This window comes from Alicyclobacillus sp. SO9, from assembly GCF_016406125.1.
Classification (GTDB): Bacteria; Bacillota; Bacilli; order Alicyclobacillales; family Alicyclobacillaceae; genus SO9.
The window spans coordinates 2998912-3056582 of the sequence record NZ_CP066339.1; the positions used below are offsets into that span (position 1 = coordinate 2998912).

At 49.3% G+C, this 57671-nt stretch carries 55 protein-coding genes and 1 tRNA gene (2 of these 56 only partly in view); 19 read left to right on the forward strand and 37 right to left on the reverse strand.

Going from position 1 to position 57671, the window contains the following annotated elements:
- Both GI364_RS14065 and GI364_RS14070 read right to left on the reverse strand, forming a co-directional pair.
- A protein-coding gene (locus GI364_RS14065; protein WP_198849900.1) for a helix-turn-helix domain-containing protein crosses the window boundary here: on the reverse strand, positions 1 to 1139 show its 5' portion. It extends 235 nt beyond the left edge of the window; the window shows 1139 of its 1374 coding nt (coding positions 1-1139); the start codon lies at positions 1137 to 1139; the stop codon falls past the left edge of the window.
- A gap of 2 nt (positions 1140 to 1141) precedes the next feature.
- Entirely contained in the window at positions 1142 to 2407 is a 1266-nt protein-coding gene (locus tag GI364_RS14070) for an amidohydrolase (RefSeq protein WP_233095799.1), read from the reverse strand.
- 174 nt (positions 2408 to 2581) lie between these two features.
- Between GI364_RS14070 and GI364_RS14075 the strand changes: the two genes are divergently transcribed.
- A complete protein-coding gene (locus GI364_RS14075) occupies positions 2582 to 3106 on the forward strand; it encodes an RNA polymerase sigma factor (protein ID WP_198849901.1) in 525 nt (174 codons plus the stop codon).
- Positions 3087 to 4409, forward strand: a complete 1323-nt coding sequence (locus tag GI364_RS14080; protein WP_198849902.1) for a hypothetical protein — start codon at positions 3087 to 3089, stop codon at positions 4407 to 4409. The genes GI364_RS14075 and GI364_RS14080 overlap by 20 nt, the downstream gene beginning before the upstream one ends.
- A 415-nt stretch (positions 4410 to 4824) precedes the next feature.
- Here the strand turns inward: GI364_RS14080 and GI364_RS14085 are convergent, their stop codons facing one another.
- The 4 genes from GI364_RS14085 to GI364_RS14100 form a co-directional block, all read right to left on the reverse strand.
- Positions 4825 to 8076, reverse strand: a complete 3252-nt coding sequence (locus GI364_RS14085; RefSeq protein WP_198849903.1) for an adenosylcobalamin-dependent ribonucleoside-diphosphate reductase — start codon at positions 8074 to 8076, stop codon at positions 4825 to 4827.
- Between the two features lie 178 nt (positions 8077 to 8254).
- On the reverse strand, positions 8255 to 8734 hold the full coding sequence (nrdR, locus tag GI364_RS14090) for a transcriptional regulator NrdR (protein ID WP_198849904.1): 480 nt from the start codon (positions 8732 to 8734) through the stop codon (positions 8255 to 8257).
- Between the two features lie 271 nt (positions 8735 to 9005).
- On the reverse strand, positions 9006 to 9893 hold the full coding sequence (locus tag GI364_RS14095; protein WP_198849905.1) for an HAD-IIA family hydrolase: 888 nt from the start codon (positions 9891 to 9893) through the stop codon (positions 9006 to 9008).
- Entirely contained in the window at positions 9886 to 10476 is a 591-nt protein-coding gene (locus GI364_RS14100) for a cob(I)yrinic acid a,c-diamide adenosyltransferase (protein WP_198849906.1), read from the reverse strand. Before GI364_RS14100 ends, GI364_RS14095 begins: the two co-directional genes overlap by 8 nt.
- Positions 10477 to 10665: 189 nt before the next feature.
- On the opposite strand from GI364_RS14100, the gene GI364_RS14105 reads away from it, so the two are divergent.
- Complete coding sequence (locus tag GI364_RS14105) at positions 10666 to 11529, forward strand: MBL fold metallo-hydrolase (RefSeq protein WP_198849907.1); 864 nt, start codon at positions 10666 to 10668, stop codon at positions 11527 to 11529.
- Positions 11530 to 11633: 104 nt separating this feature from the next.
- Here the strand turns inward: GI364_RS14105 and GI364_RS14110 are convergent, their stop codons facing one another.
- Positions 11634 to 12374 (reverse strand): NUDIX hydrolase, encoded by a 741-nt coding sequence (locus GI364_RS14110; RefSeq protein ID WP_198849908.1) that lies wholly within the window; start codon positions 12372 to 12374, stop codon positions 11634 to 11636.
- A gap of 123 nt (positions 12375 to 12497) precedes the next feature.
- On the opposite strand from GI364_RS14110, the gene GI364_RS14115 reads away from it, so the two are divergent.
- Positions 12498 to 13163 carry a hypothetical protein gene (locus GI364_RS14115; RefSeq protein ID WP_198849909.1) on the forward strand — a complete coding sequence of 222 codons (666 nt, stop codon included), beginning with the start codon at positions 12498 to 12500 and terminating at the stop codon, positions 13161 to 13163.
- Between the two features lie 25 nt (positions 13164 to 13188).
- Here GI364_RS14115 and dapF read toward each other — a convergent pair whose 3' ends face one another.
- From dapF to GI364_RS14140, 5 genes are all read right to left on the reverse strand, one after another.
- Positions 13189 to 14043: a diaminopimelate epimerase gene (dapF, locus tag GI364_RS14120; protein ID WP_233096172.1), complete on the reverse strand. Its 855-nt coding sequence runs from the start codon at positions 14041 to 14043 to the stop codon at positions 13189 to 13191.
- A 27-nt stretch (positions 14044 to 14070) separates the two neighbouring features.
- Positions 14071 to 15705, reverse strand: a complete 1635-nt coding sequence (locus GI364_RS14125) for a M20/M25/M40 family metallo-hydrolase (protein ID WP_198849910.1) — start codon at positions 15703 to 15705, stop codon at positions 14071 to 14073.
- A gap of 94 nt (positions 15706 to 15799) precedes the next feature.
- On the reverse strand, positions 15800 to 16630 hold the full coding sequence (locus GI364_RS14130) for a DODA-type extradiol aromatic ring-opening family dioxygenase (RefSeq protein ID WP_198849911.1): 831 nt from the start codon (positions 16628 to 16630) through the stop codon (positions 15800 to 15802).
- Between the two features lie 562 nt (positions 16631 to 17192).
- Positions 17193 to 17996, reverse strand: a complete 804-nt coding sequence (locus tag GI364_RS14135; RefSeq protein ID WP_198849912.1) for a cytochrome c oxidase assembly protein — start codon at positions 17994 to 17996, stop codon at positions 17193 to 17195.
- A gap of 454 nt (positions 17997 to 18450) precedes the next feature.
- Positions 18451 to 18972: a small multi-drug export protein gene (locus GI364_RS14140; RefSeq protein WP_233095800.1), complete on the reverse strand. Its 522-nt coding sequence runs from the start codon at positions 18970 to 18972 to the stop codon at positions 18451 to 18453.
- Between the two features lie 389 nt (positions 18973 to 19361).
- On the opposite strand from GI364_RS14140, the gene GI364_RS14145 reads away from it, so the two are divergent.
- Positions 19362 to 19499, forward strand: a complete 138-nt coding sequence (locus GI364_RS14145) for a hypothetical protein (RefSeq protein WP_198849913.1) — start codon at positions 19362 to 19364, stop codon at positions 19497 to 19499.
- A 164-nt stretch (positions 19500 to 19663) separates the two neighbouring features.
- Positions 19664 to 20167, forward strand: coding sequence for a cell wall hydrolase (locus tag GI364_RS14150; protein ID WP_198849914.1), 504 nt, complete (start codon positions 19664 to 19666; stop codon positions 20165 to 20167).
- Here GI364_RS14150 and GI364_RS14155 read toward each other — a convergent pair.
- From GI364_RS14155 to GI364_RS14165, 3 genes are all read right to left on the reverse strand, one after another.
- On the reverse strand, positions 20161 to 21588 hold the full coding sequence (locus GI364_RS14155) for a tetratricopeptide repeat-containing glycosyltransferase family 2 protein (protein ID WP_198849915.1): 1428 nt from the start codon (positions 21586 to 21588) through the stop codon (positions 20161 to 20163). The two genes, GI364_RS14150 and GI364_RS14155, sit on opposite strands and share 7 nt — an antisense overlap.
- A gap of 72 nt (positions 21589 to 21660) precedes the next feature.
- Complete coding sequence (locus tag GI364_RS14160; protein ID WP_198849916.1) at positions 21661 to 22299, reverse strand: DUF1349 domain-containing protein; 639 nt, start codon at positions 22297 to 22299, stop codon at positions 21661 to 21663.
- A 226-nt stretch (positions 22300 to 22525) separates the two neighbouring features.
- Positions 22526 to 22612, reverse strand: a tRNA-Leu gene (locus GI364_RS14165).
- 300 nt (positions 22613 to 22912) lie between these two features.
- Between GI364_RS14165 and GI364_RS14170 the strand changes: the two genes are divergently transcribed.
- The 7 genes from GI364_RS14170 to GI364_RS14200 all read left to right on the forward strand — a co-directional run bounded on the left by GI364_RS14170 (position 22913) and on the right by GI364_RS14200 (position 28906).
- Complete coding sequence (locus tag GI364_RS14170) at positions 22913 to 23560, forward strand: HlyD family secretion protein (RefSeq protein ID WP_198849917.1); 648 nt, start codon at positions 22913 to 22915, stop codon at positions 23558 to 23560.
- Between the two features lie 63 nt (positions 23561 to 23623).
- A complete protein-coding gene (locus tag GI364_RS14175; protein WP_198849918.1) occupies positions 23624 to 25288 on the forward strand; it encodes a DHA2 family efflux MFS transporter permease subunit in 1665 nt (554 codons plus the stop codon).
- Positions 25289 to 25462: 174 nt separating this feature from the next.
- The gene (metA, locus tag GI364_RS14180; RefSeq protein WP_198849919.1) at positions 25463 to 26395 is read left to right on the forward strand and encodes a homoserine O-acetyltransferase MetA; all 933 of its coding nucleotides are present in this window, start codon (positions 25463 to 25465) and stop codon (positions 26393 to 26395) included.
- Between the two features lie 235 nt (positions 26396 to 26630).
- Positions 26631 to 26795, forward strand: a complete 165-nt coding sequence (locus GI364_RS14185; RefSeq protein ID WP_198849920.1) for a hypothetical protein — start codon at positions 26631 to 26633, stop codon at positions 26793 to 26795.
- 156 nt (positions 26796 to 26951) lie between these two features.
- On the forward strand, positions 26952 to 27443 hold the full coding sequence (purE, locus tag GI364_RS14190; RefSeq protein WP_198849921.1) for a 5-(carboxyamino)imidazole ribonucleotide mutase: 492 nt from the start codon (positions 26952 to 26954) through the stop codon (positions 27441 to 27443).
- On the forward strand, positions 27427 to 28650 hold the full coding sequence (purK, locus tag GI364_RS14195) for a 5-(carboxyamino)imidazole ribonucleotide synthase (protein WP_198854030.1): 1224 nt from the start codon (positions 27427 to 27429) through the stop codon (positions 28648 to 28650). Before purE ends, purK begins: the two co-directional genes overlap by 17 nt.
- 115 nt (positions 28651 to 28765) lie before the next feature.
- On the forward strand, positions 28766 to 28906 hold the full coding sequence (locus tag GI364_RS14200) for a hypothetical protein (RefSeq protein WP_198849922.1): 141 nt from the start codon (positions 28766 to 28768) through the stop codon (positions 28904 to 28906).
- A gap of 63 nt (positions 28907 to 28969) precedes the next feature.
- On the opposite strand, the gene GI364_RS14205 is transcribed toward GI364_RS14200, so the two are convergent.
- On the reverse strand, positions 28970 to 29857 hold the full coding sequence (locus GI364_RS14205) for a C40 family peptidase (protein ID WP_198849923.1): 888 nt from the start codon (positions 29855 to 29857) through the stop codon (positions 28970 to 28972).
- Positions 29858 to 30145: 288 nt separating this feature from the next.
- On the opposite strand from GI364_RS14205, the gene GI364_RS14210 reads away from it, so the two are divergent.
- The 3 genes from GI364_RS14210 to GI364_RS14220 all read left to right on the forward strand — a co-directional run bounded on the left by GI364_RS14210 (position 30146) and on the right by GI364_RS14220 (position 32178).
- A complete protein-coding gene (locus tag GI364_RS14210) occupies positions 30146 to 30844 on the forward strand; it encodes a CoA transferase subunit A (protein WP_198849924.1) in 699 nt (232 codons plus the stop codon).
- A gap of 55 nt (positions 30845 to 30899) precedes the next feature.
- Positions 30900 to 31565 carry a CoA transferase subunit B gene (locus GI364_RS14215; RefSeq protein WP_198849925.1) on the forward strand — a complete coding sequence of 222 codons (666 nt, stop codon included), beginning with the start codon at positions 30900 to 30902 and terminating at the stop codon, positions 31563 to 31565.
- A 127-nt stretch (positions 31566 to 31692) separates the two neighbouring features.
- Entirely contained in the window at positions 31693 to 32178 is a 486-nt protein-coding gene (locus GI364_RS14220; RefSeq protein ID WP_198849926.1) for a flavin reductase family protein, read from the forward strand.
- 169 nt (positions 32179 to 32347) lie between these two features.
- Here the strand turns inward: GI364_RS14220 and GI364_RS14225 are convergent, their stop codons facing one another.
- The 9 genes from GI364_RS14225 to GI364_RS14265 form a co-directional block, all read right to left on the reverse strand.
- Positions 32348 to 33445: an MGDG synthase family glycosyltransferase gene (locus GI364_RS14225; RefSeq protein WP_198849927.1), complete on the reverse strand. Its 1098-nt coding sequence runs from the start codon at positions 33443 to 33445 to the stop codon at positions 32348 to 32350.
- Positions 33446 to 33485: 40 nt separating this feature from the next.
- Positions 33486 to 34043, reverse strand: a complete 558-nt coding sequence (locus GI364_RS14230) for a YkoP family protein (protein ID WP_198849928.1) — start codon at positions 34041 to 34043, stop codon at positions 33486 to 33488.
- Positions 34044 to 34071: 28 nt separating this feature from the next.
- Entirely contained in the window at positions 34072 to 34776 is a 705-nt protein-coding gene (locus GI364_RS14235; RefSeq protein ID WP_233095801.1) for a polysaccharide deacetylase family protein, read from the reverse strand.
- 103 nt (positions 34777 to 34879) lie between these two features.
- Entirely contained in the window at positions 34880 to 36031 is a 1152-nt protein-coding gene (locus GI364_RS14240; protein ID WP_198849929.1) for an MGDG synthase family glycosyltransferase, read from the reverse strand.
- Positions 36032 to 36128: 97 nt separating this feature from the next.
- On the reverse strand, positions 36129 to 37304 hold the full coding sequence (locus GI364_RS14245; protein WP_198849930.1) for an MFS transporter: 1176 nt from the start codon (positions 37302 to 37304) through the stop codon (positions 36129 to 36131).
- Between the two features lie 116 nt (positions 37305 to 37420).
- The gene (locus tag GI364_RS14250) at positions 37421 to 38617 is read right to left on the reverse strand and encodes a hypothetical protein (protein ID WP_198849931.1); all 1197 of its coding nucleotides are present in this window, start codon (positions 38615 to 38617) and stop codon (positions 37421 to 37423) included.
- A gap of 40 nt (positions 38618 to 38657) precedes the next feature.
- Positions 38658 to 39758: a DUF58 domain-containing protein gene (locus tag GI364_RS14255; RefSeq protein ID WP_198849932.1), complete on the reverse strand. Its 1101-nt coding sequence runs from the start codon at positions 39756 to 39758 to the stop codon at positions 38658 to 38660.
- Positions 39758 to 40720 carry an AAA family ATPase gene (locus tag GI364_RS14260; RefSeq protein WP_198849933.1) on the reverse strand — a complete coding sequence of 321 codons (963 nt, stop codon included), beginning with the start codon at positions 40718 to 40720 and terminating at the stop codon, positions 39758 to 39760. Before GI364_RS14260 ends, GI364_RS14255 begins: the two co-directional genes overlap by 1 nt.
- Before the next feature lie 69 nt (positions 40721 to 40789).
- Complete coding sequence (locus GI364_RS14265; protein WP_198854032.1) at positions 40790 to 42025, reverse strand: cation:proton antiporter; 1236 nt, start codon at positions 42023 to 42025, stop codon at positions 40790 to 40792.
- 94 nt (positions 42026 to 42119) lie between these two features.
- Between GI364_RS14265 and GI364_RS14270 the strand changes: the two genes are divergently transcribed.
- Positions 42120 to 42857: a M48 family metallopeptidase gene (locus GI364_RS14270; protein ID WP_198849934.1), complete on the forward strand. Its 738-nt coding sequence runs from the start codon at positions 42120 to 42122 to the stop codon at positions 42855 to 42857.
- 138 nt (positions 42858 to 42995) lie between these two features.
- The gene (locus GI364_RS14275; RefSeq protein WP_198849935.1) at positions 42996 to 43508 is read left to right on the forward strand and encodes a c-type cytochrome; all 513 of its coding nucleotides are present in this window, start codon (positions 42996 to 42998) and stop codon (positions 43506 to 43508) included.
- Between the two features lie 82 nt (positions 43509 to 43590).
- Here GI364_RS14275 and GI364_RS14280 read toward each other — a convergent pair whose 3' ends face one another.
- From GI364_RS14280 to menB, 6 genes are read right to left on the reverse strand one after another with little or no spacing between them, the layout of a single operon-like run.
- Entirely contained in the window at positions 43591 to 44250 is a 660-nt protein-coding gene (locus tag GI364_RS14280; RefSeq protein ID WP_198849936.1) for a TlpA disulfide reductase family protein, read from the reverse strand.
- Between the two features lie 45 nt (positions 44251 to 44295).
- Positions 44296 to 45117: a 2-succinyl-6-hydroxy-2,4-cyclohexadiene-1-carboxylate synthase gene (menH, locus tag GI364_RS14285; RefSeq protein WP_233095802.1), complete on the reverse strand. Its 822-nt coding sequence runs from the start codon at positions 45115 to 45117 to the stop codon at positions 44296 to 44298.
- Positions 45114 to 46874 (reverse strand): 2-succinyl-5-enolpyruvyl-6-hydroxy-3-cyclohexene-1-carboxylic-acid synthase, encoded by a 1761-nt coding sequence (gene menD / locus GI364_RS14290; protein WP_198849937.1) that lies wholly within the window; start codon positions 46872 to 46874, stop codon positions 45114 to 45116. The genes menH and menD overlap by 4 nt, the downstream gene beginning before the upstream one ends.
- Positions 46867 to 48342, reverse strand: a complete 1476-nt coding sequence (locus tag GI364_RS14295; protein WP_198849938.1) for an isochorismate synthase — start codon at positions 48340 to 48342, stop codon at positions 46867 to 46869. Before GI364_RS14295 ends, menD begins: the two co-directional genes overlap by 8 nt.
- Positions 48306 to 49829: an o-succinylbenzoate--CoA ligase gene (gene menE / locus GI364_RS14300; RefSeq protein ID WP_198849939.1), complete on the reverse strand. Its 1524-nt coding sequence runs from the start codon at positions 49827 to 49829 to the stop codon at positions 48306 to 48308. The genes GI364_RS14295 and menE overlap by 37 nt, the downstream gene beginning before the upstream one ends.
- Before the next feature lie 44 nt (positions 49830 to 49873).
- Entirely contained in the window at positions 49874 to 50692 is an 819-nt protein-coding gene (gene menB / locus GI364_RS14305; protein ID WP_198849940.1) for a 1,4-dihydroxy-2-naphthoyl-CoA synthase, read from the reverse strand.
- Between the two features lie 297 nt (positions 50693 to 50989).
- Between menB and GI364_RS14310 the strand changes: the two genes are divergently transcribed.
- Entirely contained in the window at positions 50990 to 51898 is a 909-nt protein-coding gene (locus tag GI364_RS14310) for a 1,4-dihydroxy-2-naphthoate polyprenyltransferase (protein ID WP_198849941.1), read from the forward strand.
- 27 nt (positions 51899 to 51925) lie between these two features.
- Here GI364_RS14310 and GI364_RS14315 read toward each other — a convergent pair whose 3' ends face one another.
- The 6 genes from GI364_RS14315 to GI364_RS14340 form a co-directional block, all read right to left on the reverse strand.
- Positions 51926 to 53212, reverse strand: a complete 1287-nt coding sequence (locus GI364_RS14315) for an APC family permease (RefSeq protein WP_198849942.1) — start codon at positions 53210 to 53212, stop codon at positions 51926 to 51928.
- 299 nt (positions 53213 to 53511) lie between these two features.
- The gene (locus GI364_RS14320; RefSeq protein WP_198849943.1) at positions 53512 to 54378 is read right to left on the reverse strand and encodes a PhzF family phenazine biosynthesis protein; all 867 of its coding nucleotides are present in this window, start codon (positions 54376 to 54378) and stop codon (positions 53512 to 53514) included.
- Positions 54379 to 54393: 15 nt separating this feature from the next.
- Positions 54394 to 54990, reverse strand: a complete 597-nt coding sequence (locus GI364_RS14325; protein WP_198854034.1) for a DedA family protein — start codon at positions 54988 to 54990, stop codon at positions 54394 to 54396.
- A 232-nt stretch (positions 54991 to 55222) separates the two neighbouring features.
- On the reverse strand, positions 55223 to 55522 hold the full coding sequence (locus GI364_RS14330) for a hypothetical protein (protein WP_198849944.1): 300 nt from the start codon (positions 55520 to 55522) through the stop codon (positions 55223 to 55225).
- 297 nt (positions 55523 to 55819) lie between these two features.
- On the reverse strand, positions 55820 to 57439 hold the full coding sequence (locus tag GI364_RS14335) for an APC family permease (RefSeq protein ID WP_198849945.1): 1620 nt from the start codon (positions 57437 to 57439) through the stop codon (positions 55820 to 55822).
- Between the two features lie 169 nt (positions 57440 to 57608).
- On the reverse strand, positions 57609 to 57671 hold the final stretch of the coding sequence (locus GI364_RS14340; RefSeq protein ID WP_198849946.1) for a hypothetical protein. The gene runs 114 nt beyond the window's last position; 63 of the gene's 177 nt are visible here — the last part of the coding sequence; its start codon lies beyond the right edge, outside the window — the gene reads right to left on this strand; its stop codon occupies positions 57609 to 57611.

Consider the following 57671-nt stretch of genomic DNA (forward strand, 5'->3'; position numbering starts at 1 on the left):
GCAATATCGGCCACGTTCTGCAATCCTTCATCTGCGTAGTCATAGGAGAGACTTTGTTGTTCTGTGCGGTCTTTGTCCGAAAACACCTTGATTTTTTTGTTGTCAAAAACAACGACCCAGTTCTCATTTCTGTACTTTCGCGCATGCCGCATGGCCATAGTCGCATTCTCCTGTGCTTCAAAGACCGTTCTGCCAATCCCAATACCACAACTCATAGATTCCAGTCCTGCCCGCGATTGAGTGGTGCCCTCAAGGTCACTGGCTTTCTTACGAAACCCCTCAGTCACGTCTGCCAATGCGCCTCTTGTTGTCAGAATCATCCCTTCAGTCTCACCCATCCAGCGTACCGATCCTTGCAGCTTTTTGGCGTAGCCCTCAATGGCTGCAGTTACCTGTCTTGTCCGAATGGACTCTGTCCTTCTGGACTGCCCTTCGATGGATTCCGGCTCGGTTGGCGTCCGGTTCGGCTCCGCTGGCGTCGCGCTTGTTGGCTGAACGGAGGTAAACTCGAATAGTTGTACTGCAATTTGACTATCGCGAAAGTGCAGCATCTCAAAGGTTTGGATGACGTCGGATAAAGCACGTTCAATGGCGAATCGAGTGGAAAGGACATGGTGTGCCGGGATGCCCTTGTCAGCTAATGCTAAATGCGCCGATCGGAGACACGTGACTACTGCCTTGACACGCCCCTGTCTGTACAACTCTTCATGGTGGCGAATCAGTGTCTCTCTAGTTCTTGCAGAACTGTAGAACTCACGGGGGAATTCGCTGACAATCCCGGTCTCGTGCAGCATTTTGCTGATTTCTTCGGCTGTGATGGTATCCAGACTGATTTCTCGAATTGAAATGTCGTGTTCATGAGCCAAATAGAGGAGTACAGGGTATAAGCTGAAACCCGTGTGCTCTAAATAGAACAGCGGTACGTGAAGCTGACCCCACGCCCTAGCAATTTCATAGGGAATTTTGCCGCTAAACAGCCACATATCTGATGTATGAGCGTGCTCTGACAAAAGCGGAATGACTTCATTCTCATCCCAGTAGATGTATGGATGAACTTCCAAAGACGGATAGCCTTGAGCAACCTCAAGTATTCTCTTCATTGAGTCATCCGCACCGATTACCCCTAAATGTATTTTCATCTCTATTTCCCTTTACTCGAAAGTAGTTTCAGCGCGATGCGTTCCAACACATTGACGGCTCTTTCAAGAGCGTCCTCCCGAATATCAAAGCGGGGATTATGATGTGGTGCCGGAATCGGCGTGCCCACTACCATATAGGTTGCCTTTCCGCCCCGATTTTGGACACGCTCCATGAAAAAGGTCGCGTCCTCGCTGGCACCGAGCGGATGAGACGGCTTCACGGACGTAAAGCCGTTTACTTGTTGCGCCTCTGCCATGGCAATCTGGACAAGTTCGTCGTCACATTTTGCCGCAATGGTTTTACCAGTGACCGTTATGGATAAGTCTAAACCATGCATCTTTGCACTGTACTCCAAAATAGATGTAACGCGGTGCTCTAAATCCGCGTGAATATCAGACGACTCTGCCCTGCACTCGAGTGTCATCGTTGCTTGCTCAGCAATAATATTGGCCGCTGTCCCCCCGTGCAGCATACCCACATTGACGCGAGTGGGACCACCGCTGAACCGTGGGACTGCATGTATGTTCATCAAGGCGCTGGCCGCTCCTAATAAGGCGTTTCTCCCTTGTTCCGGTGCCGCTGCTGCATGGGCCGCAATACCCTGAAAGTGTGCCTGCATTTTCGTCGAAGCCAAGAACTCATGTGTTCCTCCACTCACTGCACCATCCGGCAAATCAAGGCCTAAATGCAATCCGAAAAAGTAGTCCACATCGTCTGCCACACCAGCTTGAACCATGGCATAGGCACCGCGCCCCCCCTCTTCGGCAGGTTGAAAAATCAGCTTTAAGACGCCTTCAAAAGGAGTATTCACCATTTTCTCTGCAAAGGCTAATCCGATGGACGTATGACCGTCGTGTCCGCAGGCGTGCATTTGTCCAGGGTGCTGCGACTCGAATCCCAACTGAGCGGGCCGGTGATGTTCGCTAGTAGACTCCTGTACTGGCAACGCATCCATGTCAAAGCGAACTGCCATTACTTCACCTTTGCTCCCTTTCGCTAAAGTTGCAACAATGCCCGTAAGACCGCCCTGCATTTTCTTGAGAACAGCAGGATTGGCGTCTTCTGACAGAGCTCTCTCATAGGCGGCCTGAAGTTCGGAGTCTGATGGAACCCCCATGCGCTCCTGCGCTACCATCACTTCAGGCCCATAGTGCACCTCATACCCCAATGACTCCAGCCTGCGAACAACTATGCTTGCAGTGCGAAACTCCGTAAATCCGACTTCCGGATGCCTGTGCAAGTCACGCCGCATTGCAATGATATCCACTGTGCTGCTCCCCCTTTGTAATATCTAGATTGTATTGAATGACCCAAAGTTCGGCAATAGACTGGCAACGAAGAACATACAGCTTGTGCATCGCAATGCGAAGATTAAATATTGTAGTCTCTGTAACAACTGCCAATGCGGTTCGTCAAATTGACAGCAAGCGAGGTGATGCACGTGAGTGAAGACAGATACGAGGAGATTCACTCGTTGTTTCAACTAGAAGCAACTAATTTGTATAACTATGTTTCGCACATGTGTCCTCCTTGGATGGACGCCCAAGATGTGGTACAGGATGTGTTCATAAAGGCTTTTCGGTATTGGCACAAATTTAACCACAAATCCAGTGCACGAACGTGGCTCTTCAAAATTGCCCGAAATCACATTAAGGATATGTATCGCAAGGAGAAAAGAGAGTCTGAATCACTGTACCGTCTACAATCTAGTTCTCGCCAGTCCACAAGCCTATCTTCATCCCTTGAACTACAAGAAATCATTGAGTTATTGCCACTTATGCAACGTGAAACTATTTTTCTGCGAATCATCCAGGGATTTTCAACGAAGGAAACTGCTGAGATTCTTAAGGTATCACCCATGAACGTGCGAGTTTCACTCTATCGCGCGCGTAAACTGATTGTGAAGCTATGGTTCTCGGATAGTGCAGATGAAGGGGGTAAATTACATGGAGAAAACCTACATTGATGAAGTGATTCGGAATAGTATTGATAAAGTAGAACTCTCCGATAAGAAGCTGCATCACATTTGGAATAATATCTTGACAGCTGTAGCCAGTGAGTCAGTTGAGAAATACACTCACGCTCGACGGAAAAATGTGCTGATTAGGCGTTCTGCTGTAACTGCCGGTACCCTTGTTGCGGTTACCATAGGAGGCACATTGCTATATAAGGTACACATGTTGCACTCCACATCCTTCAAACCAAGTAACACAGATGTGAGTACAACTAAGACAAATGTTCCTGTCACTTCAATAGAGAAGTATTATCAAAAAAGGCTTGGATTTCAACCGACATTACCAAGCTATCCCAAGGGATTGACAGTTTCGCATTCAGATCTACTTATCACGAACAATCGCAGTAGTCATTCCGCAAGCTTTAACTTCGTCTATTCGGCGCAAGCGTCAACCAATAAACAGACCCAGTCCATGGGGATGAATATATCTGAGATGTTGTCGGCTCAGTATCAAAAATACGAACAACAACTCAACGATTCCTCGTCAGAAAAGAAGACAATAATTCATCGTAATGGATTAACAGTAGCCATCTACCGATTCAAACCAAAAACTGTTCCCAAACAACTGCATCCTTCTCAGCCCCCGACCAACGTCATTATCACGTTTTCGAAACACGGTATACAGTACAGTGCGCAGTATATGGGCAGTGCGGCAAACCAACCTCCAGCGGATAAAGTGATTCAAATTCTCGAGGGTTTAACTGTACCCGAACAGAAAAAGCCAAAGGAAGTCAATGTAACCGCATCGGGTACCATTGCAAACGCGGTACAGGCAGTACACTACTTCAAGCCAGCGATTCCTTCATTTGTTTCGCGCGGATTCAAACTTGCGTCAGTTACCGGGGAAACGATAACAATGGACGGACCTCCGAATTGGAAAACATCCTCTCCATCCTCCCGTGCAAAGACCGCTGGGGGGGTAACGAAGACGGTTCAGAGCACATTCGACCTAATCTACAAGAACGGGCAAGCCACCATTGATATTCATGAAGGCTACACTCCGGCTGCCGATAAAATGATTCCTAAAGGGAAACTTCACGTCATCAAAGGACAACGCATTCACCTTGTTAAAGAAAAGCGACCCGGTAAGACGGGTAGCTTGAATTCATATGTGTATCAATGGAATGATTCCAAATCGGGCGTTTTCTATGACGTAGAAGGTTGGGAGCCCTCCAACCAGAAGATAATTGGTACAAGCACAATGGACAAAATGGTTTCATCCATGCTGGGACCGTCACAGTCGGCTGGACAATAGATTTTGACTGCCGCGAATCTGTAGAAAAGATATAGACGAAGCCAGAGTATTAGCCTCGATGCGGGCGCGAGTCCGGCCTCCGGCTCACCGTTAGTGATTGAGTAGAGGATAAGCGTTTGAGAAACGCTTATCTTCAACATCTGGGGTACAAATAGCAGAATAGCGATCCCAAAAGAGCTTATCTGCAGCCCAGCTACCCTGAACAGCCGTGTTTTGGCCACATTAGCACTCCTCAGGAGCTTATTTCTGCGGCTTGCGGCACAAATTGCAAAATAGCGATCCGAGGGGAGCTTATCTGCGGACCCGCTACTCCTGCTACCCCTGCTCACATTCTACATCCTTGCACTTACTGCGGACATGTGCCTCTCATTCCTCATTCTCACACTTCGTTCTTTCGGACGACTCACATTCCGCGCTAACACTTGCTGTAGCCGCATGCCTCACATTCATAGCATCCTCCGGTATGAATGAAGGAATGCTGGTGACAGTTGGGACACAAGTCTTTTTCCACACTGAACGACCGCAGGGCCAAAGGCTTTGTCTCCTCCTGTGCTTGTGTCTCAATCGTTGCAGACTCTTGGCCGGAGGCCCATTCCTGAAACGCGGATTTTCGCATTGGAAATGTTTCCGAATGCTCAATCAAGGCTTTTGCAATGGCGTCCGGAACGGATGTGATGCGCCGGTCGCCAAATCCAACGGAACTGGAACCGCCGATGCCGCCGAAGTGTTTGACGAGTTCTGCTTCCTTGTTGGGGTTGCTTGAGTCCCGCAGGTAGAGCGTAATGGCTCTGCCAAGGGCTTCGTTGGAAGCATACACGTCACTGCCAGCCTTGCCGATGTTGACAAACATCTCGGAGGCAACGTGATAGACCGGGTCATCATTGATTGTGATGTACGCCTTGCCAAGCGGTGTAGTCTTCTTATAGGTTGCGCCGTACAACACATCAGGCCTGCTGGTCTTTACGTATGCTTGTCTGCGAGACGACTGGGTGCTCTCCATGGCTTGTACCGCCTCTTGGATTTGCTGCTCAGTTGACTCGGGGGTCTCCAGATTTGACGTACGGCTGTCGGTTGATCCACTCTCAGCATCCTTATCATCCTCGGATTTAAGGGACAGGACCTGTTCTGAACGCGATCCGTCGCGGTAAATCGTGACACCTTTGCACCCTAAGTCATAAGCCAAGTCGTACAGTTGCTTGGTGTTCTCCACTGTGTAGGAATTCGGTGCATTACAGGTTTTCGAAATGGAACTGTCAATCCACTTTTGCAGTGCGCCCTGCACCCGGACATGTTCCTCTGGGGTCAGTTCCATCGATGTCGCAAAGTAAGCGGGTAAAGAGTCCTCGCCAGGATGTGCATCGTAGTACTCCTGCACGATACCCGCATTCTCCTCGAACATTCCCAGTCTGGAGTTTCGGAAATAGGACCACGCGTAATAGGGTTCGCAGCCTGTGGAGCATCCAACCATGGTACCTGTTGTACCTGTTGGCGCAATGGTCATTGTGGTGACATTGCGGACACCGTGCCGCCGAATGGCCTCTGTGACGTGGGGCCTTTCCGCTGCCATCTGTTTCATATAACCGGAATTGAGAAACTTGTCCGCATCAAAAGCTGGGAACGGGCCATTCTCCTTTGCCAGTTCTACAGACTCCAGATAGCTCCACTCTGCCATCAGACCCATCACAATGTTGATAAGGTCTACAGATTCGGCCGATCCGTATTTCACTCCGCAGTACAGCAGCAAATCGTGCAAACCCATAATGCCGAGACCGACTCTGCGCTCGCTCATTTGATTGCGGCGGTTTTCGTCAAATGGATAGTATGTCGCATCAATCACGGCATCCTGAAAGCGAATGCCCAGCCTGGTCGTCTCTTCCAACGCTTCCCACTTAATATGAGTTAACAAAAATTCTGTTGTTTCGTTATCAAAGGATTTGCTAAGCCACTCTTTCACGTAGGCTTGCTTGTCCCTGTCTTCAAATTCCACAGTCTCTCCTGAATCCTTAAAACCAGCCGCAAACTTACTCAGCACGACGGCACCCAAATTGCAAATTCCGTAAGCAGGCAAGGGCTGCTCGCCGCACGGATTGGTGGCCACCAAGGGATTGAAGTAATACGAATTGGACATGGCATTGGCGCGCCCCAGAAAAACGACGCCCGGTTCGGCCGATTTCCAAGCGGACGTAACCAGCTCATCCCACAACTGACTGGCGTTGATGACTTCTGTCACCTCAACCGTTCCTCCATCAGCTTCAAAGGAATCAAAGTCTCCCGTAAACCGTTCAGCGTCTTCCAACGAAACATACCCTAGATTCCAAGGCTCGCCGTTCGCCTTCGCCTCCATGTATCGTTCAGAAATACCGACAGAAATGTTTGCGCCGGTAATGACGCCGTCAACTTGTTTACTGCGGATGAACTTGCGAATATCCGCATGTCTGTCGTTCAGGATGAGCATGAGCGCGCCTCTGCGGGATCCGCCCTGCAGTGTCAATTGACACCCGACGCTCATAATTTCCCCTACGCCTACAGGTCCGAAGCCTTGGCCAAACACCAGATTCCCTTTGTCGTACAATTGACCCCACGAATAGGCCCCGGAGCTGCGGCCGTTAACACCCCTGACATAGCTATAGCGGGGACGCAAAGATGACAGGACCACAGACACGCGTTTGCCGTCATGCATCTTCTCCCACATGTCGGCAAGAGTGGAGGCAATGGTGCTTCGCTGATCACCTGGATAGAGAACACTGCCCACCAAGTCCGACAGGACCATGACGCCGCTGTCCAAGATTCGATGGTAGAGTTCCTTTGCAGATACGTTTCCAGATTTCGTTACAGGCAGTCCTGCTTCCAACCAACTTTGAATCTGCCCGTTCCACATTTCATCGTAGTTCTCTACGGTGGTGTCAGGGAAAACAAACTGCCAGTCCTCGTCTTCCTCAACTGCACGAATGAACTCACGGTTAATGCGCACAACCTTCGTGCTGTTGGGATAGGGCGTTCCGAGAAATTCGTCTATGTCTGCGTGCCATACGTCCATCACCAGATTCAGATATTGCAATCTGGATTCTTCCGCAACAGGCACGAGTGTTCCCTGTGGAGGAATCCTCGAGAGATTCATGCCAACACCGCCGCTGCGGGCTTGAATCTCGAGTGTCTGCCCGAAGGATTCAGCATAGTCGCGAAGCGTTGGACCTACACTTGGAATCACAAAGCAGTTATAGCTGGTTGTCTGCATGCCTGATCCCATAGAAGCGTTAATCCTGCCCCCAGGGACATATTTCCATCCGGTCTGCAGTTCATAGAACCGTTCTGCCCAAACATCTGGATTATTTGTGACTTCTGCGGCCCCCCGCGATACACGCTTCCACATATCTCTGGGAGCAGTTTCGGACAAAACGTCCACTTGCTGCAAAGGCAGTGTCTCTTGGACGCCGTCCTTTAGTTCCACCACTGCAGTTTGCGCGTCCTTATCTACACTGACCACTGCAGCCAGTTCATGATAGGCGCGTTTTTTATCCAAAACAGCCACCACAAGTGAACCGGCCTGTAAACTTTCCTTGGTAACATCCTTCATTAAATAGCGGTCGGCAACAATTCTTTCTCCAGTCGCTCCCAACCTATCTTCATCTGAAAATGGCAACATGCTTTGATTGACCGTTTGACCCATCCACGACTCTCCCATCATTCAAAGTACGGGATATCATTAGGATAACCCGACCCTGTTTCCCTAATCTTTCAAGTGCTGTATCTGTATCACCTAATATTTTGGAATTTTCACGCAAATAACAGGAACCAACTATGTACGTGCGTATTCACCGAGTCGACTGTGCCATTCAGACGCTGTGCTATTCAGACGAGCGGCCTGTCGGATCAGTGATGAAGGACATTACCTCCTGAGCAAGGGTTTCCACATCCCTAAACTCACGATATACGCTCGCGAAGCGGACATACGCAACTCCGTCCAGGTCTTTCAACGCTTCCATAACGCGTTCCCCAATGACAGTAGATGCTACTTCACGCTCATAGTCCAATCGCAATTGGCGCTCAATTTTGGATACTACTGCTTCGATGCTGTCCACCGATATCGGTCTCTTCTCACAGGATTTCAGCAGACCTCGAAACAGTTTGTCCCGTGAAAACTCCTCGCGGTTTGAATCTTTTTTCACGACCATCAGCGGTTGTTGCTCAATTCGCTCATACGTCGTGAACCGCCGTCCACATCCAGCACTTGTGCACTCCCGGCGCCTGCGAATCGTGGAACCGTCTTCTCCCGTTCTGGATTCAACGACTCTGGAGTTGTCAGATCCACAATAGGGACAACGCACTCTACATTCCTTCTTTACTGGGAAGTGAAAAGCCTTTGAGATTTCGAACACCATATATAGCGTCTATCAGGTGCCCGAAGACCATTATACACACTATATATATGCCTATCAAGATAGATTAGGAGAATATTTTTCGACAGAGTCGGAGGCTGCAAGCGGAGCTGAAAAGAACTTGAAAAGGACCTGAAAAGGAGATATTGTGTCGAATTAGGGTGCATTCGCGAACACGTCAGCACCCTGTAACACGAGTGTTAGCCGAAATCGGTCCACTCTACTTTTGAAACAAAGCTGCTACTGAGCGTGCCGTATACAGGGGCTCAAGTGCCTGTTGCCCCGTGCTGCTGTCAGCGACTTCATTTCGCTGATAACTGACACCTGACTGAACCCAAATCGTATCTACTCCAGCCGCATTGCCGCAGGCAACATCCGTTAACACATTGTCGCCAATCACGACAGCTTCTGAAGCTTTCAGATGATACCTTTGAAGTACAAATTCCACATAGGCAGGATTGGGTTTTCCCACGGTCTGCGGTTCAATCCCGGTTGCCGCCTTCACGAAAGCTGCAATGGCCCCGTTTCCAGGAAGAAAACCGTCTGTGCTTGGCAACCGAACATCTCCGTTGGTGAGGGTCCATCGAGACAACCTCGCCGCATGCCCGCAGACCCAAGCAAGCTGCTGATATGTAACGCGAAGATTTAACCCCACAACAGCACCTGCCGGCTCAAGTTTGCTTGCTTCAGACGGAACCCGAGCGTTCCCGCTCGTAACAGACTGCTCATCGTCATCAGCCATGACAGGATAAAGTCCTTCTTCCTGCAACGCAACTTTCAGCCCTGCATCACCAATTGCAGCTACCGCTGCCCCCTTGCCAACCTGCTGACGCACAGTAAACGCAGCCATCTGTGAGGACGTACACACTTCCTCTGGCTGGGCGTCTATTCCCATACCGTTCAGCTTATCAGCGACCTGGAGCGGTGTCCGCATTGAGTTGTTCGTGAAGAACACGGGAAGAACGTCCAACTCACGCAGTCTCTGGATGAATTCACCTGCACCTTCGATGACCATATCGCCACGGTACAGTGTCCCGTCTAAATCGATAAGTGCTGCTTTCCAGCCGTGCTTGGCTAATGCAGCCTTGTATAATACTTCATCAGACATCAGAAGAATCCTCCACAAACGGATCCGGTTTTTCTCCTTGGAAATCGACTCCTGGCTCTTCGACTTTTGTTCTTGCATTCGTCAGCCGCGCCATGACAAAGAGTAAGTCTGACAAACGGTTCAGATACTTGCGCACCCACGGTTGGACCGCTTCACTCTTTTCAAGTTCGACAACGCGCCGCTCCGCCCTGCGAGCCACAGTCCTGGCTTGATGAAACGCTGCAGCAGCCGGCGCACCGCCCGGTAAGACAAACTGACGCAGAGGCGGGGTTTGCTCATCAAAAGTGTCGATGAGTTTCTCAAGGACATCAACGTCCTCTTTGCTGACGTAAAAGCCGTCTCGCTTGTCTTCAGGCGTTGCCAAATCCCGGCCGAGATCAAACAAATCCCGCTGCAATCGACGACACGCTTGGCACAGGTCTGCAAAACCTTCATCCGGCAGCAAAGCCACAGCCACACCAATGACAGAGTTGACTTCGTCCAGCGTTCCATATGTATCTACGCGCAAGGCGTCTTTTGGTACCCTACGTCCGTAAATCAGACTCGTCTCTCCGTTGTCTCCCGAGCGAGTATAAATTTTCATCCCAACTTCGCCTCCATTTTTCATTCCCAAAGTCACTCTATTTGCTCAATCGAGCCCCATTTTGTAAAGTAAATTTACATACGACAAACCAGTGGCAATTCAGTGGCAATGTCCTTTCTCAGGCAACGCAGCAAAGGGTGCCTGTCCATCTTACAACGCGCGTCAACCGAAGACAAAGGGGGATGTTTCATGCAAAAGATTACGAAGACAGTTGTTTCGAAGCATGTGCTGCAACTGGCTGTTCCAACTCCCACTATACCTCCTGCATTCGAGACCAATACGTACCTGATTTACGACGGTAGTGAAGGTCTCCTGGTCGATCTCGGTACACAAGACCCCGACAGCCTCCACACCGTCACGGAAACCCTGCTGCAATTGAAACTGAGCAGAGTGTCGTTGCTGGCAACGCATTACCACCGTGATCATACGCAGGGGTTACCTTTTCTGCAATCCCGCTTGAACACCCCCGTCTACCTTCATCCCCTCGACCTTCAACTCGCGCAAAAGGAGATGCAAGTTCCCGCAGGTCTCACCTCACCTGTTCCAAAGCAGCTTCAACTCGGCAGCGTTTCCGTTGACATCGACCATCGTCCCGGGCATACACACGGTCATGTCCACGTCCGCATTCCTACAGACAGCGTGGTGCTTGTTGGAGATAACCTGGCTGGCACTGGATCGGTCTGGATTGGGCCGCCTGACGGGCACCTGAACGACTACTACGACTCATTGGATGCCGTGATTTACGGAAATTGCCAAATTGCAGGACCCGGCCATGGACCTGTCATCCGGCACGCGCAGGATGCTGCCCGGAAGCAAAAGAAGCATCGTCAAGACCGGCAACAGCAGATTTTATCGCACCTGAAGGATTGGAGAACCGTCGACCATCTGGTTGATGCCATATACGCCGACACCATCCCCGAAGCTGCGCTGTGGGCAGCACGGAAAACGGTCCAAGCACACTTGCAATACCTACTGGTAAAAGACGGTATCATTCAGAAGTTTAACAAGGACCAGATGAGAACACAGTACCGGCGTTTCGATGATCACCGCTAACCGTCCCGGGCACCCCCGTCTCAGGGCTTGCCGCTGTTCATGCCGCCGATTTCAAGGAAGCGAATTGTTCCCGGCCCTTTTCCGCAGTTCCGGGTTGTGATTTCTTACTGCTGCATCAGATTTCGGGCGAGCCTGGCTAACTCTTCAGGACTCGGCGGCAGCACCGTCAGCTTTGACATGCACTCCTCTGCCGAGGCGCACTCCGTCAAAGCTTTCAGCATAGCTACGGTTGGGGGTGCTGCCTTGGCTGTGCCGGCCTGAATCTGTTGTAACAGCTGCGCAGGATCCCGCCACTCACCCCAGGCACTCTCCTGCTCATTAATGCGGATTCTGGCCGTTGCTTCATCCGCTTGGCAAGCAAAAAACCTGGTTTCGTAACGACTCGAAACCCCAGGCGGTGTGGTCCAACTGCCGACAAACCGCAGGGCACCTCCCGCAATCCACCACGGACCCGCGTTCAGAAAGTCCATGAACGACATTTGTCCGGACAGAAGTTGGCCTTGTTCCGGCGCAGGCAGTGCAAGTGCACACGGGCGGTTGCTGGTATCCATCAGTGCGAAAACCATCCCCGTTTCCTCTGCGCACTCGCGCAACGCTCCGGCCGCATACACGGCATCATCCCGGTTTTCCTGCTGCTGCAGCGTCCCGCTCCACCGCTCTCTCGCTATGAGATAGTCGCCGTCGTCAATGGCTCCTCCAGGAAAAGACAGAAAGCCAGGCAAAAACCGCATGTTCTTTGCTCGCTGCAGCGTGAGCACCTCTACTCCGTTGGCGGTGCTCTTCAAGACAAGAAGGGATGCGGCGGGGCGAATTGGCACTGAATCATTGGAAGGGCTTTGTTGCAAAAACAACACCTCCTGTTCACATTTACTGATACCACAGGATTAGAAAATCGCCTATAATAGACACTGCCTTTGACATCAGTGAAAATAAGCAACTGCAATTGTGCACTTAAAGGAGTCCAGATTGTGCGTCACGTTCAAGTTGTGTTCTCATATTGGTCAACCATGGTTCTTACACTGATTCGTCCGCGTTTTGCAGAGCAACACATCGATATTCAACTCGAAGAAGCGCTCAACCGATCACGCTGGTACACAGCTTGGTCCACAATTATTTGGGCCTTTTGGCTGTATACAACGCAACATCGCCTTTGGATACACTGGCTCTCTCACCAGGCAGGCATTGTCAGTCCAGGTTGGCAATGGCTGATGACCCTCTTCGTTGTCTTCATCTCATTGCCTGTGACTTATGGACTCTTTCGGTTATATATTCTACTAACACATGTTGTCACTTTAAATGTCTTCAAAGTCAGGGGGCAGCGTCTTCGTCTCTTAAACCTGGAGACAACCATGCTCACGCTGTCCGGACCGACAGTCGTCGGACTTGCAGTCATGCCGAGCAGCGAAAGTATCGGGAACCTGATATTAGCCATTTGTATTATCTATGCGGGATGGATGACTGCCCGCGGCTATAATCACATCTTTCACAAAACCCGTGTCAAAGGCTTCCTCCTATTTGTCGGCGCAACCCTTGTGACCGGTTTTATTGCTGCAATGGCAGGTGTTGCCCTAGCCGCCACGCTGGGCGTTCTGGGATTCTTCCTCTTACTCATCCTGCGCAGTTTTACCCACTAGAGAATTGCCGCTCTCATTCCGGCAGTCAGATGTTCTCAGGGTGCCAGTGAAACTCTCCGGTGAAGATTTCCTTGGCCTCGCCGGTCATGAAGATACGCCCGTCTCTCTGCTCAATCAGGAGGTCCCCTCCAAGCAGGTGTACGGTCACTTTATCGGAGAGCAGCCCTTGTTGAATTCCTGCCGCGACACTGGCACACGCACCCGTGCCGCAGGCATAGGTAATGCCGGAGCCCCTCTCCCACACGCGGAAATCCAGCTCTGTCGGACCCAAGGGCGTCACAAATTCCACGTTTATACGGTTCGGAAATGCAACGTGTCGTTCCAGAGCAGGACCAATCTCTGCGACAGGGACAGTTTTGGCATCGTCAGAGAAAATAACAAAATGAGGGTTCCCCATGGACACCATCGTTCCGTGAAATTCGCCCTGCGAAACGGACAAGGACAGACTGTTTGTTTCCGATTGTTCCTCATCGTGTAAAAACGTACCTGCATAGCCAACGGCTCCAGCTCCAAAACTCGGTGCACCCATGTCAATCGTAACCGTCTCCACCGTGCCATCCTCCTCGGGATGCACTTGTGCTCCGGCGACACCGGTTTTGTACTGAATTTGAAAAGCCTCATTTTGAACAAGCCCGTGTTCATAGGCGTACTTTGCTACGCACCGAAGACCATTGCCGCAGTTTTCCGCCTCACTGCCGTCGGTGTTAAAGATGCGCATCCGTACATCTGCCTTTGTTGACGGACCCATCAGAATCATCCCGTCGGAACCAATTCCCCTCCTCACATCACTGAGAGCTACTGCTAATAGAGGGAGTTGTGATTCATCCAGTGATTCTTCAAATTCATTAATATAAACGTAATTGTTACCCAAACCGTGCATTTTGGTTACTTTGATATTCACTTGTACTTACTCCCTTCCCTGTTCAAACACCTCATGCAAAGCGGAGGTCAAAAGATTTGGCGTAACGCCAAACGAGTAATTTAATTCCAACCGTTCCGTCCATTTATGCGGATCACGCCCGTACGGTCCGATATTCAACACAGGAATCTCCAATTGCCGTAACACATCTAAAGGTAAGTCATAGCCGCTGCCAAGGAGCGGCATGTTTGCCTCCAGGTCTTTGGCATCCTTGGCTGCGCTCCCCAGTCCGACATAGCTCAAGTCACAAAGTCCGGGAAAGTAGTTTCGGCGGAGCAGATGGACATCGTGGCTGTCCCTTGCTTGCTTCGTCACCCTGTCCATGACGCGCTGTACCAGCACATCCTCTGCAGAACTGATGGCAGGATAGAAAGGCGGAGCAAAGAAAAGCACCACCAGCGGGTGGAGCTCAGGGACCGCTGAGGCAAGGTGATCGACAAAAGACATGGTGGTCTCACGTAGATCCGTGCCGTGGGATATGGATATCATCTCGAGTCCTCGGTCAATCAGTTCCGGGGCCGCCTCACGGACATAATCCTCCAGCTCCGCAAGGGTCATGACACGGGTTTCGTCGGCCCAATTGGTCAAGGCCAAACCTGCAGATTCTATTCGTCCTTGGTACCATGAGGACAGCTCAAACATGGAGTTCTCAGCCTGCGCTTTGACTTGCGTCAATACTTCTGCCGGCGACCTCTGCAGAAAGAACAGGTTATAATACGCCCCCGCCTTATAGGGGGTCTGCACGGAATAGTGCATTTTCAAATCGCGGTTTTGCAGACAGGCGATTGGCGGCGTATGATCTGGTCCCACCCACTCAACTAAATCGGGATTCAGTTCCAGCGTCCGGGTTAATTCTGCAATCATACGAACACCGCTCAGCCCCTCAAACGGCGACCCCACGTGGGTCTCGCGGCCAATGGCGTAAGAACCGACCAACAGTTTACCGATGGTACCTGAATAAATTAAGGCTCCGTCCTCTTCGTGTTCCGCAAAGGCAGGCTCCGTATCAATGCAAATGCTGTAATCCAAATTGAACTTTTCCTTCCACTCCAGCAGCAAGGGTCCGGCACCAATCATACCGTCAGAATGGCGTTCTTCGTCCGGAACACCAAGAAACAATACGTTCCCGTCAAAGTCTCCATTGCAAGCCTGCTCCAACAGCGAAAGGTTAAGAACAATGCCGCATTTCATATCCATGACGCCTCTGCCAAAGACCCAGTCTCCGCTGGAGATGTCCTCGCGAACGTAATCCGGAAGCGGTACTTCTTCTTTATATATCATCTCAGTCCAGACTTGAGGCTGAAACGCATACGGAGCATAAACACCGAATTCGTCTGCCGCCACTACGTCAAAATGGGCGATGACCACAGCTGTCTTACGAGTCGCTCTCGGAGACTTGGCCAAGGCTGCCACAACTTTTCTGTAGTTGCCTACTTCGTGCAGAACAAGGTGTTCCGGATTATCGCAATAGTAAGGCAGGTCTCGAATCATCCGCTCCAGTTCATGGGCAATCGCGATTTCTCCTTCACTTTCCGTAACACTCTCGATTCGAACGAGTTGAAACAGAGTATCCAGCTTCTGTTCTGGGGTCTCGTATATGTGGGTTCTTTTTCTTGTCGTCACGATAGCCTCACCTCCAGCGGAATTGATAAGGGGTGGAAGTGAACCAGTCTCTGCATACTGTCACGTTAACGAAATGGTAATGTAGATGCTCTGACTAGTTCTCAATTTGAAAAGACGCACACATGAGTCCATAGTAAGTCGGTACTTCATAGGAAACAACGTGCCCTTGCATGGGGATTTTCTGCCGTATACCTTCCAGCACTGCGATTTGCCAGAGACTGTCCGGTTTCGCTGCATCCACAAATTCGGCATCAAGTTCCAGTAACTTGTGAAGCTTTTGGCGGTCCACAGCCTGCCGCACCAATTCATCGTATTCCCTGGATGCCGGATTGTATCCTTGAGGACCTTCTTTTAAATGGGCATGGCCTTGATCGGCGCTGGCAATCACGGCAATCCGCTGGTCACAAGTTGCAATTGTACTGGCCACAGTTGCACCAAACTCCACCAAGTTGTCGAGACCGACTTCCCGGGACGGTGTGACGATTACAACTTGAGGAGGAGCCTCCCAGTTCGCTCCCATAAACCACAGCGGAATAAAACTACCCCAGTCCAGAGGCAACACCGAGAACGATCCGGCAGCAGACCCGTAGCAGACCTCAATCACAGGTAACCCCGAAGTCTGTGCATTGGAAATCACTTTGTTCGCTAACTGTACGTCAGACTCCAGCCGCATTGCAACTTCCACGTCGAACTTGGACAAGCGACCCTCAACATATGCGTTTGTGGAAACGGCAATATGGCGTTCAACTCGATAGCCGTGAGGTGTCACGACGATAACAACGTCCGGATGAGCCTTCTGCATTTCACTTCCCAGCCGTTCCATCCCGAGTCGGGTCTTTGCAAATTTTCCCCATTCTGGACCGGCGATTTCACCAATGATTTCATACCCGTGGGGCGCCATGCACGCATAAACCAGTTCCCCCATAGAAGCGCCTTCTTTCACAGAAGATTGTTTGATTTCTACTTTAACAGAGTACTGCGCAAATTGCTGTTGGAATCTGCACGCTAAATAGGAAAAAGCTGTTCCAAAGCTGCCTGGCAGCAACTTTGACACAGCCTTTTCGAGTGAGTTTCTCTTACCATATGACACTATGTGTGCACGAATTAGAGTCTTCTTGATTCAGGTCAAAGTTCAGAACCCAAGTCTAGCCAAAGTCTAGTTGGACTCGTCCGGCATTCGTAGAAAAGTGTAAATTCCGCCGGCCAAAAACACCAACATCATTAGGTACGGCCAAGTTGTAGAGAGCATTGATTGAATCGTCATATTGGACTCGTCCTCCTCTTTTTCTACTTACATAGACGATTCGAAGAAGATTTCTGTTTCATGTCCGTCGTGAGAAATTCTTCGAACAGGCTTTCGCACGCCCTTTTCCGCGCTGTTTCATCTATTTTTGAGGACATACGGCACGATGAAATCAGCGGCGATTCTACCATTTCTCTGCAAGTTTCATAATCTTGTTTTAGCCCGCATACCATATCTTGTCTTACTACGCATACCACACGAGTTCGTCCTGAGCGAAGTACTCTTTCAATGCAAACGTTCCGTAAGCCCCCGCCATAAACACCATCATAATAACTGCGCCAAGCTGCATATCTCCCATTGGTGTCAGCCAAGAAACAATTCTCGGAGCGTGAACGTAAAATGGGTACCATGGATGCTTTGCAAAGAATAGGAGTACAACGATTGGCATCATGAGATTGTAGTTATAGAGAAGGTAAAGCAGTCGCTGACCAGAACTCAGTCGCGGTAATTCGGGGCTTTCAATCAGGAGCGGAGCCCACATGAAGGAAGCAATCACAAAGAAGACACTGTGCTCGAAGAAGTGAAATGGGTCGTTAATTAATGTTAGGTTGTATAGAGGCGGGGTATGAAACATTGATAAGACAATATTGAAGACGGCACCGGCCACGAGAGGATGAGCCCAAGTCCGGATGAGCCTGCGAGTGGCCTTGGAGTTCCACAAAAAGTGATAGGCGCGTAAAGGTAATCCTTTAAGAACTAAAGGAGTCATGACGATGATTTCTATCATATGCTGTACCATGTGTGCACTGAATAAAAAGTTGTCTGAGAGATAGTCTAAAGGACCTCCGAAGGAAAAGTACATTAACCAACACCCAATTAAAAAGGATATGGTTTGCTTTGCTGTTGTCACGTGCCGCACTCGAAACAGCCGATAGGCTGCCGGACCGTGTACCAGGATGAGATATATCAACTGGATTGCAACCGCAACCGCTAGAACCGAGGGCTGCCACAAGTCTCTCGGGTTTGCGTGGCTCAGAGCCCATATCATAAATGGATCATCCTCTCTTGGATAAAAAAAACTGAATGAAAACGAATCAGTCAAAAAGAGAGTGCAAGTGAGTAAGCTTCACGGTTGACCCAACCTCGCTTACAACTTGCACAACGTAATCATGAATTTTTTGTTACATTATCTACATAACCAGTTCTACTTTTAAAAAACAATGGCCCCTACGGGCCATTTACGTTACACCCCGACTATGGCGCCGAGGAACGTATTCTCTCTCAAAGGATTAGGATTTCTGTAGGGATGGGGCAAGCAGCGTCCGAAATCGGGTTAAACTGACAGATTGATGAATAGGGATTCGTCGGAGGGAAAGGGGACCTTGTTGATAGACATTGGAAAACTATGTAACCTCTCTTCTCCATCGTCTTTAACATCCCATAGCGGTAGTGTGTTGTACAAGCCAGCAGTTTATGTTGGATAATTCTACTGTCGTTGATAGTTAAAACCATTTGAGCCATGAGGTAAGCAGCATAAAAATCGAATGTCCACCATACGTAATTGCAAAGGTGGAGACGACCATTCCAATTAGAACATTTGTAAGAACTCTGCGGCGCTTCCAACGAAGTAAATGTCCAACACCAATGCAGACATAAGCCCCCAGTACTGGAGATAACGGAATCAATGCCCACGCCCCGTATTTTTCAAAAGTATGGGACCATCTTTCAGTCTTTTGCAACTTCTTTCTTATCCACTTCCATCGGTTTATAATTTCTTCAATCGTGAAGCTAAAGACTGGAACGACAACAAGATTGCCTAAAATGCTAATCACAGCTCCTGAAAACGGATGAAAATGCAGCGGGAGGCTGGCCACGGCAGCAGGCTGGGCCTCTAGAACAATTGAGGTGCCGATTAGAGAAAACGTTGCAACCAGCTTGCCTTGAATGAAACCAAGGAAAACTGCACTGAGGAAGGAAAGAAATCCTAAAATAATGCCATAAACCAGTCGGGTTAAAAAGCTCACTGTTTATTTACCTCTTGTACAAACCGTATTTTTTGAACTGACCGTTATCCTGCCAGTAGACTATCCAAGTTACTATACTTTCAATCCGTATGATTCTGCAAGCTGATAGTCTTCGCAAAGCTCTTTTTCCCCTTTTACTTCCATTAGAGTGACATAACAGCAGCGGAATCATACTTGCATGTCCAGAACGTGAAAGAAGTTGAACCTTTTGTGAAAGCAAGTGTTCTGTGTTCGTCCCGGCAGGAAACGAAGCACCTTTAATGAACCTCTAATGAATATACTGTTTTGGTTGCCACTGTGCAGGGCGTCTCTACATTATTTTGAGTCAGGACGAAGCAGACGTCTTACATATGTGCTTTATCGCCCGTCTCAAGTAGGAGGAATCACAGATGGAGCCGGGACTTCCAGTTTGGACCAATCCCATGATTTTCGTTATTCTGCTCACCGTCGCTTTTTTTCTCACACTAACAGTCAATGAAATGTTTGACGACTACAAGGAGAAAAAGAAAGAGCACTCCAAGCATTGAGACACCTCCAGCGCAACGGCGCTGGATTTCTTTTTTTCTGTCATAGGACCGTAGTAACGAACGATTTGTCCACTGCAACGGCGTCTTACACGAACTCAGATGTTTCATGAGAGAACTTTATGTACATGCTGAAAACAACACATAAGGGAAGGGGTGCCGTCCCTGTGAAGCGACTTTTCACTACGATTTTGGTCATTGCCATTGTTGGAGCGTGTGTCAGTTACTACAGCAACGACCAATCATCTGCCAAGACGCTGAGCGGCACAGATAAAATAAGGCCGATTACATCAATGCTCCATACGGACACGGGGTCTAATCGTCTCTCGTCGCGAGACCTCTTACTTATTGAGGCATTCATCGCACACCATGCCGCGAGTCAGCCCTTTAAAGCACAAGTCGCTATTGCCTCCGTAGTCCTGCACCGACTCCACAGCGCTAAGTTCCCAAATAGCGTCGAGACAGTGATTGCGAACTTCGAGAAACAGGGCCTGCCTTCGACAGACCAAGAAAACTCAACAGAGAATTCATTCCAAGCACACGCAGCTGTACTTGACGCCGTTCACGGTTGGGACCCATCGAAAGGGGCTTTGTATTGTTTCCCAAGGCAATTCTCACACAACGGTCTCACGCACACTGTCACCATTGGCAATTTGGCCTTTTATCAGTGACGCGGCTCGTGTCTTTCCTGTTTCAGTTCATCAGCCATTTGTTGAATTTGCTTGTCCATCGACGACAAGATATTTTTCACCTCTGTAAAATCTGGATTTTCATGAAGAACCAACTTGTACAGTCTCCTTGCTTCAATCCAATTTCCACTGAGCCGCTCGACATCCGCGAGGTGTAACCTGGCCTTTGCGACTCCAACGGCTGAATTCGCACTTTGCTTGCCATTTAAGTTCATTTCTACGGCTTGGCTGAGGTACTGCTTTGCTTTCTGCAAAACCGTCGACTTTTTTAACTGGTAGAAGCCGTACAGATACCAACCGTCCACCAAATCCGGATAGTCCTGTGTCATTTGCAACGCAAGTTCTTCCGCCAACTGTATTTCACCGACCTGTTCAGCAGTTCCGATTAGCATAAGGTCTATATTTGACAGCGGCGGTATGTAACCCGCGCACAGGTCTCTTGCCGCTTTCAAATGAACCCTCGCGGCGTCACTCTTCCCAAGCATCAGATATTCGCGTGCCAAAAATTTGTGTGACATGTAGTTCTTAGGCTTCTGTTGCACGTGTTTCTCTAAAATCCTGGCATTCCTTGCATACTTTTCACGAACGTTAACGACATCTGGATTATATCCATCATGTAAAAATCGAATTTTCGTAGTAACAGAGGTGATTTCCTCCTTAACATTAGTTGCAGCAATTTGTTCGTGAATTGGACGCACCCAACTGAGTCCACGATTGATTGGAAACATGCGTGTCTCTTCACTGACTGAAGCCGAGGATCCAAACGTGTTCAGCATCAATACTTTCATCGTAAAAAGTCCCGGAATATCATCATAGAGCCCAGCAATCGTGCGAATGTTATCTATGTCTTCATCATGCAAAATCTCGTCAGCGTCTACCGATAGTACCCAGTCCGTCTGCACCAGCGAAAGTGCAAAATTCCTGGCTGCAGCAAAATCATCGTTCCACACAAATCGGTGTAAGCGAGCACCCATTTCGTCTGCAACTGTATCCGTTCCGTCCGTGGAACCGGTATCGACCACAATCATTTCATCAACAGCACCAGTGAGTGCAGCTAGACACTTTCTCATTGTTCTTATTTCATTGCGGACAATGAGAATCGCGGAGACTCTTTTTTGTGGGACCTGAAGAAACCGCTCCACTTCCGAATCCACGTTGCCATTTGCTATGTGTTGACATTTTTGAATTTCCTCATCGAGTTGTGCGGCAGGATTCAAAATGGCCGCTCTGTGAAAGCACCGAATAGCCGTGTCTCCTCTATACATCCCGCGTAGAGCCTGCCCCAGGAGAATCCACGCTTGACCGTCAACTTTACTCCTCTGCAAATGAGACAACGCTCCATCACGCGCACCTTGGAAATCCTTTTCATAAATCAGCGCTGAAATGGCTTTATGTGACGTCATGAAGGACAACCTCTTTCTTCTTAAGTGAGTCTTTCTCCTTATCCCATTCTGGCATTCTTGTATTTTGACGGACTATAGATACGCGTCTTGTGGGTCATCAGAGAGTTCCTCAACAGTGAGGAAATCGAATCGCACACTCTGTTCTTTTCCTTGCGGGCTGCAAGCATACAACCCCAACGCAACAGGAGCCCCTGCAGGAACATCCAGATGAGCAATCCGTATCTGTTTCCAGTCCTGCCCATCCCAGGAAAAGTCAACGTAGCAGTTCTGAGCAATTTTCGATATGCGAAGGTACAGGTTCACATCTTGACAACTCACATATTGTGTCGACCAATCAGAGTACCCGTTATTGGTGACAACAGCACCTAGTTTGCTTGGCCCATTTGGTATGTACTCCAGCGCGCTCTTCACCCAGACATTCTCTGAATTTCGGATCATTAGACCCGCCTGGTCGTATCTTGACCTTGGCACAGCATGAAGTCCCGTCGTCATTCTGAAATTTTTCCAAGTTGTCATGTACAGAAAATGTCCGTTGTCCGCTTCAAATCCGTAGTGTGTCTTTTGCCAGTAATCCGTTTGTTCACCGGTTTCTAAGGAAAGTTGTGAACAATCAGTATCAATAAACCAGTCTTCCGGTTCGTATCTCCAATGAAGCCGAGGATCCAGACTTTCATTGTCAAACGTTTCATATAGAATCCATTCCCCTGACACAAGCCCACTCCCTCTATTAGGAAAACACCGTCTCGACCAATAAAATCATTATATCTCCTACTCCCGCTTCGTGCAGTCCGGCCTGGGCGAAAGACGAACCCTCCACACCTTGCATGAAGTAATTCCATAGCAAAAGGACCACTTCGCTTTCATAAGCGATAAGTGGTCCTCTACTCGGACAAACATTCGCGTGACAACACGAGTAGTTCGCGTTATATCACTGTTTTGGTGCGGTCGAAAGGACTTGAACCTTCACGAGGTTGCCCTCACAAGAACCTGAATCTTGCGCGTCTGCCAATTCCGCCACGACCGCATGTTTTAAGTCGTCTTAGCCGCTCGCTAGGAGCAGCGACAAGGGATATTATATCAGCGGGTGTGGGGGGATGCAACACTTATTTTCGCAAACCAATAATCTTCTTAGAAATAAAGATTTATGATTGACGTATACAACAAATCATGACATTATTTACTTTGGTGATGAAACATTATACTGCATAAACATAACTCATGCTTACGGAAACCTCCATCTCTATTGTACTAAAATGTGCGTAGACGGGAATCCTGTGGCATGAGTTTAAACAGTGTTGCGCAAATGTGGGGAGGAACATGAATTATGAGCACAAGACGGATTTTTTTGCTGAACATCCTGATTTTCATTGTTGTCATCGTGGGTGGATTTATCGCGTACTACTTTTACAACCAATCCACTCTCTATCTTAAGACTGACAACGCAAAGATTGCTGGTCAGGAGATTCCAATTGCGTCGCCGGTGGCAGGACAGTTGACGCAGTGGAACGGTACTGTCGGAACTACTTTTGACTCAGGTAAAGCTGTCGGCACTGTCAAACTCGCAAATGGCAAGACTGCGACTATTCCCATGCCTGATAAGGGCACAGTCGTTCGTAACTCTGCCGTGACGAAGGAATATGTAGCTCCGGGATCGCCTTTGGCATATGCGTATAATTTGAAAGACCTCTGGGTAACTGCAAATATTAAAGAAACGAACATTAGTGATGTGAAAGTTGGACAGAATGTAGATGTTTACGTCTCTGCATTCCCTGGCGTGAATATTAAAGGAACAATTGCTCAAATTGGTTTGGCAACAAAGAGCACGTTCTCGCTGCTGCCGTCATCAAATGACAACGCAAACTTCACTAAAGTAACACAGGTCATTCCCGTAAAAATCACGTTGCAGGGTTACCAAGGTATTGGCTTGACACCCGGAATGAGTGCAACTGTTCGGATTCACAAGAATTCCTAATACCTGCCCTCGTACACCCGTTTCAATTCGTGAAAATCGGGCTGTTTATTTGGAGGTGACGAAGTGGCCGATTCAAACGATAGTCAGCAGCATCTGCAGGAAAACGATGACGATTATGAATTTCATAAAATGAGGCTGCCATACCTCCAGATGATCATTATCATTGTTGGTGTGTTTATGGCCGTTCTCGACATGAGTGTTGTCAACGTCGCTATTCCCAATATGGAGGCGGAACTGGGAGCCACAACCGATCAAATTCAATGGGTGCTCACAGGTTACATGCTGACCATTGGCGTGTTGGTTCCGATTTCCGGCTGGATGACAGAAAAAGTTGGACCGAAGAAGCTGTTTCTGTTCTCTATGTTCATGTTCACGTTGGGTTCCATCTTGTGCGGTATGTCGTGGAACCTGAGCAGCATTATCTTCTTCCGCATCATTCAGGCACTTGGCGGCGGATTCATGATGCCTGTAACCATGTCTATGATTTTCCGTATGTTTCCGCCCAGCCGGCGCGGAATGATGATGGGCGTGTTCGGTATTGCGATTATGGCAGCTCCGGCTTTCGGCCCAGCATTGAGCGGATACTTAGTCCAATACGCCAGTTGGCGCCTGATTTTCTATGTCAACGTGCCAATTGGTATCGTGGATATCATCGTTGGTCTGCTTATCATGCATGAGTTCCCGCATGAAGCCAAGAACAGATTGGATATTTGGGGATTTGGACTTTCAACTGTAGGGTTCTTTTCGCTGCTCTACGGTATCAACAATGTGACAAGTCACGGCTGGGGTTCCGTGCTAGTGATGACTTCTGTCAGCATTGGCGTCGTGTCTCTGGTTACGCTTGTCATTGTGGAGCTTAGAATTAAAGATCCCGTTATTAACTTCCGCGTCTTGAACAACTACATGTTCTCGATGAGTCTTTTAATCACATCCATTATTAACACAGCCCTGTTCGTCGGTATCTTTTTATTGCCCCTGTATTTACAGAACATCATGGGTTTCTCTGCTCTGCGCACAGGGCTGTTTATGACACCTGCTGCACTGGCGTCAGCGGTCGTCATGCCCATCAGTGGACGTCTCTTCGATAGAATTGGGGCAAGACCGCTTGGACTACTGGGCTTGTTTGTGATTACGATTGCTACTTACGGCTTTACAGGACTCACCCTGTCCTCCAGTGGAGCTCACATTCAATGGCTGTACATTCTGCGCAGCGTTGGTATGGGAATGACGATGATGCCGATTATGACAGCAGGCATGAATACTCTGCCAGTGTCGTTGACGAGCCAGGGTACTGCAATGACAAACACGGTTCGGCAGATAGCCTCGTCACTCGGAACGGCCGTACTGACGTCGTACATGACAACCAAAGACAAAATTCATGCTGTCAAGCTGGCAGGAGGCGTTACCCAGTTTTCTCCTCAGGGACAGCACATGTTGAACATTCAACACATGCTGCAATCTATGGGAACACCGCCTGTGCTTGCACATCAGGAGGCAACGCTCCTCGTTTACGGCTTAATCAAGCAAAAGTCTTTCGTACAGGGGATGGATGATACGTTTTTTGTCGCGACACTGCTCACAGGGATCGCCTTCGTACTCGTTATCTTCTTTGCGTCAAAGGCTGAAAGAGAGGCAAGAGAGCGGAATCGCCGTAAGAAGTCGGATGCGCCGGTCAGTCAGTCAGATACACGGCAAATCACCGGAGAAACGGTGCCTGCACTCGAATAGCACGACCTTACCTGTTCACTAACCCCTCTTTCGAGGGGTTTTTTATGCTGAGTTTCACCGTACCATTCATTTCTTCGCAGAGAATGTACTTCAGACACTTGAGCAGTCATACAATAGAAGCTACTATGGTATTTACAGTTTTATTGACATTCTCACACCAAGGGGGTTCGCCCAGTGCCAATCAAAGTGCCTGATAACTTACCAGCTCGCACAGTACTCGAGCAGGAGAATATTTTCGTGATGGGCGAACAACGCGCATTTCATCAGGACATTCGCCCGCTGCAGATAGGAATTCTAAATTTGATGCCGCTCAAAGAAGAGACTGAAACGCATCTGATTCGGATTTTGAGTAATTCTCCCTTGCAAATAGATGTAACACTCTTGCGCATTGCTTCACACACACCGAAGAATACATCCGCACAGCACCTCAATACATTCTACAAAACCTTTGATGAAATCAAAGACAAGAACCTTGATGGCTTGATTGTAACCGGTGCACCTATCGAACAGCTGAACTTTGAAGATGTAGCATACTGGCAGGAATTTCGTGACATTTTAGCATGGTCAAAGGACCATGTGACTTCCACGCTGCATATTTGTTGGGCTGCACAGGCCGGATTGTATCTGAATTACGGTATTCAAAAATACCCTTTAGAGAAGAAGTTGTTTGGTGTCTTTTCGCACACCATCGTCACACCTACGCCGCTGGTTCGCGGCTTCGACGAAATTTTTCACGCACCTCACTCACGCCACACTTATACCCGCAAAGAGGACGTGGAGGTGATTCCTCACCTTGAAATTCTCGCAGAGTCTGCACAAGCAGGAGTCTATCTGATTGCAACAAAGGACGGCCGGGAAGTCTATGTTACGGGGCACTCGGAATATGAGCGCTACACGCTCAAGCAGGAATACATCCGCGATGTGGAAAAAGGAGTTTCTGCTCCCCTGCCGGAGAACTATTTTCCAGCAGACGATGTGAACTCCGCACCTGCCTACACGTGGCGAGCTCATGCGAACCTCCTCTTCAGCAATTGGCTGAACTATTGTGTATACCAAGAGACACCCTACGACTTGTCCAAATTGTCATTTGAAGACTTGTTCCTATAGGGGACATTTTCCAGGACAAATCACATGCATAACCGCAACCTGTCGGAGACATACTGTGTGTTGTAAGGAGGTTGATGTTGCGATGATAACCGAGCACCTGTAACTGACAATCAGTAAGGGTAATGGTTATTGTGTAAAACATCTTCTAGACCTTGCACCTGAAAAGGCGGCCTCACAGCCGCCTTTTCGTTTTTATTCCCAGTTTTGATCCTACTTCCTACTTGGAGGGATTGCTGTGAAGGATTCAAGACGTGTTCCAGGTCACGCAATGAGACCGATGGACGTAGCTGGCACCGAACGACAGCGCAAGAGAAACCTCAAGCAGTACGAAGTTCACAGCGACGATTTGAGTCATGGTAAGCACTCTCGACGAAATGAAGGGCAGGATACCAGGGAATAAAAGCGGAAGGGCCTATCCCCTTCCGCTTTTGTTTTGCCATTCTTGCACCTCTGCAGCCCGATTTTCCGTTCATATGTCCGTTTCTTTACCTAATGGACTGGCAGGCTTCACCTGGTGTTGATAATATGTGTCATAGAGAAAAGGAGGTTCGCTACGTTGTCAGCGTTAGTAGGAGTTATTATGGGAAGCCATTCTGACTGGGAAACCATGAGTCATACCTGTGATGTCTTGGATGAACTTGAAATTCCTTATGAAAAAAAAGTGGTATCCGCCCACAGAACGCCAGACTGGATGTTTGAATACGCAGATACTGCCGAAGGACGAGGTCTGCAGGTGCTGGTTGCCGGCGCAGGCGGTGCGGCCCACTTACCTGGCATGGTTGCTGCCAAGAGCACACTGCCCGTCATCGGCGTTCCCGTCAAGAGTTCAGCCCTGTCCGGAATGGATTCCTTATTGTCCATTGTTCAAATGCCGGGAGGGGTGCCGGTGGCCACCGTTGCCATTGGCAGATCAGGCGCTGTCAATGCAGGACTGTTAGCTGCACAGATTCTTGGATTGCAACGCCCTGACATTGCCGAAAAAGTAAAGCAAAGACGACAAAAACTACAGCAATCTGTTCTGGAAAGTGGTGATCCCGGTGAACAATAAAAACGAAAATCAACATCCTCCCCTTCCCATTCTGCCAGGCAGTACTGTGGGCATTCTAGGCGGAGGTCAACTGGGACGCATGATGATTCTCGACGGCAGGAAAATGGGCTACAAGTTTGTTACCCTCGATCCCGCTGAAGACTGCCCAGCCGGCCAAGTATCCGATATCCAGATTGTCAGTGAATACAGCAGCATTCAAGCGGCAGAACAACTTGCCCGCCGCAGTCAGGTCATTACCTACGAATTTGAAAATGTGGATGCAAAGATGACTCAGTTCTTGCAAGAACGAAGTTATGTACCCCAAGGCAGCGAGTTACTTCACACGACACAGCATCGCTTGCGTGAAAAGGTAGCAATAGAAAAGGCTGGGGTTCAAGTTGCACCTTATTTTCCTGTGGGTACAGAGCAGGAATTGCATGATGGCGTAGACAAACTAGGTCTTCCCTGTGTTCTAAAGACCTGTACCGGGGGTTACGACGGAAAGGGACAATGGCTCCTGAAAACCACTCAAGATGTCGCTGCGGCGTGGTCAGAAATACAGACTTCCGGGGCTGTGCAGCCCGCTGTCGACTCATCGGATTCCACAGCCAACGATTCACCCACTGAACCCGGTTTCATTTTAGAGAAGTTTGTGCCGTTTGAGCGAGAACTGTCCGTAATCGTTGCCAGAAACCCCTCGGGTGAAATCAAGACATTTCCCACGGCAGAAAACATCCATAAGAATCATATCTTACACTTGTCTATTGTTCCGGCGCGAGTCTCCAAAGAGGTTTCCGAACGAGCCCGGTCGCTGGCCGAAAGTATTGCCGCATCACTGGAACTTGCCGGCGTAATGGGTGTAGAGATGTTTCTGATGGAAAACGGGGAGTTGTTCGTAAATGAGCTCGCACCGCGACCGCACAACTCAGGCCACTATACGCTGGACGCCTGTGTGACGTCACAGTTTGAACAGCATATTCGCGGGATTTGCAACTTACCTCTCGGCTCTACTGAACTCCTGAGTCCCGTTGTCATGGTCAACATTTTAGGTCAAGATGTTGCTCCGGTTTTGGCACAGTTGCACACCTTCCCGGATACTGTAAAGCTTCACTTGTATGATAAGAGTGAGGCACGAGTCAACCGAAAAATGGGCCACATTAACGTAATGGCAAAAGATACAGATGAAGCTCTCCATCAAATTGCACAATTTGGTATATGGGATGTATAATCTGTCTAGAGGTATAATAGAAGTGTAAAGCTGTAAAACACGTGCGTGAGAGAGGATATGCAGATGAAGGGACTATCCTCTCTCTTTTCACTCAAATTTATACGAGGTGATAAGATTGAAAAAAGAAACAGGAAATTTAAACCCAATTCAGTCATTCGTGCAGGTGTGGCGCGCGTTCGAGAAAATTGCCGTCGTTTTATCGGCAGCACTGGTAGTCGGCACTGTCGGCTATGTGTCGCTTCACGCTTTGACTTAAGTCTGGATTGACCTCATTCTGAAAGCTGTCCTCGGCAACACAAAGGACCAGGTTCTCCGCGCTTTACGGTTGCCTGGCCCCTATGTAATGCTGTGCCCAGTACCCGCTAATACCGCTCACTCGGACACTGCTTCCTGCGGCACTGACAAAACGATTGCCGCCAACATAAACCCCAACATGAGAAGCACCCCTGCCGTCAGTATTGAAAAACACCAGGTCTCCTACTCTTAAGTTGCCACGCGACACAGGGCTTCCTGCGTTAAACATCGCGTAGCTTGAATGTGGAAGCGAAATACCAACCCGCGCATAGACGTACCGTACAAGACCTGAACAGTCGAACCCGCTTGGACTAGTTCCACCCCATCTATAAGGAACGCCCACATATTGCAATGATATCGAAGCTGCCCGCACATCTCTGCCTGCGGGATTGGCGGACCGATGATACGTTGACGTTTTGGATACTGTTGTCCGGAGATTCGCTTTGACTGTAGCCTTGTGGAGGGTTTGCTTCTTCGTAGCAGTTGTCACATGTTGGGAAACCGTACTATGTATTTTAGAGTGAGGAGAAGAGGCGCCTTGCGGCGGCTTCGCAGCGCTCAAGGTAAGTTGAGATATGGCCGCTTTGGTTCGTGCCTGCAAGACCTCGGCCTTCGTCTGTTGCTGCAAAGTGACTAATGTAGCTGAACGACTTGTTAAATCTGATAAGGAGTTTCTCCTTGCGGCCTCGGCGGTCAGGTTGAGAGGCTGAATTAGAGAAAGCTCTTTCCTGCTGCCGGACATCTCGGACGACAAATGCAGCTGTGCAAACAATTCAGATGTCGTTACTGCGATACCCCGTCTTTGACTAGAAAGTGTTTTGCGGGTTGAATGTGACTGATGGGTCGCGCCGACAGTTGTCAATGATACAAATAGGGCTGAGACAGACAAAACACCAAGTCCTCTTCGATTCACAGGCCTGACTCCTTCTCATCAAATACACTCAGGTTAAATTATAAGGCCTGTCTCTTAGAACACACAATAGGAATTTTAGAACATTATGAGAACATAACGGAAACTAGTGATGGATATCCTCAAAAAGCGGTGGATATCCATCACACTTTTCCAAACAAAACCCTGCAAAAACACATCAACAGACATGGCTAACACACCCCCCGGTCACTATGGAAAACGCTTGCAAAATATCGTCCACTATGCGGTAATGGTAGCAAGTACAGCGCAACTCTGAGAGGGGGACCTAGTGTGAACAAAGTATTCGCTTCTGCTGCAGAGGCGGTAAAAGACATTCCAGATGGATCTACACTGTTGGTTGGCGGATTTGGTCTAGTAGGAATACCAGAAAAGCTCATAGCGGCTCTGCATGAGCAAGGAACGAAAGACTTAATCTGCGTCAGCAACAATGCAGGTGTAGACAATTGGGGACTAGGCATCTTACTGCAAACGCATCAAATTAAGAAGATGATGTCTTCTTACGTCGGAGAGAACAAGACCTTTGAACAACAATACTTAAGCGGCGAACTGGAAGTTGAACTTATCCCTCAAGGTACGCTGGCAGAAAGAGTCCGTGCTGGCGGAGCAGGAATCCCAGCCTTCTACACTCCTGCCGGCGTTGGAACAATGATTGCCGAAGGTAAAGAAACACGAGAATTTGGCAATAAGGAGTATGTTCTGGAACACGGAATCACTGGGGATTTTGCATTAATTAAAGGCTGGAAGGCGGACAGACTGGGCAACGTCATCTATCGTGAAACGGCTCAGAATTTCAATCCCATGATGGCTGCCGCTGGAAAGACGACCATTGTGGAGGTAGAAGAACTCGTCGAACCGGGAGAACTGGATGCGAACTACATCCACACCCCCGGAATTTATGTACAGCGAGTCATCGTTGGTGATTCCTATGACAAGAGGATTGAACGCAGAACCACGAAGCCGCGCCCGTGAGTTTTGCTTTGTCTGCCGTGAACCATAGAGTTTTTATGCGAAAGGTGTGAAAATTATGCCGTTGACGAGAGAACAGATTGTCCAGCGGGCGGCTCTAGAAATCGAAGATGGGTTTTATGTGAACTTGGGAATTGGGATGCCGACACTTGTATCCAATTACGTTCCTGATGACATTGATATCGTACTCCACTCTGAAAACGGATTGCTGGGAACCGGACCTTATCCATATGAAGGTGACGAAGACCCTGATTTAATAAATGCCGGAAAAGAGACCGTTACAATCCTTCCGGGAGCATCATTTTTCAGCAGCGCAGAATCCTTTGCAATGATACGCGGAGGGCATATCGATGTCGCCATTCTGGGCGCAATGGAAGTCTCAGAAACAGGTGACTTGGCAAATTGGATGATACCCGGAAAGATGATTAAGGGCATGGGCGGCGCAATGGACCTTGTGCACGGAGCCAAACGTGTGATTGTCACAACTGACCACGTAAATAAGCGCCGTGAGCCAAAGATTCTCAAGAAGTGCGCTTTACCGCTCACGGGTAAGGGTGTCGTACAGCGAATCATCACGGACTATGCGGTCATGGATGTGACTGATGAGGGTCTCGTACTCCGAGAAATCGCACCTGGTCACACTCCGGAAGAGATTCAAGAGCTAACAGAGGCTGCCCTCATCATTCCAAAAGACGGCGTCAAAGAAATACCTCTGACGCGCTGAACAGTTTCATAGAGTTGTGAGTCTTATGTAACCTACTTGAATTTCGTGATTGAGCCTCCCTCTGTTACAATGAACGGTGTTAAGCGTGACAGCTGTCGCGCTGGCATCAGCTGAGAGGAGGCTTTTCATGGCAGTTCATGCAGATGTATTCAAACACGCGTTGGGGCACTTCGCCAGCGGTGTTACGGTCGTTACTTTGGCTAACGAAAACACAAAGACGGGTATTACCGTAACGGCGTTTTGCTCTGTTTCATTAGATCCGCCGTACATCCTGATTTCCGTTAACAAGGAATCATATTCCCTCGACATATTGAAAGACAATCCTATGTTTGTCGTTAATTTCCTGGCAGCCAATCAACAGGATGTGTCGAATCAATTTGCGTCGAAAAGTAAAGACAAGTTTCAGGGTATATCTCATCACATTGAGAAGCTGGGTCTTCCCGTTCTCGATAACACCCTTGGATTTCTTGAGTGCAAGGTGGTAAACCAGGTGTCCGCCGGCGATCACGATTTGCTAATAGGCCTGGTCGAAAACGCAGGTATCGATGATACAAAACGTCCTTTGTTATACTTTCACGGTACCTATGACGAACTAAAGCGAGCCAGCGAGTAGAGCTTGTCAAGAACCTGCGCCAAGCTGCAGAAGAACGGTCTCAGCTTCTTGTCACGCTGAGATATGGATTGTCATTCTGTCTTTAAGAATGAAGAGCGATACAAAGAACAGTCTCAGCTTCTTGTCACGCTGAGACTGTTCCATTTTAGCGGTTCTCTATTTCCCTATGTCAAGCACGGCTTAGAGCGTGCTTGACAACAGCCTCTGCTGACCTGTACACAGCCGCGTAGTCACAGGCCACTCGCATTTTTTCAAGAACACCGGGTTCTCTTATTTCTAAAACAGCATCAGCCAACTGGGACAAGTCATTCACCCTTTTGGCAGCACCAAGGCTTTCTACAAACTGAGCATTGTCAGCCTCTTGTCCTGGCTGCGGCTTATACAGCACCATTGGACAGTGACAAGCCAAGCATTCAGCGACGGTAATCCCGCCTGATTTTACGATAGCAAACTCCGCACGCTTGTACCATTCAGCCACGTTCTCCAAGTAGGGAAGTGCATGTATCGCATTATCCTTTCTTCCCAACTGTCTAACTTCTCGGCGCATCAAAACGTTTCGGCCGCATAGCACATAAACATCTGATTGGGGCCAGTGTTCACGTAAGTAGTAAATCGTCTCTTTCAACTCAGGAAACAGTCCTCTGCCGCCCGTTGCAACAAGAATATACGCCTGTACGGGAAGAGCAGAGTCTGTTCCTTCGCTCTCCTCACCATATGCGAGGTCGAATTGTTTTCGCAAGGGAATACCCGTAGTAATGACGTCTGCCTCCTGCGACGCAAAGCGTTCGACGCCCTCGCGCAGGAGTAAGTGAGGAATGTAGTATGCGTCGATATTACGATGAAACCACCTGCCATGCACACTAAAGTCCGTCAACACTGCTCCAATAAAAGGCCGGTCGGAGCGATCAAAAGGAAGCTTTCGCAGACTGTGGTCCGGAAACAGTTGAAGAATGATATCTGGATTGTAGTCCTGCAGTTGTTTGAGGATGTGCTTGGACGAGTTGCCTGATAAAAGGCGCCAGAACGGATGGTCCGGTCCGAATTCTGCCGTCAACCGATAACTGGCGCCGTAGACAACGGGTGTATACCGCGTTGTCCATTCGTAGACCCATTCACTGAAATCAGCCATGGTCTCACTCGCCCCGCGGTAGAAATCAAACGTGTGAACTTCAACACTTGTGACAGCTGCAAAGGCCTCTTCCAAGGCCTGCGCGACTTTCCCGTGGCCATCGCCAAATCCCGCAGTCAGCAGCGCAACTCTGGTCATAACGTTCTATCTCCTTGTAATGTACGAGACCTCAACTATATCACTCTGCGTGATAAAGCTCCAGCAAATGGTCCTTTGAGATAGCCACAACCCTCGGCACAAAGTCGTCTCTATGCTTCGTCAGAGCCTGGGTCCCCCCGGGATTCACCATTTCAAACAGCTTGCGAAGATGCCAACGGGACAATTCTCGCATGAAACGATTGCTGATTGGAAAGGAAGAGAAACCGAGTCTGCTGATACCTCGGTGAATAAAGGTGACACCATAAAGAGCTCGTACGTTCTTCCCAGTTTCATTTTCCACGTACTCTGCCAGTGCAGGAAGTGAGTCTCGCGCTTCACTCAGCAATTTGACCGTACTCGCCATCAGACTGTGGTGATCTTTTAAAATGTCCATCACCAATTCGTTGTTAATATGGAGTTCTAGCACTCTGTCAAACGGCTTCACCTTGATGCCGTCAATCGTAAACGACCTCCCCAAGTATCTGCGATCCGCTACTAAAAAGAGGTCCTCCTGTGTCTTCCGGATGGGCTTCACGCCTGCAAAGACCTTAAATAGAGCCTCCCACACACGCCAAGCTATCACGCTACCCCGTGCCATAACTCTCCTCCCAGAACCGCTCGTAAATCTAGAATTTTACCCAATCTTTAAAAACTATAAATTGATAACCTCTATCTCTGACTGTCTGTGCCAGTCCTTCTATTAATGATATGACCTGTTCTGGGGCTTTATCCTCAGCTCCGGCAGTCTTGTCGCTGTCATGCAGCACAATCACTGCACCCTTGTGCAAATGACGCACAATTCTATCTTGCAAAACCTCACTCTGCGTAACCCGCCAGTCTCCAACCATGATGGACCACGTAACTAGTTTAACCGACTTGAAGGAAGTAAGTAACGTCACTAGGTTGGACAGTCCCCATGTGGGGCGATACAAGACAGCACTAACACCAAACTCACGCTTGAGAAGAGACTGGGTTTCCTTAAACTGTCTCACAGTCTGACGCGGACCAAGTATGGGGACCAACTGATGTTTCCACCCGTGAATCTGAACGTCATGACCCTCGCGAAGCATACGCCGCACCAAGTCCGGATATGCTTGTGCTTTTTCCCCTAACACAAAAAAAGTTGCCTTGATATTGTACTCGTGCAGTTGATCCAACAGTCGCGGCGTGTAGTCGGGGTCAGGTCCGTCATCGAATGTAAGTGCAACACTTGAAACAGAGGGACCCCTAGCGACTGCGAACCAATGGAAGAGCCGAGTTACTATGTTCGGTAAAACAGAGTATAGGAAAAGCAAGACGACTGCAACTATGATAATAGTTATCCAAAGCACTCACGACACTCCACTGCTGCGAAATTGCGAAATTCCAACCGAATCTCACGTAACTAACAAGATTTTAAAAGTACTCATTTAAATCCATATTAAAAGTCCCGTCTCAGGTGGCCCATGCACCCTTGTCCTGACGAGACTCGTACTGTTCCCCTAGATCAACCAGCAAATCTGCAATCGTGTCAGCGGCACCACGCACGCTCATGCGTCGTGTTGCTGCCCTCATATTGCTGAGTGTTTCAGGAGCCACCGTCAATCCTTGCAAAAATTCACCTGCTGCCTTCACATCACTAGCCAAGCGCGCAACCCCTGCATGCAGAGCGAAAGCTGCATTCTGCTCCTCTTGACCGGGAATCGGTTTTAACAGCAACATTGGCAGTTCCATGGCTAACGCTTCTGTCACAGTGATACCCCCTGGCTTAGTGACAATTAAGTCCGCCATAGCCATCCACTTATCTACTTCATTGGTGTATCCCAAGATACGAACCCGATTGGATTCCAACGGCTGAAGCCTCCGATACAGACGTTCGTTCCGCCCGCATATGACACAAAATTGCAGATTAACATGTTCCATCACATCCATCCACTCCGCAACGTCTCCAAGGAGCCCCGAGCCGCCGCCCATCACCAACACCAGCGGTTTATCGGAACGAAAGTGTTCATCGCGGCGATGTGAGACCCGCTTACGCAGCATTGCTGCCGAATTCTGAGGTGAGAACTGACTGCGGATCGGAATGCCTGTAACGGCCAGTCGCTCCTGAGGAACACTGTGCGCCTCCAGTTCGCAAGCTACGGCGTCCGTTGGTGTGCAGTACAAGTCAGTATGGTCCTGCAACCACTGCCCGTGAGCCGTGTAATCCGTTAGAATGGCTGCGGATGGTACACGTGTAAATCCTTGTTCTCGGAGTTCTGACATCACTCCAGTTGGAGTTGGAAATGTGCTCGCTACAACTGACGGTTCGTAAGCCCGCAAATATCGTTTCATTTGTGCCATACCCAAATGATTAAGCTGGCGCTGTAAAGATGAAGTCGACTGCAACTTCGACATAGACCGATAAAAAAGCCCGTAAAGCACCGGGGCTCGTTGAACCCCCTGAATTAAACTAAATTTGGCAAATGAACGTAATGCAGGGTTCAACCACTCCGTGTAATCCACCACACGCACTTTGATGTTACGCTTTTTCAAAGCTTCTGCTGCCGCAAAGGCGGCCTGATTATGCCCATCACCAAACGAGGCTGTTAAAAGTAGTACTTTCACCTCGTTCGCCTCCCGTCACGCGTACACCCACGTATTTTTAATGCGTTTTTGGTCTGCATTGACTACTGTAGCACGATGCAGTCCTATAGAAAAGTAATCACGACTGAACTTGAAAATAAAAGCGCAACGCGTAAAACACGCCCAGCAGTGCCAGGACAATGCCGCTTACCAAAAAGGCTGCAGGAAGACCGTAAGCATCCGATATGACTCCTCCAAAAGCCGGGCCGACGCTGACACCAACGCCTTCTGCTGTAGTATAAAGTCCCCAAGCAGAGGCTTGTCTACCCGAAGGAATAATCGTCGCAACAAACGTGTTCCAAGCCGGTAAAACCAGGCCATACCCCATTGACAAGACAGTTAAAATAAGCAGCATCAGCACAATCGAGGATGGAGGATGATTGCCAAGGAGTGCAACGCCGCTCCCGCACAAAAGAAATCCGAGAACCAAGGACCGTCTCGGACCCGCTCTATCGACGACCCGACCTGTCAACAGCATGACAAGAACCGCAAACCCTCCCCCTCCGGCCAAAGCAATGGTGTATTGAATATTGGACAAGCCAAGGATTTTCCTCGCAAACAGCGGAAGTATGGGTATCAACATACTAGCCGCCATGGTCTGCAACAAGACGCCTCCGAACACGGACCACTGACGCCGAAGAAATGACGCCATCTCCTTCGCCCACACTTGCTTCTTGCGAGAAGCTCCCGCCATCGTCCGACGTCCCGTACCAGTCACTGCAATGGTTGCCAGGATCCAGACACCAACAAGCATTGTCAAAACAAGCCAGAGGTAGTTCTGCATCAGTACATTCACAAGCAACATACTAAGACCAATACCTATCAACCAAAAGGTATAGGCTCGACTCATCCATCGCCCTTGGCGTTCACCGTCCTCCTTGCCTGCTCCAAGTACCGCGAGCCAAATAGGTGACGCCCCAGCACCCCAAATAATGGCGCCAATGAGTCCAAGAAGAGGGTACTTTACCGAAACAGTGGCAAGCAGGCCCAAAAGTCCCAAAGCCAGAGCAAAGCCGAGGACATTTCGTCTTGGATAGCGATCTAAAATCACGCCCGCAAGCGGCTTACAGAGGGTCTCCGCCAAATAATGCGACGATAATATAACCCCCACCCACGCGACCGATAATTTCAAAACATTGGTCGCATACAAAGGATACAGCGCAATAAAGAATCCGCCGCGAACGAATTCCACCAGTCCCAAACTTAGTAACAGCAGAAATCTTGAAAATGAGAGTTTCGTCTTATTTGTTTTCACGTTTTGAGAATCCTCTGCAGCACATTGTAGTTAGTCATATTAGATACCAGTATATCACTGGTTGGAACGAATCTCACGGTCTGCCTGAGACCATTTTACATCTGCGGGTTGCGTGTTCACGGGTGCTTATGAGAGTATGGCTCCTGTGACCGTTTCATCGCATTCCCATTCCGCCCATACCGCTCTTGTTCATACACCTCAACCAAGTGCTCTAATTGTGTACTGTGCTCTTGCGAGCGCTGAACCATACCGCGAAAAGACATGGTCTCGCTGACATCCGCTCTTTTTTTTAGTTGTTTGTGCAACCATTGTTGTACTTGCAAACGAACTGGGTTGTCTGTCTGCAAAAAGAGTTTCTTCCCGCTGCCAGGAAGGGATGAGCGAACTATCTCCGGCTCCGGAGTCTCCTCTGTCACAGTTACTTTTGCAGCAGGCTTTTTTCGACGAAGCACCCAAAACAACGCCCCTGCTATAAATGCACCCATTAGAATGATATAGATCCAAAGCAACGCCGGCATCACCGCATGATGCGGCTGATTGTGTGGCAGCTTAATGACAGGAGAAGTTAAGCCGGGATGCCTTTGCAAAGCAAAGTGACGGTGAATTGAAGGGAACGGCAAATGCGCTAGCAGGGGCTCTAACACAGCAACAATACCGGAACCGACCAGTTGCAAAAGTCGGAAAAATGAATGGTGAAGTAAAACAGCGACCAGAAATGGGACGGCAAACACAGCCCACACCACCCAAGGTGGTATACTGGCGCGTGTATTAAATGTCAACCTCTCCACTCGCCATAGCGCATAGGTGCGAAGCAACACCGCTCCCAGAACAAGAAATGCAAACAGTGGACTGACGACACGTGGAAGTGCACCTCCCAGCGGCACGGCCCACACATAATAGTATGCACTCAACAAAAATACACCTACACTGTCAACAACGAAGGCAGCGCGATTGGAGTCTGCAAGCGATTCAGCGCGTTCTGTGTTGTAAATTCGCCAAAAGAGTACAGCCATGTAGCCTGTTACAAGCGTGTACAGGAGTCCATCGGCTTTTAGGGTCCAAAACCAATATGCCGTCAGAACCAGATGTAAAAGGATTGCAACAGCATGGGGTACCCGTACACCGACCCTGTTCAGCCACAACGCATACGAGATTACCACAGCCAGTGTTTCGACCCCAGCGACGATAAGCACTTGAGCAAACACTTGAAGGGATGTCGTGTTTGTACTGACAAGGGTGAAGAGAGCAAGCGCGGGAACAACCGCTTGGGTAACCAGAAATGCGAAAATCAGAACCTTACTGGTCTCTGTCAATAGAATACCGGGCGCGACATCCTGGTTTGTTTCAAGTCAGTCATCCGTACACCTCCCGAGCAATGCTCCCTCCCGGCCGTTTTTCAGCAGTTGGGTGGATTTTCGCGTCAGGGCCGTAAAACACCTTGATGAGTCTTCCTTTTTTTCTTTCTTCGTCCATGATGGTTCGCAGTTCCTCATCTTCGTAAGAAGTGAAAATAAGAAACGACTGTTGAACCGATTCCCCTGCTGCATGATGAATCAGAGTCTTTGTAAAGGATTCTACTGCAATCGCATCAACCTCTCCGAGCACAGCGCGAATTGATGCTGCAGAGAGGTTGCCCAAGGTACCGCTGCGAAGTCGACGCAGCAACGCTGCGTTGGTAACGAAACGAACTTGAAACCGTTTTTCGTGCAGTTGCACGGCAACAGTTAAGAGCATCTCGCAGAGTGCATCAAACTCATTTTGACGTACTCCCATCCAGTAGTCTTCAAACATCTGGGCATTGAGCATAAGACAGACAGACACGTCAGTGGAAGCAGAAAACTCCTTGGTCATCCACTTGCCTTGAGATGCACTAGCGGTCCAGGCAATGTATTTGAGCGGATCACCAGGTTGGTAATCTCGAATTCCACGAAGACGGGTCTCATCCTGGTACATCCAGTGAAATCGCTCGATGTCGCCAGTAATGGATTGAAACTCAGGCTGAAAAGCTAACTCGGGAAGCATTTTAGGCATAATTCGTAACATGGATTCGTCTCTTCTCTGCAAATAAAGCGATTGAAGTCCGAAACCCTCGTTCACGGTCAGGTAGACAGGATAGTACTGCATTCGTTGTAACCCCCGCCTGGTAGCATAACATGTGACAGTCACGTCCATCTGCTGGCGCGCCCCGACGAAAGTTCTGAAACGAATGAACCGTCCGGTTCCATCCTCATTAGCCGATAAACCTGGCGGCAATTCAACTGACAACTCCACCAGTGGACATGGGAGCAGCGATGTGTTACTAAATGTAAAGCCCAGCTTCACCTCATCGCCAACGACGACATAGCGAGGTGTAAAACTCGTACGAAGTTCAATCCTGTTGCGAACGACTGCGAACCAAAGATACGGGAAACCCCAGACGCCCGCAACCAGGCACAGCCCAAAGAGAGCCAACATCAGTGCTTAACCTCGGCAAATTCTGTCGGCACTGGGACTTGTTTTAGAACTTCCTGTAAGACGTCAACCTCACCTGTGTCCGTACCCCGTGCCCACTTGGTGAACGTTTTCAAGCGATGGTCCAACACAGGAACCAGGGCCTCCTGGACATCATCCGGAATGACGTAGTCTCGTCTCGCAACCACAGCTAATCCTTGTGCAAATGCCGTCACCGCCAGCACCGCTCGGGGGCTGGCACCAAGTTCGACTTGCTCATGCTCTCGCGTCTGTCTGCACAGCCGAACAATGTACTGCAAAACATCTGGAGCTACGTGTACTTTCCGTGTAAAATCGCGAAGTTCGATGACATCGGGTCCGCTTAGTATTGGCTGCAGTTCGAAACCATTTCCAAACCTGATGCGCTCGACCATCGCAATTTCATCCGCTTCATTTGTGTAACCCAGTTGCAAACGAACAAGAAACCTGTCTAACTGTGCTTCGGGAAGTGGGAACACGCCCTGTGATTCGATTGGATTTGCCGTCGCCATGACGAGAAAAGGCTGCCGCAGAACATGGCTTGTCCCATCAACGGACACACTTTGCTCTGCCATGGCTTCCAATAGTGCAGATTGAGTCCTTGGCGTAGCTCTGTTAATTTCATCCACAAGTAGCAATTGTGTAAAGACAGGTCCCTGCCTAAATTGGAACTCGTTTTTTCCTGGATGAAACACCATAGTCCCCGTCAGTTCACTTGGCAACAGGTCTGGTGTAGCCTGGACTCGGGAAAAATCCAGCCCGAGCACCCTCGCCAATGACGTAGCGAGCGTCGTTTTTCCTGTACCTGGAATATCTTCAAAAAGGATATGCCCCCCAGCCAGCATGGCAGCCAGTGTATGTCGAATCACTTGGCGTTGTCCTATAACTTTCTTTTCCAACTCGTCTATGACTTGTATCAGTTTTGACTGTATTGATTGGTCAAACAACTCTACCCCTCCAACATGGACATCCAGAAACGTCCGATACAGGAATAGTTAATTAATTCCTCACAGTTTCTAAATATCCTCCTCTTCCGATTCAAGGAGAAGTCGTAATTTTTTTGCAACAAATCCGGTGGTACTGGCCTGGAGTAAAATTGTAATTAAAATTGCCATAAACGTCACAGCCGCAATGATATTTCCGCCGGGGATGCCGGCTGCAACAATAATGCCAGACAACGCTGCTGGAATGACGCCCGTTTCTCTGACCCAGAACATGAAGAAGATTTCTCGCCAACTCCATTTGGCGTTGACATCTATGAGCACAGATACCAGTACAGTCAATGGACGAGCCACCACCATTAGGACAGCCACAACAATGAGTCCAAGTCCCAGTTTACTGAAGACAACGCCAAAATCCACTTGAGTGCCAAGGAGGACAAAAATCAGCATCCGGAAAATCAGCGTGACTCCGTTGCCAAAGTGATGAACATTGTCTTGTGTATATTTTGCGAACGGCCACCCGAAGGAATCTCCGTTTCCTGCAATCACGCCGGCGGCAAAAGCTGCCATATAACCGCTTCCGTGAAGGAGGTCCGCCAACTGAAACGCACCCAAGGCTGCTGTCAACAAGACAATTGAACCGAATTCGTGAAACAAACCCAAACCCTTTCTGGATACTGTCCACAAAGACAGAAGGCCCAGAACGACGCCGACTGCAATCCCAACCAGCGACTCCTGAAAGAATGTTCCAACAGGGCCCCACAAGGTGATTTGTGCATGAGATTTCACGATACCGATTAATGTAAAGACGATGACAGACGCCGTTGCGTCATTAAATGCAGATTCCGACTCTACCGTCTGTCTCAAACGCGGCCATACCGAGATCCGTTTAAAAACCGGGATGAGAGTAGCAGGATCGGTCGACGCAATCACACCGGCCATCAACAGAGAAAAGAGCCACGGGAGATGAAAAGCATAGTGTGCGACAACGCCCACCACCGCTGCAGACACGACGACACCGACTGTAGCTAGCATCGTGATACTTATCCAGACTTTCTTCAAAATGGACAGCTCTACAGACAATCCGCCATCGAACAAAATCAGAGCTGCGCCGACACGAAGAATAAATTGATTGACATTAGAACCGCCTGGCTCCGAGATCCAATTAAAAACATAGGGCCCAACGAGCAAGCCCACAATGAGAAACGCTGCAACGTCGGGAATACGCGGTTTTTCCGTAAGTTTCGTCGCAAACAGACCAAGAACCAAGATAATGAGAAGGACACGCCAAGCACCTTCCCATGTAGCCATATGTAACAATCGACAACGCCCCTACGAATAAATTTTGATGTATACTTGAGTATACATGAAGGATTTTCTACCATACCGATTTGGATGTGTTCCTGTGCATTCTTCAAAGAACCGTAACAAACTCACTATCCAATCATTTAAAGGCTTCCCCGTTCGTGTACAAACGAGCACACGCCGACGAAAGACCATCACCATTAAAGTTCTGGAAACCGAAATTGTGGTACAAGCTCCACACACCGCTTCTACAGAAGAAATTGAGAAGGCCCTGCAAAAGCACAACAACTGGATTCTGTCCGCAATAGAGGAACGGCAATCAAGTCAACATGGTTCAGAAGCACAGGATGACGACGGCTGGCGACGGCATCTATTATACCAAGGAAACCCGCTCGTGCTGAATCTGCATCGGCGCGATTCGTTCAGAAACGCCTCTATGAAATACGACGGACACCGACTCCACATCAGCGTTCCGCAGTCGTCTGAACACGAATTAAAACTGTATGTGACCGAATGGTTCAAGTACGAAGCACGGGAACGTCTACCGCACCGCGTTGAGAGCTGGGCCAAACGGTTAGGTGCATCCTACGCCAAAATTCGAATTAAAGACGTTTCATCACGATGGGGCAGTTGCAGTACAAAAGGAAACCTTAACTTCAACTGGCGCTTAATTTGCGCTCCTGAATCTGTTCAAGACTACGTCGTCGTTCATGAACTGTGCCACCTCTGGGAGATGAACCACTCGAAACGCTTTTGGACCTTGGTGTCGCAAGCACTTCCTGAGTATAAGGCGGCACAAACCTGGCTGAAAATTCATGGGAAATCCCTCTACTTTTGAACGTGTCTAAATTTTACAACGTAATTTTTAAAAGCGACACGAAATTTTAAACTACTGAGTTACCAAGCCCTATGCATACCCCAGTTGATGCGTCTATACTTTTAAGAAGTGGCCCGCTGTTGATTGGAGGATATGTCTATGAAGATGTCACCCATCGGTATTTTAGTAGTTTTATTAGGTCTCGTTGTTGGCATTGTATTTTGGACGGTCGGCTATCAAGCTTTGCCCAATAATGTCACACACAAGGATATCAGTAAAGACAATAAGATTCTGACTTCAGTCAAATCAACCGGCAACAGCACTTCAAGTTCAGCGGGTCAGGCCGGGAGTTCATCAAGCAATGGGGCTGGGAGCTCCAGTCTGCCGACAGTAGCAAAAATCCCTGCGTCGAAGATTAAGTTCACAGACACGAGCATGCCCGGTTACAAGCTGTTCGAGAAGACGTGTGCATCCTGTCACGGCAATAAGGGGGAAGGTGCCTTCGGTCCTCCTATCTACGCCATCGGCAAGTACTGGAACACGGCACAGTTGACGCACTTTGTTGAGAATCCGAAAGGCGGAATGCCGAAAAACGGAAATCTCCAAAGTACAGCACAGGTACAGCAGGTCGTGAATTGGCTCGTAAAACAAAAAGCCAGCGGCGGAAACTAAGAACACATGACAACTGCATAAGAAGCACAAGAGGGTAGCGTCGGTTGCGACGTTACCCTCTTCTGCTGTATCTGGCATGCGCTTATGATGAATGCTCAAGCTTCTGTGCAATCGTGTTCATGTCCTGCTTCGTCATATACCCGAGGTGGAACAGGATTACCTTCCCTGAAGGACTGATAGCAAATGTGGAAGGATATGCCGTAACACCGTATTTCTTCTCAAACTGATTCTTTGTGTCCAGCAGCACAGGATAGTCAATCTTGTGTTCCTTAACAAACTTCTTCAATCCAGACATGGTGTCTTGAGAGGTCATATCCAACCCAATAACCTGAACCTTTCCCTTGTACTTATTGGCCAAGTTCACCAAATCCGGTGCTTCCATATTACACGGAGGGCACCATGAGGCAAAAGCGTTGACCAAGAGGGGCTCCCCCTTTTTCAGCAGACTCTTTAAATCAACGCTTGATTTTCCATTCAGCGGTTTCACCGTAAAGGCTGGTGCCGATTTCCCCACGAGGGGCGAGTAATTTGCTACCGGAATCGAAGTGCTGGCCTGAGTGGCATTACTTGACCCTGTACCACTGCCTGAAGCAGGCGATCCCGAAGTCAGATTTCCCGCTGTTCCAACACCGCTCTGTCCCGCAACGCCCCCGTTACTGGTGTTTGTGGCTCCAGCCGCGCCACATCCTGTCACAAGCAGCGTCAACGCGGCGGCCGAAATTGCGCTCGTCCTCCAACCCATGATGGTGCCTCCTTCGTTTGAAGCATATCGTCATCTCAATACAAGTCATCTGCATCGAGACCGTAAAAATGTAAATACAGCATTCCAGAAAAGAGAAGGTTGTTCCAAATGCACTGTGTGTCCCGCGTCACGGATAGAGATGTGCTCGCTACTTTGCATGATGGCTGTCATTCGCTCCGCTATCTTGGAAAACTTGTTGTCTTCCTCACCTGTTACAAGCAGGACTGGGACCTGCATTTCACTTATCCCCAGCCAGTACGAAGGCTGTACCCCAGTACCCATACCCCGTAGGCTATTTGCCAAACCACGAGGTATCTGCTGCAAACGAATGTCACGCTGTTGTTGTAGGGTCGCCTCAGTTAACCTGCTCTGTGTTGCAAACAGGGGGATGCGCTCCCACTCTCGAACAAACGATTTGACACCTATAGCTTCAATGCGATTGGCCAGCTCTTCGTCTCGTGCGATACGTGTCTGGCGCTCCTCCTCGGACGCAAGTCCCGGCGAACTGCTTTCGAGAACAATCGCTTTAACATGTTGACTATAATGCAGACTCAGACCAAGAGCAACTCTACCACCCATGGAATAGCCTAAGCAAGCAAACGCGGCAAAGCCCAACTGACGCACAATGTCCATCAAGTCTGCAATTTGCTGGTCTATAGTATAGCGTGATGCTTGCATCGGTGCATCTGTTTGACCATGACCCAACAGGTCTGGAGCAATCCACAGAAATTGAGCGTTATTCTCCATAACTGGCCGCCAAACTCCCGCACTCCCCGTAAAACCGTGAAGCAAAAGTACCGGAAAACCGCTCCCCGCCGTCAAAACACGGTAACGGACACCTCTGACATCAAGCATCTCCTCTTTCATAGCAGCGCCTCAACACCCTTGACAATCCGCTCCACAATTTCCTTATGTTTCAGAACGTTGTCATCTGTGTCAAATTGCAGTTCCAGCACTCGAAGCCCAGATTCCCGAACAAGGGAATCCATTTCAGTGCGAAACTCAGTCCAACTGGAGGCCGTACTGTATTTTGCCCCGTAAAGCTGTTCTGTGCCCGAGTAATTCACGCCATGTGGTGTGCGAAAATGGTAAAAAGTATCCTCATACTCTGCCTGAGGAAGAAATGAAAAGATACCGCCGCCGTTATTGTTTACTACAACCACCAGCAAATCGATATCGTTTCTCTGAGCTGCCAAAAGGGCATTTAAGTCATGGTAGAAGGAAACGTCCCCAATGACAAGGACCGTTGGCTCCGCGGGATTGGCGGCTGCTACACCTAAGGCCGATGAAACCACTCCATCAATGCCGCTGACGCCGCGGTTCGCAAACAGTTTCAACGACTTCTGTGTCAATGCCAAAAACGAGTCAAAATCGCGAATAGGCATGCTGTTTCCGATAAAGACATTGGCTCTTTGCGGCAAAGCCTCAACGAGTTCCGGTACCAGTTGACCCTCGTACCAAAACTCCTCTGCACCCGCTTTTTGCAACAGGTCATTTGCTGCGTCGTTCAGCGCCTGCCACTGCTCAAGCCACGTAGAGCGCATCTGGTTGGTTCCCGCCGCCAAGGCTGCCAATTCATTGCAAAAGTCGACCGGGTCCGCTTGGATCACATCTGTTGTTGTGAAAACGGGATCGCGCCACAGCGGATTTGCATCAACAACCGCCTGCCGGCATGCGGCGTGTCTTTCAATATATTGCAGCAGTGCCTTTGACGTCGGTGCGGCTCCGAACCTGAGAATCAGCTCCGGCATCATGGCAGCTTGAAATTCAAGCGAACGAAGCAAAAGATCTGCCGTATTGATAACCTTTTCTTTACGATGATTACCAGTACGGAGGTGGGACAATGGGTCGGCAATGACGGGCCAGCCAAGACTTGAGGCAAGATTCACGACAGCTTGCGCACTCTCTTCCTGGTGCATAGCTCCGCAAACAATGACGCCGCGCTCATATTGATGGAATTCCTGATGTAACTGCGTCATTTGGGTTTCGGAGATTTTGGGCTGCGAGGGCCAGACGCGAATTTCGGAGAAGTGTGAGTGCTGCTCGACAGAAGCAGATGCACTCGCCGCCGCATCTGTTTCTGTCGGGATAATCAGGGGCTCGCGAAACGGCCAGTTAACGTGTACCGGACCAGCAGGTACTGCAGCACAAACGGCAGCGGCCCGGACTGCAGCAGCCCGCGCGTGGCGCCTCAAGACATCAGTCAATTTTGGGACAGGCATTTGGTGTTCCCACTTTACAAAAGGAGCTAAGATTCCCCGCTGAAAGCTGGTCTGATTGGCACCGCTGTCATATAGCTCCGGCGGGCGGTCCCCCGTCAAGAGCAGCAGCGGCAAGCGAGCGTTGTGGGCCTCCATCACAGCCGGCAAGTAATTTCCGACAGCGGTTCCAGAGGTGCAAACAAGTGCTACTGGCTGCAGCTTGGCACGCGCCAGTCCAACGGCAAAGAAGCCGGACGACCGTTCATCTAAAATGGACCAAATAGAAAATTTTCCATGGCGTGCAAAGGCCATGGTGAACGGGGTCGATCGCGATCCTGGAGAGATACACACATCCCTCACCCCCGCATGATAGAGCTGTTCCACAAACGCGCCTACGAGTGCCAAGTGCTCATTCTCAGCCATCCGTCTTGCCCCCAATGTGTGAATGTTGTAACGCTGTCTGCATCGGGCGTAGCTTCAGCTTTGTTTCCTGCCATTCCTTTTCCGGAGTCGACTCTGCCATAATCCCTGCTCCAGCAAACAGGTACCCGCGTCCCGGCTCGAGCAGACCTGACCTCAGGGCAACTACAAATTCACCGTCACCGCTCGCCGAGACAAACCCAACCGCACCCGCATACCAACCGCGTACGGTCTGTTCTCTTTTTTGGATGACTGACAATGCGGTTGGACGAGGGTCACCTGCAACAGCCGGAGTCGGATGCAGCCGTTCCACCAGTTGCAACACGTCTCCGTTGTCAAGTTGGCCCCGTACAGGAGTGTATAAGTGCTGTACATTAGCAAGTCTGCGCAGGATGGGCTGACTCGCGACATCTAACTCACTGATTTTGTCAGCTATGGATGTGACGACATAGTCTACAACGACGGCGTGCTCATGCCTATCCTTGTCACTCTCGAGCAACTGACGCCCCATTTCCGTATCCTCGTCCGCCGTATCACCTCGGCGAATACTGCCTGCCAGACAATCCACGTGAACTTCCCGGTTCATGACTCGCACAAGGCGCTCCGGACTTGCACCAAGAAACACTTGTTCTCCTTGACGCAGTGCAAAGGTTACGCTCTGCGGATAGCTTGTGACCAACTGGCGCAGAGCGAGAGCCAGGTTTGCACCTGATTCCAGCGGAATTTCCATGCATCGGGCCAAAACAGCCTTGCGGTATTCCATATTCCCGATTTCACGTGCTGTTGCCTCGACAGCATCTCGCCACTGCTCGTACCCTTGGCTCAAATCATCCTTTCCAATGGGTGACAACCGAGTTGATTGCAAAAAGGGCGAAAATGCGTCCGTGTGCTGCTCCTGTGGTGTAAGCCAAGCTGTGAGGTCACTGACAGCCTCCTGCACCACCGCTTCGATATCAATACCCTCGTCCAGTCGCGTTTGAAACGTCACAGTTTGCTCCCGACCGGCACGAAACTGCCACCGAGGCAAAATAAACCGAGCATCCGGCCAGTCTAACCAAGGTGCTCCCCTGCGATTGGGATCAAAAGAATAGCCCCCAAACCACAACGGAGGCACAAACTCGTTCCCTGTGTCACTTTGTTCGAGATGGTATCCGCTCATCTGTTCTCGTATGTCTTCGAATCGGCCGTCACCCGACGCAGTGATCTCGTCGGAGACCCCAAATCCAGCCAAGAGTATCTCCTGCTCAGGGGCATACCACACATAGTCCCAAGCAGACAGAGGTGACGCACTGACTGCCGCAGCAAGCCACTCGAAGTCCACCAGTGCAGGCATCGAGACCCTCACGACAACATTCTTTAGCTGTCCCGGATATTTATGAAAAGCACGTCTTATGTGTTCTGCCAGTGTTTCCTTAAACAGTGTCACATCAACTGTCAGTGTTTTGTTGTTTGCCAGTCCTTCTCCAACCATTCCTGTAAGATCCTTCGCAATAGTTTCCCTGACGCATTTCGCGGCAGGTGTTCAATCTCAATAAAGTCTTTCGGAACCTTATACCCAGCCAGTTGCTTCCGACAGTAGTCTTGCAATTCCGAAGTGCTGACGGCTTTCCCGCAAGGGACAATCACTGCAAGCGGTACCTGTCCCCAGTCCTGGTCCGTGACGCCAACCACCGCAGCTTCAGCAATGTTCTCGTGTTTTTCGAGCACTGATTCAATTTCAGCAGGATAGATGTTTTCACCGCCGGAGACAATCATATCCTTGCGTCTGTCAAGCACGTACAAATATCCGTCACTGTCCTGATACCCTACGTCTCCCGTCCACAACCAATCGCCGGAAATGGCAGCCCTCGTCTCTTCAGGACGGTTTAAGTAACCTCCAAAAACCGAGGGTCCGCGAACGACGATTTCGCCAGGTTCAAGGGGCGGTCTCTGAGCCGCCATGGGGTCTCGGCCATCTTGTCGCGCTTGTGGATTGACAATGATGACTTCATTCATCACCGACGGCAGTCCTGACGATCCAATTTTCTTCAGACCGTCTGCTGGCGACAAAGTACACACTTGTGAGGACGTCTCCGTGAGTCCGTAACTCTGAGCAACCGGAACACCAAGTTCTTGCGCACGCTCGAGCAAGCCTTTAGAGGCGGCACTTCCTCCCAACAGGACTGCCCGCAGCGAGGATGGATACCCACTCTCACCGTGCTCATCAAACATGCGTTGTAACATCGTTGGAACGACGGAAACAAGGGATATCCCCTCATTGTCAATTGCCTCGTTGACAAGAGCAGCATCAAACCCATTATGAATCACCGCAGTCGCGCCATAAATCAAACAACGCAGCAGTACTGACATTCCGCCGACGTGAAACAGGGGCATGGGAACGAGCCATTTGTCCCCAGGCACAGTTCCAAGCTGCAACGCAGCCCCCACAGCCGACCACCACTCGTTTCCGAAAGTCAGTTGCGCACCTTTCGGCCTACCAGTGGTTCCGGAGGTATAAATGACGGCATGAACGTGATTCAAATTGATATGCGTATTCTGCGTCCCCGGGTTGACCGGAGACATCTCAGCCAAGTTTATCAACTGCAGTCCCGCGACGTGTTTCTGCAGTTCCCTGGCTTCCGCTGCTTTCTCAGTATCATGCAGCAACCAGGACACTTTTGCATCCTGGAGCTGCCACGCCAACTCTGGAACACGTAAACGCCAGTTGAGCGGTGTAATCGTCAACTGTGCTTGAATCAGCGCATGTACCGAAAGTGCATATAAGTGCCCATCCTTCGCTAAGACACCAACTCGTCCTGTGACCTTGCGTTGGCGCAAAGCGCCTGCCATCCCAGTCGCAAGCTCATGCAATTCCCGGTAACTAAAGGTGCCGGACGGAGTGGACAGAGCCGCAACATCCGGATGTGTCAGCTTCCGTTGGTGCAGCCAATCTGGAATCCATGTTGCCGGTGCTTCCACAATCGTATCCCCCGTCATCTGTGTCTCTTATCCATATGCAAAGCTTAAGGCAGTCTGCGGAACTTTGAAAAGTCCGGTTTTCTCTTTTCCAGAAATGCTTCCTTGCCTTCACGCGCTTCCTCACTCATGTAATAAAGCATCGTTGCATCACCGGCCATTTGCTGCAGACCAGCATACCCGTCTGTATCCGCATTGAAAGCCATTTTTATGAAACGAAGTGCAATTGGACTCTTCTCAAGAATTTCTTTTGACCACTGAATCGCAGTCTCGTCCACTTCAGCCAACGGTGCAACTGTGTTTACAAGACCCATCTCCAATGCTTCCTGTGCGTTGTATTGTCTGCACATGAACCAGATTTCCTTTGCCTTTTTCATGCCTACCTGCCGTCCCAACAGGGTGGACCCGTAGCCGGCGTCAAAGCTTCCTACTTTCGGACCTGTTTGTCCGAAAATGGCATTATCCGCTGCAATGGTCATGTCACAGACCACGTGCAGAACGTGGCCGCCGCCAATTGCGTATCCCTTCACTACCGCTATTACGGGTTTAGGCAAGGCACGAATTTGTCGTTGCAGGTCCAATACGTTCAGACGCGGAATGGTGTCTTCGCCGACATAGCCTCCATGACCGCGAACGCGCTGGTCTCCGCCCGAGCAAAACGCTTTGTCCCCGGCTCCAGTCAAAAGGACAACACCGGTTGTCTCATCGTCTCGAATGTGCTCAAATGCGTCAATCATTTCTTTTACCGTCGTCGGACGAAATGCGTTATGTACCTCCGGACGGTTAATCGTCACACGTGCGATACCTTGTGCGCGCTCATAGATAATATCTTCATATTCTTTAACTATCTCCCACTGTACAGGCATGTTTCATTCCTCCAATTCAAGATGGTGCACATCCAGCTTGTCTGTTGTGCTGGACAGAAAAAGACCACATCCAGTATAGCAAACATCCATTGCAATGAGGAAACTTGTCTGGAGAATGTTTCGGCACTCTGTGCATTTCATCCCCTCAATTTCTATAGTTTGGCTTTCTTCCATGGCTTTGTTATTGCCGTCTTTCTACATTATTTGATAGTATCTTGTCAGAGACATGAGGGGGTAGCGTTTTGAACCCGCCCATATCCTAATTATGTAAATTCGTCATAGAGAGGCGTAGAAACAGTGACCCTTCGGCATCGATTACACATCCTGTGGCGGTTGTTGCGGCCGTACACGCTCGTTGCAGCCGTCGTTCCGGTTCTGATTGGAACAGGGCTGGCATTTACGAAATCATCTTTCCATCCCGGACTTTTCATCAGTTTTCTTTTGGCAGCTATTTTGATTCAATCTGCAACAAACATTTTCAATGAGTATTTTGACTTTCGGCGCGGTCTGGATAACGACAAAATGACCGGGATTGCAGGTGCGATTGTACGCGACGGCGTCCGTCCGAGAACCGTTTTGGCGCTAGCATGGGGATTTATTCTGATAAGTGTTGTGCTGGGGGCGTACATTTGCTCACAGACGACTTGGTGGATCGCGTTGCTCGGCAGCGTCTGCATCGCCGTAGCCTACTTTTATTCGGGAGGACCTAAACCGCTGTCCTATACTCCTTTCGGAGAACTGGCCGCGTCAGTGGCAATGGGACCTGTCATCGTCCTGATTGGATTCTACATTGAGACCCAGGACATTACTACAAGAGCCGTCGTCGCTTCCCTGCCCATTGGTCTGTTGATTGGCGCCATCCTATTGGGAAACAATATTCGTGACATCGAGCATGACAAACGGGGCGGGAGACGGACCATAGCCATTTTGCTCGGACCTGAGGGCGGACGAATCTTGTTTGCTGGGGTGTACGTTATCACCTACATCATCATCCTCGCCTTGATTGTCCTCGGAATGTTAACACCATGGGCCTTACTGGTTTTACTCACGGTTCCGTCAGGCTACGCCGTAGTCAAAGGTTGGATGCAAAGCAGAGCAGATGCAAACAAGCTTCAAGCGGCTTTTAAGGGAACTGCCTTGCAACTCCTGCGCGTCGGGGCGTCCATGTTTGTTGGCTTAGCAGCTGCTGCTTGGATTCACTTTTAAAAATGCTGTTGTCCCCGCCTATACAAGTCACGGATATCGCAGTTCCTCTGTCTTCCGTTGGCGGTAGCGTTGCAGGACATAGAACCCCATTCCAACGAACAGACACGCGGCCGCGGTTAAAAGTTGATGCACAGACTCGTTGGTCAATAGTACTGTGCAAAGCAGAGCGGCCGTAGAAGGAATCGCAATTGGGACTCGCATGCCGGTAAGCCCGCGGCTTCGCTTTCGATAGCGCAGTGCGACAACCGATACACAGACCATAAGATATTCATACAGGCGGGCTACTACATTGAGTAAAATGAGACTGGAGAAACTGTGACTGAGAGCAAGGGCCATGGCAAATACGGCTGTGGTCCAAATAGCTGCTACAGGTGTCTTGTACACCGGGTGAACGGTTGCCAGCCAGCCGGGCAGTACCTCATCCCGTGCTAAGGCGTAAAGCGATCGCGGTGAGGACAACGCCACCCCGCTCTTCGTTCCCAGTATCGACAACAATGCGCCAATCGTCATAAAAGTGAGCCCACCGGCAAACATAAGTCGCCCAACTGTAGCCAGCGGTGCATTGGCAGTCGCTAACTGCGGGTCAATTCGAAGGGCTGCATATTGAATTAGCATATAAAACAAGGTTACGCCAACGAGTGTACCAATAATCGCCACAGCAACGGTCTTTCTGGGATTGACCATTTCTCCCGCCGGGACTGCTGCCATTTCAAATCCGCCGTAGGCAAAAACCAGCAGCAGGACAGCCTTTAAGAAATTTGCATGAGGTACGGTTACTGCTGAGAGTCCGGCCGGTGCAGAGACAAAAAAAACACCGTAGACCACTAATAAGATCAAGGGCATAAACTTCGCAACCGTCAGGACCTGCAGACTCAATGCGCCCTTTTTCGCCCCATGCGTATTTAACCAAGCCAGTCCTCCGACAACCAAAACAATTAATACTGAACGAAAGGGTTTTACTGCGGGTATCAACGTATCCGCATAAACGGCAAGTCCATTGGACAATACAGCCCAACCAACGACATAGTTAATCCATGCCATCCACCCCACGCTGAATCCAGCCGTCTTACCCAACCCCTGCCTTGCGTATACGTAAGAGCCGCCGGTCTCGTTAAACATCGAACCTGCTTCCGAATACGCCAGCCCAATTAACAGGCACAATGCACCCGCCGTGAGCACTGCCCAAACAGCGTTTGCGCCCGCGTACTTGGCAACCTGTCCAGGAAGGAGAAAGATTCCACCCCCTACTACACCGTTTACTCCAAGTAGAAATATGGCAGGTGTCCGCAGCGACCTCTGTAGCTCGGGTTTCACGGTCTCCACTCCTTTGTGTTTCATCTGTTCTCAAAAACGTGCAGCACGGGATTATATAACCAGTCTTGACCACAGCCATCCCAAACATGCCTGGTCACCTTTTTTTCGAAAGGATTAACGTGACGCGGGTACTACAAAAAGAGCGGCAGTGTGTCCTGCCGCTCGCATTTATGCTTTCAATCACTTCCATTCTAAGTTCTAGCGGGATACTTGAACGCTCCCAATCGTCACATTTTGGATTGGGTTCGACGCGATGTGCAAGGCTGCTCGAAGGCCGGAGTCCAAGAAGATTACGGAAATCATATGGTCATAAGTCCCTTTAACACCGTTGCGGCTTTCCCTCCTACCTTCACTTGCATTTGATTCTGCATTTTTGACACGGCAACATGAATGAATCCGGGACGTCCAACCGACCAGCCCTGTTCAAAAACAAATTCCCCTGGCTCGAGTTTGCCCTGATCTACAAGCCATGCTCCTAAAGCGCCGCTCGCTGTGCCTGTATGCGGGTCCTCTAAAATGCCAACGGCAGGAGAAAAATCACGTGCATGGAGTGTGCTATCTCTCTCCTTGGTAGAAAAGGTATAGACGTGGGTACTAGCCGCACCCTGTTGTTCATTCAATTTCTTTATAGCATCAAAATTCGGCTGCAAATGTTCTAGAACGTCAAGTCCTGTAACAGGAACCATGAAGTCCCAGAGTCCAGTATAGGCTAGCCCGAAGGGAACTTCGGAAGATATGGCAGACGGGTCGATGCCAAGTAGTTGAGCCATGTCCTTTAATGAGATGTCATTTACACGTTGGAACTTAGGCGCCGCCTGATTCATCCAGACCGTACCGTCAACACTAATCTGCATGGTAAGCTCTCCAACATTTGTACCAACCCGCAAAAGGCCTGTCCTATTTCGTTCGCTGTGAAGCAAGTGGAGCGTAGCCACAGTCGCGTGACCACACAAATCCACCTCTGTGGCAGGGGTAAAATAGCGAAAGCGCAGGTTCCCAATGTCATCCTGAATCACAAAAGCCGTCTCCGAACAATTTAGTTCCCGTGCAATGTGCTGCATCTGCAGCGGCGTCAAATCATTTGCTGATAACACGACGCCTGCAGGGTTGCCGGAAAAGGGAGCAGTCGTAAACGCATCAACTTGAAACACTTCAATTTGCCTCATCTTACGTCTCCTTCCTCAACCTCTCGTCTTTCGAATCCATCGCCAAATGACATAACCAAGTCCCATGACGACAATCAAAATGACAATAGGAATCGCGAAACGGTGAAAAAAGAAATGATATCTTCGCCAAGCAATCCCGATGTACTTACCAATTAGAACAAAAAACAGCACCCAAAGAACTGCACTGATTGCATTTATGATAGAAAACACATAAAATCGCATCTTGTTAATGCCCGCTAAGTACGGCACCAATACACGAATTCCAGCGATGAATTTTGCAAACAGAACAATCCAGAGTTCTGACCTTTGAAATCGGCGTTCAGCGGCATTTAGTCTTTCCTCTGTGATTCCTACGTATCTGCCCAGGGCAAGAATAACGGGTCTTCCTAAATACCGGCCAATACCGTAGGCGACCGTCGATCCCACAACGTTCCCAATCACGGCTGCCACTACCAACGGTACGAGAGAAAAAACGTGTTGTGTCCACTCAAATCCTGAAATTGTAAGTGTCGTCTCGGCCGGAAACGGTATTCCTATCATTTCTGTTAGCAGAATGAAAAAAACACCCACGTAGCCATATGTATGTATAAAGTGTTGAACGTCAAAGTGCATCACGTCAAATCCTTCCTGCGACTTCCTCGTACCATTTTATCCTTGTTACAAAACGTTCAAACAAGTGATTTCATTTATGTAGGGAACAGTATAGAGAAAGTAAGAGAGAATGAAACTCTCAATGAATGCAAAGGGGACATTCACCACGTGCTCTATCTAAAATTCGCAAAGATCTGAGGTGATGCATCAAAAAATGAGTACGCTTAATGCGTACTCATTTACTCTGACAAGATTAGGCTGTATCATGCCGCCTTATTTGCTTTGCAGCATTTAACTTACACTGTTGAAGCTGTGTCAAAATCCGCTTAGCTCCCTCTTTCGAAACAGGAATATATATGATGGGGTGTCCTGCAGCACGAATTGATACCACCCGCACATCGATATACTTGCCCATAGTGACGCAAGGTGCCAACTCGACAACAGTTTCCAATTCTCGGGCGTGGATTCTCAGCTCGCTGTCCGCTTGATAAATAATGATGTCATCGTTGTCCTTAAGAATCGTAGTCGCTTCGTCCCGAAAAATATCCACCATACAAACCTATCCCCTTTGAACTGATGTCCACAGAAGGCTGACCCGGGGGGCCGCAATAATCCCCATTATATGCATGGAATCGTACAACACAAATCCCTAAATTGACGGAAATTCTTCTGTTACCACATATTTATGGTATTTAGGTTTCACAGACGCATATTCTCTCTCATTCACGGATGTTTACGGATGTATCTACTTTCAAAGGACGACTTTCTAAAAGCTGTCCGATGAGTGCCTAAAATGCAATAGTCCCTCTGAGCTACGTTCGCTCAGAGGGACCAAATGAGACAGAGGTTCCTACACTTCCATTGTCCGCATTGCTTCATCTTCTTCGTCATCTGTGTCAATCTGAGGCTGAGGCAACGCGCTTGCCACAGCCCAGTAGTAGATAACAATTGCGCCTGCACCCACAATCAACGTATCCCAGGGGCTTGCTATGTAAGCGTGAATTTTTCCATCTGCACCCGTCGGACCGAATGAACCCAGTCGTTCCATCACCAATATGAAGAAGAAGTACACAATTAACCATGCTGCCGCTTTCCACTCAGTCTTCAGTTTTTGATGCCAAGAAGCATCGCGATCCATGAAAGCAAAATACAAAACCAAAGACGCCAAGGACATGGTTATCAACAGTGCATCCGTAGTCCATCCTGACCAGTAAATAATCCATGTTGCGAAAATAAACGCCACAGGCGACCAAAATTTCCAGCCCTTCAGTTTAAACGGACGCGGTAAATCCGGGCTAGATTTGCGCAATGCCGCCTGGGAAATTGGACCAATCATGTACGTCATGACAGTAGCCGATGTAACAGCGGAAATGAGTACACCCCATTGGTTGAAATGAAAAGGTCCGTAATTCGGCAAAATCCATGCAATGGAGAGCAATACAGACAGCCACAGCGCACCGCGCGGAATACCTGTACGTGCATTCACTTTCCCAAATATGGAATAGAAAATACCCTTTTTCGCCCACGCAAAGAGCACGCGAGCCGTTCCTGCCATGTATACATTACCAGTTCCCGAAGGTGAAATGACAGCATCAGCATAGACCAGGTTCATCAACCACATCAGACCAAGGACCTTGGCGATATCTGCATAGGGTTGATCAAAGGAAATCCCGGACCAGCCATTTGCCAATAGATGAGGTGGAATAGCGCCAATAAAGGCTTGCTGCAACAGGAGGTATAACCCTGCGCCGACAATCACTGACAGCACGATGGCCCACGGGATGTCCCGCTGTGGTCTGCTCGCCTCGGCTCCAAAATCGACCGATTGACGAAAGCCCAGGTAAGCAAAGACAATGCCCGCACCTGTAACAGCCTGCATGATGCCGTGGAGCCCTCCTGGTGCTGCACCAGTTACAGAATAGTTTCCTGGATGAATATGTGTAAAGAGCATGATAATGATGATAATTGGGACGATAAATTTAAATAACGTAACAATCGTATTGACTTTGCCAAAAACGTTAACGCTCCAGTAATTAATAAGAAAGAATACAAACAAAAGTGCTACCTGCAAAAGCATGCCAAGAAATGACGGGCTGTGAGCCGTTCCGAGGGCGTGCCACCAGCCTGTCGCGTACTCACGGAATGCATCCGTCTCCACACCAGCGACACTGGAATAAGCCAACATTGAGGCAAAGCCAATAAACCATCCCACCATTGAACCGTGGGTATACTGCGGATACCGGACAAAGCCGCCGGCCCTAGGCATTGCAGCGGCCAACTCTGCGTAGACCAGACCAATAAGGATAATTGCTGCTGCACCGAAAAGCCACGCAACCCATGCGAGATTACCGGCATAGTGCGCTCCCTTCATGGCACCGTACAACCAGCCTGAACCAATAATGGAGCCGATACCAAGGAGCGTGAGGTCAAGAAGTGTAAGCTTTTGCTTGAACTTTGAAGAACCTGCCATAGTTTCTCTCCTTTCGAATTTTAGTAATTAAATTAGTGGAACTGCATCTAGCATTATAATTTTATTAATCTAAGAAGTCAACAATTCCTTTTGTACTATAAAACATATTATTTTCAATTAATTTTCAATAAATGGACACAAAAGGATCACAAATCGTTCACAAAGGAGGTTATTGTATCAGCCACAGCCAAATCAAGCTTGCAGGCAGCAAAACAGCATTACCGAACGCAGA

Bases quoted from the DNA above. Each gene is read 5' to 3' on its own strand.
- GI364_RS14335 (WP_198849945.1), bottom strand. From the start codon at position 57,439: ATGGCAGGTTCTTCAAAGTTCAAGCAAAAGCTTACACTTCTTGACCTC.
- GI364_RS14215 (WP_198849925.1), top strand. From the start codon at position 30,900: ATGCCGTTGACGAGAGAACAGATTGTCCAGCGGGCGGCTCTAGAAATC.
- GI364_RS14080 (WP_198849902.1), top strand. From the start codon at position 3,087: ATGGAGAAAACCTACATTGATGAAGTGATTCGGAATAGTATTGATAAA.
- GI364_RS14170 (WP_198849917.1), top strand. From the start codon at position 22,913: ATGAGCACAAGACGGATTTTTTTGCTGAACATCCTGATTTTCATTGTT.
- GI364_RS14085 (WP_198849903.1), bottom strand. From the start codon at position 8,076: ATGGGTCAAACGGTCAATCAAAGCATGTTGCCATTTTCAGATGAAGAT.
- GI364_RS14280 (WP_198849936.1), bottom strand. From the start codon at position 44,250: ATGGGTTGGAGGACGAGCGCAATTTCGGCCGCCGCGTTGACGCTGCTT.
- GI364_RS14095 (WP_198849905.1), bottom strand. From the start codon at position 9,893: ATGTCTGATGAAGTATTATACAAGGCTGCATTAGCCAAGCACGGCTGG.
- menD (WP_198849937.1), bottom strand. From the start codon at position 46,874: ATGGCTGAGAATGAGCACTTGGCACTCGTAGGCGCGTTTGTGGAACAG.
- GI364_RS14135 (WP_198849912.1), bottom strand. From the start codon at position 17,996: ATGATATGGGCTCTGAGCCACGCAAACCCGAGAGACTTGTGGCAGCCC.
- GI364_RS14325 (WP_198854034.1), bottom strand. From the start codon at position 54,990: ATGCACTTTGACGTTCAACACTTTATACATACATATGGCTACGTGGGT.
- menB (WP_198849940.1), bottom strand. From the start codon at position 50,692: ATGCCTGTACAGTGGGAGATAGTTAAAGAATATGAAGATATTATCTAT.
- GI364_RS14320 (WP_198849943.1), bottom strand. From the start codon at position 54,378: ATGAGGCAAATTGAAGTGTTTCAAGTTGATGCGTTTACGACTGCTCCC.
- GI364_RS14155 (WP_198849915.1), bottom strand. From the start codon at position 21,588: ATGACGTCACATAAAGCCATTTCAGCGCTGATTTATGAAAAGGATTTC.
- GI364_RS14225 (WP_198849927.1), bottom strand. From the start codon at position 33,445: ATGACCAGAGTTGCGCTGCTGACTGCGGGATTTGGCGATGGCCACGGG.
- menH (WP_233095802.1), bottom strand. From the start codon at position 45,117: ATGAAAGAGGAGATGCTTGATGTCAGAGGTGTCCGTTACCGTGTTTTG.
- dapF (WP_233096172.1), bottom strand. From the start codon at position 14,043: ATGCACGGTTTGGGTAACAATTACGTTTATATTAATGAATTTGAAGAA.
- GI364_RS14105 (WP_198849907.1), top strand. From the start codon at position 10,666: ATGCAAAAGATTACGAAGACAGTTGTTTCGAAGCATGTGCTGCAACTG.
- GI364_RS14230 (WP_198849928.1), bottom strand. From the start codon at position 34,043: ATGGCACGGGGTAGCGTGATAGCTTGGCGTGTGTGGGAGGCTCTATTT.
- GI364_RS14220 (WP_198849926.1), top strand. From the start codon at position 31,693: ATGGCAGTTCATGCAGATGTATTCAAACACGCGTTGGGGCACTTCGCC.
- GI364_RS14330 (WP_198849944.1), bottom strand. From the start codon at position 55,522: ATGGTGGATATTTTTCGGGACGAAGCGACTACGATTCTTAAGGACAAC.
- GI364_RS14265 (WP_198854032.1), bottom strand. From the start codon at position 42,025: ATGGCTACATGGGAAGGTGCTTGGCGTGTCCTTCTCATTATCTTGGTT.
- GI364_RS14275 (WP_198849935.1), top strand. From the start codon at position 42,996: ATGAAGATGTCACCCATCGGTATTTTAGTAGTTTTATTAGGTCTCGTT.
- GI364_RS14295 (WP_198849938.1), bottom strand. From the start codon at position 48,342: ATGGTTGGAGAAGGACTGGCAAACAACAAAACACTGACAGTTGATGTG.
- GI364_RS14255 (WP_198849932.1), bottom strand. From the start codon at position 39,758: ATGTTGGCTCTCTTTGGGCTGTGCCTGGTTGCGGGCGTCTGGGGTTTC.
- GI364_RS14130 (WP_198849911.1), bottom strand. From the start codon at position 16,630: ATGGGGGAACTGGTTTATGCGTGCATGGCGCCCCACGGGTATGAAATC.
- GI364_RS14100 (WP_198849906.1), bottom strand. From the start codon at position 10,476: ATGAAAATTTATACTCGCTCGGGAGACAACGGAGAGACGAGTCTGATT.
- GI364_RS14145 (WP_198849913.1), top strand. From the start codon at position 19,362: ATGGAGCCGGGACTTCCAGTTTGGACCAATCCCATGATTTTCGTTATT.